This is a genomic window from Nostoc sp. 2RC, assembly GCF_014222165.1.
GTDB classification, from domain to species: domain Bacteria; phylum Cyanobacteriota; class Cyanobacteriia; order Cyanobacteriales; family Nostocaceae; genus Nostoc; species Nostoc linckia.
The window spans coordinates 1-57,671 of the sequence record NZ_JACKZU010000003.1 but is presented as its reverse complement, the minus strand read 5'-3'; the positions used below and the strand labels follow the sequence as shown (position 1 = coordinate 57,671).

Genomic DNA, 57,671 nt, shown 5'->3' with positions numbered 1-57,671 from the left:
GTTCTAGAAGCTAGATTTAATAACGTCCCTCTGAATTGATTGAGCAACTGAAGAAAATTTATGAGCTTGACAGACTTAAGCAGTTGTTGAAACAGGCTAGTATTACAGGTTCAATTTCTGAGTTTCAGCAACAATTAAGTCAATAAGATCCAAGTACAGAATTTTAAAGTTGTACATTGGCTAATTACTTGCAAACCTATTCAATCTTTTGGGATATCCAGAAATAGGCATCAACGTTATCTCGATTTATAATCGGATAACGTTGACTACTAGCAGCTATTTTTTATTTGGTTTTTTATCCTTAGCTATCTTTTCACGTTTCCTTGACTTTTCCTTCTCAGGCTTCTTCCCACACAATTGTTCTACTTTTTCAATCAGAACCATAACTCTCCAAGCTGTGTCTAGGAACTTGGCATCAGGCTTGACCGCTGTAAAATAACTGATGGTTATTACTAGAATCAGTAATATAAACTTGTTCATTAGATTACCTTGAGTTGAACAAGTTATTGGCTGCATGGAATCTCTGTGAGTGTGTCAACGTTTTGTTATTGAAAAAAATCCTAAAACTGTCCTTGCAAGAGCGATCGCTCTAAATCGCTGAAAGCGCTTTTTGTTATTCAGCCTTGACATATAAGCAGTGTCAAGTTTATGCTTGAGCATATAAACGGCCGTTGATTATCACATAATTCCAATTTGAAAGCCGTGCTATCAGCAAAATTTAGCACTGGAACTATTTTCATGAGATAAACTATAGCTACACCATTGAAGGGATACCTTTGGTATCCCTTCAATGGTGTAGATAAAAGTTATAGTGCGCCTTTTTAGTTATAATTTAGCGATCGCTTCTCAGGCTTCTTCCCACACAATTGTTCTACTTTTTCAATCAGAACCATAACTATCCAAGCTGTGTCTAGGAACTTGGCATCAGGCTTGACCGCTGTAAAATAACTGATGGTCATTACTAGAATTTTGTAAACTTGTTCATTAGATTACCTTGAGTTGAAAAAGTTATTTTTGCATGGAATATCTGTGAGTGTGTCAACGTTTTGTTATTGAAAAAAATCCTAAAACTGTCCTTGCAAGCTCTCTATATGGGGTAGATCTGGCTAAGTTGTCATGAAGTGCAAACTAGACAGTTTAGTTTGAAATTCCGATTGGTATTGAGCTGAGATGCGCGCTCGGCAATTTTTCCTCTACCATTTCATGCCCAAGTAAATAAAAATGATCATCACACAGAAGGGGGTAGTTGCGCGATGCACAACTCCCCTCCTGTCTCAAATTACCACTCAAAATAACCCCTAATTGGGGCATTTATTGCTGAATTTGGTGCGAAGCCTATTGCACCATAATAGGTCTATTCAAAATGCTCATTACCTCGCCTGGATTGGGGCTTGGTAGCAAGGGACTCCAATCTCCAACATTTGCATAACCAATAACCTGCAAATAGTGAATTGTGCTAGTCACAGCTTTAGAAGAACCAATCAACAGATGTTTGAGTGGTTCTTTAAGAGGGCTTGCTTGAGAGAATGTTTGATTGGTAGTGGGATTGTTAGCATCAGACAAAAAGCTTTGTGTCATCATTTATTAATCTCCCAATATTAGGGGGTAAACATTGGCGATCGCTCTACTTGGTGTCCAGCCGGGGGGCGATCGCTTCGCCGTTGGGCGTTGCAACACTCACAATCATACTACCTAATTAGGATATTAGGATAATAGGACAAACGGCTAAATCAAAATATCCTAAAAAGCTATGCAAAAATTAAGCCGTTGTACTCTGTGCAAGGTTAATGAGTGAGAAGAAGGAATTACGGGGTTATGTTTCTCCAGAGTTAAACCGATTGTTTCGGGCAGTAGTAGCCCTCAAAGATAAAAACCTCAGCGATACGATCGCTGAGGCTCTAGAAGACTGGCTCAATAAGCCAGAAAACCAGGAAATAATCAAAAGGCACAATTTGAAGTCTGAAGAATAGCTGTAGCGCTGCCCTGACAATTGAGCTACCTCGGTTGCGATCGCTTCTAGTTTTGTTCTCAGCTGCTCAACCTCTGGAAGTGCTACCCTAATTCATTTGTCGCTGTAGATTGTCATTTGTTGAAAAGTGCGATCGCAGGATAGATGTAAATACGGGATACTGAACTACTCCCTTAGCTATCTGACGCAGGTTGGTTCATCTTTTGTCTTGACATTTTTTGAGTTTGCCTTGGGCTTTGTATCAGGTTTATCGCCTGGCACGTAGGAGTTAATGTCAAATCTTCTCTGTCCAGATGGGGTTCGGATTACCCTTAAATAACCGTATTTTTACTGTTTTTTTTAGCAAATATATTGGCTTAATCTAACTTTTTATAGTGCAGATGTACCACTAAGAGATTGATCGTGTTTCTGCATCAATGACACTGAGCAGTTGGTTTCGGTCAAGATTTAGCTCTGTATTTGACCTTGGTCAGGGTCAGATGCCCTATAGAGGTCAGGAAAAGACGCTCATAAGATAATTAATGGCTATAACGGCTTTAAAGCCATTATAGCCATTAATTATCCAATAGTGGCTACACAACAATAAAATCCTATATAGCCACTACTGCTTTTTTTTGGTGGCTGTAGTGGCTATACTATGCATAGGATTTTATGAGCGATCAAGAGAAAAAAATGGTGCAGGTTCGCATAATCATGCCAGAAGATTACCGACGGCTGTTTAAAGCGTATTGCACAGAAATAGGTACAGATATGAGTAAAAGGATTACTGAGTATATACAACAAGAATTAATTAAGGCAGGCAAGCTAAAAAATGATTAGCACTACTGAAGTTAACCATTTATCTTTCATAGCAAGGCGCACAGAATCTTACCGTTATCCGCGCAGAGGCTAGAAATTCATGTTTTGATAAATACAGCCCTATAAGGGCGCAAAAAAAAGGGGTAGTCCCAACCAAACTTTGGGGCAGCCACTCTGTTACTACTAGAGCCAAGCATACCAAGACGATTGTCAGTCGTCACCAAAGCGGTCAGTCGTACCGCTTACTTTTGAAATAAAGATTTATAACTCTAGCGTAACAGTGGCGTGCCTATAAGTGAAAGGGATTACTCAATCTTTCTCAAAAAGAAATCAACAAATTGAGGAGCCACAAATGAATACGCTAGAAATGCACAATGCGCCGAGATCCTTACATCATGACGCACCCAAAAATAATTCAGATCTCATAAATATAGCACAATCTGTCCCAATTAAGCAAGAGTTAGCACCACGTAATGTCAGAGAAACGATCGCTTGGCTGCTGTTGTTGGGACGCCCACCACTGCCAGAAAACCCGATAGAAGCTGCAAAACAAGGCAAGGAACCGAAACAGCCATGTTTTTTTGACAATAGAGGGTATTTTAAACCACTGAATTGGAAACAATGGCAAAACACCCAACCTAACCAAGAAATTATCGATGCTTGGTTCTGCCACCCGAAGACAGGCATTGGAACATTAGGTGGATGGAATGGTAAGCACTGGCTGGGATGGACTGACTTTGACCAAAAGGATTTTACCAATGCCCAAGAGTGCGATCGCCAAATCAGGGAATGGATGGAACAGTACCCCATTGCCCAAATTGCGCCCATGTTTCGCACGCCCAGCGGCGGCTATCGCTTTCTGTTTGCCTTTGACAAGGAACCAGAAAACTTTAAGGCTAACTCTGGTTTCTCGTTAAAGTTGGACGGCTCCCACCACTGCGGAGAATTGCTGTGTAAAAACGGAGGGCATACACTACTACCGCCTACAGTTGGGGTAAATGGCGAGGCTTATCGCTGGGTACAGTGGTCAGAGTATCCCCCGATCTTCGGCAGTCCAGAAGAAATTGGACTTTACCCAGTGGTCAAGAAAACTTCAGTTAAGCCAATTGTGGCTCCCATGTCAGATCCCGGTAACGGCACTCTCAACAGCAATAGCGCTCCGCGCAGTACCGGAGGCGATCGCACTCTCTCTGACTTACTAGAAAATGAGATTTACCCTATTCTTGACCTGCAACAGGCATTTAACTGGGGTGGCCACGATTTTCAACAGCACGGCGACAAACTCAAAGGGAATTGCCCGTGGCACGATAGCCAGTCTGGTACAGCATTCTACTGTGAACGCAAAAGTAATGCTCCTCTGTGGAGATGTCCCGCTTGTTCAATTGGCGGAAGTGTTGTTGAATATCGCCATCGGTTAAAAGGTGGCAACGGTTCACCCAGGGGGCGGGAGTTCGTCGAACTGGTGAGTGAACTGGCATCGGAAGTAGGCGTACCGATGCCTGAGAGAAGCTTTAGAAACCAGCAACCAGAAGATAGGCGCTCTAAGTCAGAAAGCAAGGTGATTCTGCATCCCACAGTTACCGGGCAACCTCTTACTAGCGAACAACTGCTCAAAGAAGTTGACATCCTAATTAATCGGGAATTGCCGCGCTCCGAACTAGAGGCGATTATCCCAGAACTAGCCGCCAGAGCGCTCCGCTACCCAGCAGATGTATGGAAACTTTACACAGCCAGAGTCAAAGAGCAAGAGCAGGCTCTGGAACGCAAAGAAGTATCCCACCAATTACCAAATCTCCTAGAATGCCAGAATGCTCGGTTAAACCCGGAAGAATTATTCTGGGGCGACGGCGGGAGATTCGCTCAACTCATGGCACATACAGCAAGAGCAATGCCTACCAGTGTTGAGGCGCTAATCACTACCCTGATTCCGGCGGTTGGTAGTCGCATCGGCACTGCTGCCCGCGTCGTCATTAAGCCGTCAGCCGGATATACCCAGCCAGCGATTTTCTGGAGTTGCGTAGTTGCCCCCACTGGCAGACTCAAGTCTCCAGCCCAACAAGCAATCATTAGTCCATTAAACAAGCTTGAAGCACAAGAATACAAAAAGTGGAAAACTGAATTTGATGAATACCAAATCCAGCTAAAAGCGTATTCTTGCAAACGCAAAAAAGACGATGACATCGAACCACCCACCCCACCACCACCGCGCCAACGCTTTGTAGTGCAAAGTAGTACAACGGAAGCACGGATCAGGATTCATGGTGAAAACCCTCGTGGCTTGCTCAACTACCGTGATGAGTGGTCAGCTTTCGTCAATGGGCGAAACAAATACCGTGGTGGTAAGGGTGATGACTTAGAACAAGACTTAAGTGAGTTTAACGGCGATGCCCTAAGTAAAGATTTAGTCTCTGCCGAAAATTCAGTTTACTTGGAACGCTCTGCCATTAGCCGCACTGGGAACACTCAACCAGAGACACTCAAAAAACTTCAAGCTAAACAGGACTTTGAAGATCATGCAGGAGAATTCAGCCGTTGGCTTTTCTGTCTGGTGGCGGGGCCAGCGGCTTACATCGATTTGTTTGGGCAAGATGACTACGTAGGACAACAGTTCGCCAACGATTTGATGAGGCTGTTTGAACACCTGGGGAGTCTGCCAGAGCAAGATTATTTCCTTGACAATGAAGCTAAGGCAGCATTCCAAGCTTATCAGCACTTCCTCACTGACTCAGCCCTAGCGGAAAATCACCCTGGTTTAAAAGCTACTTACCCCAAGCTGCAAAGTTATCTCGCACGGCTTGCCCTCTGGTTGCACCTGGTTAATGCTGCACTGGCGGGAAATTACAGCCCTAGTCAGTTTATCGATGGTCACACGATGACAGTAGCTAGCCAAATGATTGACTTTTACTTGGCACAAGCCAAGCTGTTGTATGCCCTCAATAGCTCACAACAGGAGTTAGCTGGCAACCTACTCAAGATTAAAGAGTATGTGGACAGATATCCCTTGGGTGTAACAGTTCGCCAAATTAAGGCAGGTATTTACTCACTACGCTCACAACCGAGCAATGAGATTGACCAGGATTGCAAAACCTTGGTTCAATTGTTGGCGATCGCCAGCCATGACAAAAAATATTATCCCATCAATTCCGCACCTGCTGTTGATGTTGTTGATCGATCGTCAACAGCATCAACATCACCCCCAAAACGCTCAAAGGCTGATGATTACGTAACTCAGAAATTGGAAATTCACCAAAGTGTTGATCTTGTTGATGAATTGTTGATGTTTCATCAACACCCTCAACCCCTTACTACACAAGATATACAGCCAATTGTTGATGTTGTTGATGAATTTTTACACAATTCCACAATTACAACAGGTGACACCTCTGTGCCTGAAGCTCTCTGTCGTGAGACCTCTGGGGAGTTGCAAAAAAACGTTGTACAGGATTTTTCCATCAACAACTCATCAACAAATGTGGAAACAACGCAACACCAAGGTTTTGAGGGTGTTGAGGCTTCATCAACACCTCATCAACAAACCATCAACACCTCATCAACAATTGTGAAAACGACGCAACACCCAACTGTTGAGGGTGTTGAGTCCTCATCGACACCTCATCAACAAAACATCAACAACATCAACACTTTGGTGAAGCCTGCTCCTGTAATTAGAGGAGGGTCAAGAGTGCGGGTACATTGTATTAGTACTAAATGTCACCAACAGCTAGGTACGGTGAGCAGCATTTTCCCGGCTTACGGTAAAGTGATGGCAAAAGTAAAAATGGATGATGTATCTCTAAAAATCTTTGAGTGCTTTATCCCTGGTAGTGAATTGATGCGGTTAGAGCTGATTGACTAAAAGCAATCAAACTGCGACTGCTTGAGAACGAAACTGAACAGTTCATAACTCTAGCACCTGCTGAATGCTGCTCCCTTGTTGACTATATGAGGGCATCACACCAAGCAGGCGATGCTTTTCGACTTTACATCACAACCACAAGCGATCGCTGTATTCGGGTGACTACCGAGATACTTGCAAGTGGACAAACAATTTAGCACTCAACAGTGCTAGTCTGTTAACCTACCTTCTTAATTATTTGCAAAAATTCCTCAACAACATCATCTGGATGTTGCTCGCATTTCGAGTGAGTAAAACGTTGAATTATTGGTATTCCATTATGCTGAAAAAGGCGGTCTCGTTCCTGCTCAATCGCTCGGGTTTCTGGTTTGTGAGAAGGGCCATCCACTTCAAGAATACCCAACTTGCCTTCATATAAAACAACAAAATCTGCTTCCATATTCCTTCTGTTACCAGTTTTTCTTGGATCGGTAAGACGGACTACACAGTTGGCAAGGAACGAGACATTAACACGGTCAAGAGCTTTTGCTATTTGAACTTCGGCTTTTGAGCGAAACCGTATCCCCTGCCAAGTATAAATTGGTTTATTGGGATAGAATGGAACTCCTTGATTGTTAACAACCTCATCAGCACAAGAAATAACACCAACATCTTCACCAATTTGAGAAGATTTTGAACTGCCAATTTGAGTTTGTTTATTACTTGGTATTAATACCATTTCTTCTGTCTTAATTAACTGCTCTTCAAGTTGAAACCGGGCATTTTTAATATCTTTGTGGGTGATATTGTTTTTTCGAGCAGCATTAGACAAGGCAATTCTAAAGATTTTTTCTTTGATTTTGATATCTGTCTCCTTTCTTAACTCCAGTCGTGCATGTACCGAGATGTCAACACCAGTAATATCTATTTTTATTACGTCTTTGATAATTCTTTTTTCCTCGTAAGCCCATGCAATTTCATAGCATGTAGTAGGAGCTAAACTAATCTTCTTTTCTTTATATAATTGAGTGCAAATTTGAGCGAAAGAGCCATATTTAATTGACTTCTTTGTATCATTTTTGAAAACATTGTATTTTAAATGCCAGAGTAAATACTCTAGCTGATTATTGCATTTAATTATAGAAGTAATTGTTCTATTGCATTCCAACTCTTCTTTTTCTGACAAATACTTTTCTTTCATAATTCCTCCAGTTACAGGATCAATTTCCATGTAAGACACGAAGCACTGAGTAACTATTTATAGTAATTTGGCTTTTTGATTATCTTGTGCAGACATCACATATGGTTCTCCTTGTGTTCCTTCCTAAGAAACTTATTTAGTAAGGGAGATGCAAATAATAAAATGCCCAGCTGTTGCTTTAGCCGTTCGGGACGAAAGCGCCTAAATACCTCGGCTAAGCCAAAAATATTATTGATACGGCTGGGCATTTTATTACTTGTAAGTACCTAATAGGCTGGCTCGTTTATCGGAAATATTATCATATTAGACGTTTTGTCTGCAAATTGCGGCGACTTGTCCGTAGACGCTTTGTCAGCACTGACTGATGATAGTGTCGTGATCCAATTAAACGATAGCCAAAACATTAAAACTCGGTTTGCTAAAGCTGTGCGACGGCGACGGCGAGAACTAGATTTAACCCAAGAACAGTTAGCTGAAATCAGTAATCTCGATCGCACATATATATCGCTTATAGAACGAGCCGAACGTAGCCCAACACTCGAAAATGTCGAGAAGCTGGCTCACGGCTTGGGATTAAAGATTTGGGAGTTCTTTGCGCGCTATGTAGAGGAGTCATAGGTAGTTGGACGCCAAAGCCAGGAGGTTACCCTCCTGACTCCGGTACAAAACTGTGCAAGCAACGTAAGCCAGTATAGAGAAGCCAGGTCAATCATTGCTCCTGAATTTCTGTAGTCAGCTCAATAGTCTTAAGCGGCGGTGGAGGGGGCAAATTACCTGTAGGCAATGACTGCAAAGCTGATAAAGCAGGAGCCACTTTTTGCTCTGGAGTCCGGCGGTCATAAATTTGGTGTTGCATCTTTTGACTGTGAGCCATCAGTTCTGCCAAAGCTGCCAGCACCCGATCGGAAGTCCCAGATAGTTTAAGATACGTAACAATAGAATCGCGCACCATATGGGGCGTAAACGCCTGTCCCGTTAGACGATATATCCGTTTACGGAAATACTGATATAGAGAGCCGTCTGTTAATGGTTTGCCGTTCAATTGGGTAAACACATAGGGATGATTAGGATTGAAAACCGACCGCCACTTTGAAAGCCATTCCTCCAGAAGAAGATATAGAGACTCTGGAAGTTCTACAACTCGTTTTTGGCCATTTTTACAAAAAGAATTTCCCGTTTTAAAATCCTCCGCCGTATGCTCAACAAACCATTTCCCATCACGATTAATTAAACTTCTACCCACCTCTAGCTCTCGGATAGTTCTAGACCTGTCTGGAAAAGCACTCAAAAGCATACAAATTAAAGCAATTTGATGACTTTGGGCAAGAGTACGGATACTGCGCTTTTTACCCTTTTTGTCTCGCGGAGCGCATTCAGAAATCAAACGCTCAATACAGGCTTTAAAGGTGGGCCAGTCAACCCATTTTTTTGACTCATCAGAGCGGGGTGGTGCAGTATTGACTCGTGCCATAATTTCACACTCAAGTCGTCGTAATTCCTCAATGATGGGAATATCTCGGTATCCCACACGTTTGCTAGCCACTTGCTCGCGAGATTGGTATTTGGATTCCTTGTGATACAAAAATTTGGCTACAGCAACCAATGATTCGACACATTTTAATTCCGTATTAGGTGAAGCTTCACGAGTGTCTCTGAGCCACTGTAAATGTTCATCAATCAAATCAATAACTTCATCAATTGCATCTTCATCTCGGTGTCCATCTCTAGTTAAACCACTAGCAATCACAAGTAGTTTTAAAGTCAACTCCTCAAGAGGAACTCCCTTATATAGATGAACCCATCCTAAGAAGCGTTTACTATTATTAACATGAGCCATCGCACTGCGAGTCCGTAAAGGAGCATCTTGGCGTTTGCGACTACCAACAAGTGTTGTTTGAAAATTCAAAAAATTATTGAGTTCTTGTTGTAAGTCAGCCGAAATTTCGTGAGATTTCAACCCATAAATAAAATTGCTACATCTAGGTGTCATGTTTTTATTAGTGACGCGAACTTTATCACTAACCCTACCTCTTTGGAGGCGGATGGGAGGGCAATATTTGTCTGCATCTGTCTTGGCAGCATTTTTCCACCAAGATTGGGTATGACACCAAACAAGCATCTTGTTTAGATGAAAACGATAATTTCGGGAACTAGCAACATTACCAAGAGAATCAAAAACTTCTTGTTGATAAGAGAGGGCGTTTTTTAATTCAGATATAGGCACTCCCTTCATGAATTCTAATCCCGCTTTTATCTCCTCAGATGTTAGCTTCTTCCTTCTGGGTAAAGGAAAGCCCCACTTAGGTAGGGTATAGCGAATTAATGCAGTGCGAATACCTGCCGTCACATCATGTTGACTGTTATTATCCTGTGATTTCAGAACTTCACAATGACTTTGATAAACATCAAAAAGCGTTTGAGGATTGGAATCAATAATATTCATAAAGCTACCTCCAGTTGAATTAATTTTGATTAATATCAGAATTCATGACATAGAAAACAGACGTAATCTCCCATGTTTGAAATTAGTAAATCAGGGGGATGATTACATTCATGAGGTTGAAGCTAGCGGTAAATCCTTTAATAAAAGTTGGGAAAAACCTCCGCTATTTATGACATTTTACCCTAAATCTCATGGCACAGAATTTACCCTTTTGACTCGGATTTTTTGAACGATTAAAAACTAAAAAAACCAGGAAGAGACTGCCAATGAACCATGTAAAAAGGCTTGGAGCGTCATAAATATTTGTCACAAGTATTTATGACGCTAAAATCCTCAATCAATTTGACATGAATTCGGATAAAGGTTGACTGAAAAAAAAAGCCGGTTATGAACCCCGGCTTAGGTTGATATTTAATTTTTTGGCTTTTTTAGTTTGAATTTCTTATCTAATTATATCTATAGAATAAATTGAGATGTCAAGTCTGATTTCAAAAAAAAGTGTCAGGTATTTGCTAACAAAAAAGATACCAGTAGTTACGAATTTGCTGCCCAAAGTTGAGTCACGGACTCGCTTAGCATCCTCGCTCTTCATAAATTGAACTTTCCCTTCGATACCCCACGATTTATAGTGTTGCCAAGACAGATACCCCAACTCATGTTTGTTCAATTTATTTTTGCTTAACCCCTTAAAGAAAAATGGGCAGGCTTATTCCAAGTACGAGCAACCTGCGGAAGCCGACAGATCAATTCCCTTAGTTTGTCCCTGAGCCAAGTCTGGATTCGAGGGCTGAATATCCCACGAATAACTGACGGAGCCGAGCGTTCAATAATGAAGCCTGCCCATTTTTTCAGGACTAAGCTCTGTTATCACCCAGAGCATTGGTACTGGGCTTATTGCAACCTCCAGAGAACTACAGCGCGATCGCCAATGCCCTAGCAACCGTTACCCAATATATATATAGTTGTGCGCGGAGGCAGAAGCACAAATTTTAGTTCTGGGGAATACCGCCAAGAGCGATCGCCTCTGGCAGTTCTGGGGAAAAGTTGCCCCAATCACGGTAAAATCTACACGCTGATGTAGAAACGGGTGTAGAGATGGCGAAAGTTGAACGAGAATCAATCAACTTCAAACTGCCCAAACCTTTAGCCGAGGCGCTCAGAGCCGCAGCCAAAGAGCGCAACACCACTGCCACTGATTTAGTAATTCAGGGTCTACGTTACGTCCTGGGTGAAGTAGATGGTATGGAAAGTGGTACAGAAACCCGTCTATACCAACTAGAAGCAGAATTAGAGCAGCTGGCTAACGGTATAGAAAGCCGTGTAGATAATGAATTAGGGCAGCACTCAATACGGTTGAGCAGCTTGGAGCAAAAGCTAGAAGCGATGGCAACCAGGCTAGCCCAATTAGAGGGGCAGCGGTACAAAAGTCCAGCCAGAAGACAAGGTTATCCTTACAACAGCCAAGTTCCTCAATCGGTAGAACTTCAGCCATTCCTAGCAGAGAATTTAGCTAAAAGATTGGGAGTTGATACAGCAACCCTGGCGCGTGAGCAAAAAAGCAAGAGTCAATCTGAGTTTGAAAGCTGGAGCCGCAATCGAGATCCAAGTAGTACAGCGTGGCGCTATCAGAATGACGGGCTTTACCATCCCATCAAGTAAACATCACACGAACTAGTTCTGGGGGAAAGTCAGCACGACGGCGATCGCCTGAGTACCCTATTCCTGATAAGCAACCTTTATTAACGCTATCAGCCTTTTGGTGTCAAGTCTTGTTGACCAATTGTAACAATATTGTTATATTACTTTACATAAGTTAATAACTAAGGAAAAAAACTATGTACACCACAGTTAATGAAGACGGTATTCTCAATAACTACGCAACTGAACCCAAGGTTTACTACGCTGAGTACCCGGCAATTTGGGAACAACGTAACTACGTTATACAAGGTGCAATTGCAACTATGTTTGTTACCGCTCTAGTTTTGGTTGCTTTTGCGGTTAGCTAAGAATTTTCGACAATGGTATCTCCCATCGACTATTGGGCTTTTCCCCATCACCTCGGTACTTAACGCCGGGGTTTTTTGTGGGGCTATATTCCCCTGGTTATTTATAGAAGTTATTTATAATTCAGCACTCTGATAGTTACTACAACTAGGGCGCAGGCCATTTCTGAAAACTGTTGCTTGGTTATGACTCATCACTCATCACTCACAACGCCAGAACATCCTTGAATCTTTACCAACTTCCATGCCATAAACCTGTTAACAAGATTATGGCGTGAAAGGACAGCGAGCGCGGACTGAACATCCTGAACGTTTAGCTACAGGAGCATCCAGTTTGGCACTCAAAAGTTTTTTACTATTATCTTGAGTTGATTTCTAGAGCAACTGCACTAGCTTTGTTAGGTGGCTCCTCCATAGCTAAGTACATACCGAGCTATGCTGCAATCAATCGGATCTTCACTTCTCAAAACTTGGTTCATCCAAACTGTACGTTCACGTACACCTAACACGCTTGCAGCAAGTAATAGTGACCAACGATCTGAGGAGCCAAGTTGCTGCCAGTTAGAGCGGTGGTCTTTAACCCAACTTTCATGACCAAAAAGTTTTGCATAATCTGCTTGAAAACGGAGCGGTTTTCCCTCACCCATTATGAAGTCGCGTACCACTTGAGATTTTGAGTAGCCTGGCTTTCGAGTCACAAGCCAACGCAACCACATTGAGCAGAAAGAACTTCTAGTGACTATAGATTGATTACGAATTATTACTTCAAGACGATCGAGATTTCTATTAATAGCATTCTCATTCATTACATGATTGAGGTAGAGGCAGACATCACGAAAGACTGGTATAAAGAACTCGATATTATCGAGAAGGGGAACAATAATTGCTCTGAGCCTTGCGTGCTTTGCACGACGTAAGAGATGTCGGGCAAGCCCAAGATCTAAGTGATCCTTTTGGAGAATGCTTTGTAGCAAGCTATTCAAAAGCGTACTCCGCTCTTCAGCACTTAATTTATTCCATGAAGGTGGGTTTTCAATAAACGCTGTACGAAAAGCAAGGCTTGTCTCGCTAGCTATAGACTGAGCAATATTTGCGTGTATAATATCTCTTTCTTTAGATTCAGGTGAGTCAAGATACTGCTCAACTAGCGTTTCACTGGGTAAAATAAAGGTCTTATCTGATGCCAGAGTTAATCGATGGCTTGTGTAAAGATACCCAACGAGATCCTGTAATAGAGTCTCTAAATCTAATTTCGAGTTGGCAAAAATTCGGAAGTCGTCAACATATCGAACGTACTCAAAACCTCGTTGTTGAATCCATTGATCAACGTCAAGCAATGCTGTTTCTGCAAGAATAATGCTAGGTGCAGGGCCAACAGGGATACCTATTGACACACGCTCATTCAAGTTGAGCATAAACTCCTCTACCGCAGAAGAAATATCGTTGAGACTTGAGTGGCACAGCTCAATCGCAGATTGTAGACGATGAAGATAGATTTGGTTGTAAAATGCAGCGATATCTGTGACTAAAACGTAGTTAAAACTATTTGCTAACTCTAAAGAGCGCAAAGTATATTGTTGAAAACCGTTATGCGCCTCATCAAAGAAATTGCCTTGGCTATCGACATTAAGTTTATAGGAGTAGACGCGATCGCCTAAGTTCTCACGCCGTAACTCAATATCCGGTGCAAGAGTATAAGCTATTGCTGTATAAGCTAGGGAGTCAAACGGATTTGGATCATGTACGATGCGGTAGCCCCCTCGTGCTTTAGGAGCTTGCATCATTAGGGGAGGGTGTCCGAGTTCCTCAATTGGCTTGCTAGATAAGATTTTCTGTATTACATCCCAATCAGCCCAAAGTGCGTTTAAAACTTCTGAAGATGGGAAAAAGTCAGACGTATAAAAGCCTAGTTACATTTCAACCCTACTGTCAACACTTGATAGAAAGGGCGATCCTGCTACTTTAGAAATTCTGCCAGTTTCCTCGGTGATTGAGTTTTTGAAAGAGATATAGTATGCGAATCAAACCTGATTTCTGGCAAGGCGCAGACCGAATTTGTTGGCTGTGTGTCTTAATGGAAGAATTTATTGGTACTGATTCACTGGAGTACGCACCAGTGGTGATGTCAGGCATGATGAGTATCTTAAATGCACCTAGATTGGAGCAAGCTCGTCAAGCCATTTTTAATATGCGGCAAATGTCGTTGACTTATGTTACTAAACACTCAGTAGAACACGCAGTTGCAATTTATAACGACTATCACTATTGTCACAAAACAAAAGGAACCTATGAGATTGATGCCCAGGCGCTTCGCTTCAAAAGAACAGATCCTTTAGAAGACTCATTAATTACGAGGGCGCGACAAATTCTCAGTGCGCCAATGTCATACCAGTTACATTCTGCAACGTTTGCCGACTCTCATCAACCAATGGTGGTTTCTTTAGGTGTAGAGGCAACAGCAGTAAGAGTACCAATCAACCCTATTACTGCCCCTCTAGCTGGCCGTCGCACCCATTCATTTAACCGACAGCCAAAAGGAAAAATCCGCATTTCCCTGAAAGAACTGCGTGCTTTAGCAATAGAGATGGATGAGCGTGAGTCAAATCATCCCGAACGACGACCTGGTAACTGGGAAAAACGTTTTGAACACTTTGACGTGATGATACCGTTCACTGGTAAGGGACTGCGGAAAGAAAATGACACCTTGGAACTAGAAGGTATTAAGCACTTGATTGGCTTGCCAGGGGCTGGTAAAACAACCCTTCTTGTGCTGACAGCTATTTGGCTGGGACAACATGGTTATAAGGCAATGTTTCTGTTTCCCTCTATTGAAGTAGCCAGACAATACATGACTCAATTGGCATTTCATCAGGTCAAGGTAGGAATGCTGGTAGGTCAAAGCGATGAAACTCGCCGTCGCCATGCAGATAACCTTGCTGAAGCAATTGCAGCTTCTGGAGGTAATGGTGGCTTTGGCTACACCTTGGAAGGAGCAGATGTATTTGGCATGAATTGTGTTTTACCAGCTTTTTCAACTGCTGATACTTCAATGTGGGGTTTTGGTTATGCGCCTTGCGAAGAGATTTTGCAAGGAGGTGGCAAAAAAGGACAAATGAAGAAATGCCTTTGTCCTTTGTGGACAATGTGCGGTCGTAACAAAGCACCGCGAGATTTGATAGACGCAGATATCTGGGTTGGTCATGTGCGCTCACTCGATACTCAAGTACCACCTCATGCAATTCGTGAACAAGTGCGATATTTTGAATTGATTGCCCGCACGTTTGATGTAGTTGTGTTCGACGAAGCTGACATGGTGCAATCAGTTTTAGATGCTTACGGGGCAGCAACTTTAAGCATCTCAGGTTCAGATACATCAATTCACCGGGAAATTCTCGAACAAATTCATAACCGCTTTGCTCGCGGTGAGAATCATCGGCTATCAGACCGAGATGTGGAACTCTACAGTCGTGACTTAGCAGAATTTGGTAATCACAATACTTCCCTGATGACAGCTATTCAAAATATGCCTTCATCACGAGTGGGGGAACGTTACGAAAACCAACTACTAACTGTATTGAGGATTATTAGTGATTTATTAGATGGTTTTGAGAAATACTCCAAACGAGATCGCCTTGATGACTTTGAAGCCAAGCTTAGTTTCAGTAAAATTCGAGCGTTAACTGAACTTTGGGAATCAGCGGCTTACCGTGCGTTTTACAACCGCACAGGTCTTGAAGAACTGGAGTGGGCTAAAGCTGATTTGTGCGCTCAAACTTTAGCAACAAATAGTGCAGATTTAGAACAACAGTGGAAGAAGCTGATTCAGCACTTCCGCCGTTACCTAGCTGAGAATTCAATTAAGCAACGCGACAAAATTGTGGAAGAGATTGCCGAATTGTTTCTTCCCCTCTGCTTTTGTGACCGTCCGCCTCCAACCGAAGCAAACGACGTAATTATATTGTTGGTGTCTGTCACTTTCATGATTTTGGGCTACCAGCGCATTGTGCCGGGAACCAGGACAATGGTGGCGGAAGGGCTAATCCGAGAACCAATTGTGGAGTCTACAGCAACGCCAGAACTCCGAAAGATAATTCCAGAAAATATTCTTGGTTCATTTTCTGGTGTGAAATATAGTTTCTCGAAAGCACAGACAACTCGTACTACCGCTCGAAATGTAGAACTTTCTTATATCACTTTCGTTGGTGCCCCACGAATGTTGATGCACCGCTTTCATAAGTTGTTAGAGGCAGATGGAGAACAATCAGGCCCAGCTATCTTAATGACCTCAGCAACATCGTTTCTTGAAGCGAGTCCGGCTTATCACATAAACACTGGCCCGCATTATCTACTCAAACCGCGCCAGTCCGAACATGACCCAGAACGCAGTGTTTACCGCTTCAAATGGATTCCCGACCGTGAACGTGGCGATGAACCCCTGCGATATAGTGGCGCTGGTGAACTTCAGGAACGCAATCTCAAGCGAATGGTGGAGGCACTGGTACGGGGTGGCACTACAAAATCTGAAATTTACAAATCCATCCGTAATTTTGATGTAAAAGACGGTATACACCGTAAAGCAGCCTTAATCGTAAATAGCTACCAGCAAGCTCGTACTATCAAAAAATTTCTTAACGATTATCATCCAGAGGTTGGCAGGCGCACAAAAGCAGTTGTTCGCTCCTTAAAAGAAGGAGAGCTACCGACAGATTTTGTTACAACTGCTCAGTGCGAGGCACTGGGAGATGATGAAACCTGTGATATTTTAATCTTCCCTATACTTGCTATTGGTCGAGGCGTAAACATTGTTTTTACCAAAGGACTGAGAAAACTTGATGCTGCCATTGGCTCCATTTACTTCTTGACTCGTCCTCATCCTTCTACGGATGATATGCAACTTTTATACAGCCTAGCAGGGCGAGCAACGCAAAAATTTAATAGTCAAATTTTTACCCAAGCAGAAGACCTAAGCGCGATCGCTTCTTCCTGGCACCAGTCTCGAAAAAACCTCTGGCGATATGCCAATAGATTGTTACGCGAACCTTTGATGGCTAGTCGTCTTGGTTCCGAGCTGTTTAGACCATTTACAGCTAATCAAATGGTTGCCATTTTGCAAACAATTGGGCGAGGTATGCGGAATGGTTGTCCAGTAGCAGTTTATTTTGTAGATGCAGCTTGGGCTATTCAATCCACAAAGGATAAACCCGACTCTGGGCGAGACAGTATGTTAGTGCAGATGCGAATCATCTTAGAAGAATGCGTAAATCATCCTGACCCCGTAATTCGAGAAATTTATCAGGAACTTTACGGTGCATTTCTGTCACCTCTGCAACGAATTGAAGGTGTGATTTATCCTGAAAATTTGCGTTCAAAAGAAGAGTTAACAGACGAAGATGATTTTGATGAATTTTCCCCATTATTGGAGATGTAATAATGAGTAATAATTTTTATGATTACTTTGATTTAAATGAGGATTTATCCGAACTGGATAAAGAATCCCTGACGTTAGACGAAGATGAAATAGCAGAAATTACTTCACTTTCAGAGACCTTTTATATTCCGCTATCAAGACAACCCAAGCTCCTCGAACGAGTTCCTTTAGCCTTTACTGTACCGGACAATCTCTCTCCAATAATAGTAGAGGGTTTTACCCTTGCTTGGACAAAGAAATCTTTGGTAATTCTTGCACAAATTCAAAAAGGAAATCTTCATGAAGGGCGTTCTAACATTAAGAATCTCCCCTATGCTTCACTGCGAGGACTCCTAGAAGTAGGACTAAAAAATGTAGAACGAATTCAATTAAATTTAGGTCTGAGTAAATACGTATTAAATGCAAAGAATCCCAGTGACCCAGAAGCTTTTGCATACTTAAGTGGTGGTACTGAAGAAGAACTCACAAAGGCTATTAACTCAATTCTCAATGATTGGATAACTAACTTCCTCAAACCTTTTGCTAATAAACAAGATATATTACCAGAAATTATTGGGCGATTGGAAGATCTTTTTGAAGAAGGGGAGTTGCTGACAATTTCTCCGTTTAAATCTCATACTTTACCTTGGGATTGGTCAAAAGAGACAGGTACAACTCAGCCTAAAGATAAACATGCTTATCGGATGTTAGCAGACTTTGTATCTCGTCAAATTGCTGGGCATGAAATTTTTCAAGGGCTAGGTTCAATAAAACGCATTATTTCTAGTAGTGGAATGTTTACCTCTGGTGTGGCAGAACTGATTACCAATCCCATCAGGGAAAAATTCAGCTTAGTGCTACGGCTGGAAGTTGTGACTTATCCCTCTTTACATCAACCTTTGCTGAAAATTGATGTTTCCAAACGTCGGTGGCTCACTCAGTTAAAACCTCCTAGCTTAGATCGCAATGCAATTAGTGGTTTTATCTTTTCTCAAAAATATCCTGACCGTGCATTTAGTTTCAAAGTTATCTGTCAACAGGATGAAAATCAAAACTGGTGTTGGGTCACAGATAAAGATTTTGAAGCCTTACGCCGCGAATTGAATTTATTAATGCAGCCGTTTGATGGACAACAAATTGCGTTGGGCAGAGCCTCGACCGACCAATGCCAAGTATTGCTGACTTACCGCGATGGACTTCAAGATAATCCTGAAAAAGACGAAGACAGTTTAGAAGAAGAGGAGATTGAAAAGGGTGTACCAGAGATTGATAAGTTAGAAGCTTTTGAGGCACTAGCGAAAATTCTTAAACCATCAAAACTCAAACCGTTTAATAGTTACTCGCCTGTCAAGTCTAGACACAATCTAGATAAGAAAGCATCACGCATGATTAATTTACCTACATTGCTTGGTGCTGCTCTGGAAGCTCTTGAAACAAATCAAGACTCAAATTCTAACTTTCAATTTACTCCGAAATATCTTGATAAACTAGACGATAATCAACTCAATAGCTCCCTAAGGAAATACTTTGGCATTAGTTTAGAAGCAATTGATAATGGAAGAAAATCTCTTAAATTTATCAAAACAAAATTACCAGATCAGACGCAAGACCTTCAAGCTATTATTCAGGCAAACCAGGCTGCTATGCGACGGCTGTATCCCAACGAGCGTCTATCACTAATCATTTTTTATGAAGATGGGTTAGACACGGAAGTAAACCTATTAAAGGCAATTATTCCCATTCTGTGGGGAGAAACCCTCGAAGTTCTGTTTAACCGCTTACCAGCCAATACTCATGGCCCGCGAGAATTACTGCCAGGTAACAAATTGAAAGCTAAAGAACGGTCGCGCCATCGGGTTGAGGCATGGGATTCAATAACGCAACAAATTAAAAACCGAAGACAGCGAACTTTCTGCTTGATACTAGCACCAAAATTTTACCCAGATCCTAGTGGTCAGAAAGTTGCTAAACCGGACGATAAAGTTAACAAACCTTCAACCCGCCAAGCATTGGCTGCAAGGGCTGGAGCCTGCGTGCAGTTTCTTGAGCCAATGGCAAAGACATTCTCCACTAGGCGTTTCAAACTCGGAAATTTTTTTCATAGATTACAAGCTGCTTTGAAAGATTTGCTTTCTGCTCATTCTGGTCGTATTGATGATTTGCAACATAAGGTTGACAAGTATCTGGAGGATATTCCACCAGAAGCCAGACCAAAAGAAATCTTGGCGATTACAATTGTCCGGAAACAAAGGGGTCGCGCTCGTGGACTGATTGAGAATACATTTTTAGCTGTAGCAATGCGCCTTAAGGTAGATACAGGCAAATGCGACCTTTGCTGTGCTTACGAGAAAGCAAATCGTTTAGAAATTAGTCCTTGGAAAGACTTTCCTGATGCAATCTCATTTATTGCCCAACTTTCTCCAATCAAACTGGCATCGGAAGTTAGGGAGCGAAGGACTCGATTTATGGAATTTGTTAAACAGATTATTTCCAATTCTGTGGAAGAAGAGGCGCAGCCATTGGTAATAATTGACTCTTCTAACTGTGTCCAACTCTGGCCTTGGCTTGCTGATATCAGGATGGATGCAAATGAAATTGATCTTGGGCAGCAATATCAGTGGATGCAGCAGGAGTGGCAGGGCGCACGCATAGTTCGGATTCGACAAGACCTTGCGCCTGGAATTATCGATAAAAAAGTCAGACAGTTAGTTGAAACCTCGCTGGAAGATACACGCTCTATCAAAGAATTAAAGAAATTGTCCCCTAGCCTAGAAATTCCTTCAGCGTCTAGTTCTAAAGGATTGTTCCGACTGACCGCAACAAAAACAAACCAAACTGGGTGTGTTGCTTATCTGTCTGTGGGAAATAAAATGCTTCATCAGTACTCACGCGGGCAAAGTTGCTATGCCAAGACGCTAATAAACACACCTGCTGAAAAAGCTGATGGTTCCAAAGAAAAAGTTTATAACAATGCTGGGTTGATAATTCAGCAAGTTGCCACAAGAAGTCCGTTTTTTGGGCAGTGGCCCACTCCAAACCCCCTTGAGATTGTTGTCACCTTGCGGCAAGCGGAGGATAATCCAGATAGTCTAGCTTTGCTTGTAGAATCACTACGTTATAGTTTCGGTCACTATAGGGATTGGACTATTTTACCCGCTCCCCTGTTTTTTGAGCGTGTAGTGCGCGACTATATTAGCGAGTTTGCACTTGAAGATGAAGAGACTCAAGGGGAGTCAGACTCGTAGAAAAAACTGAGCAAAGTTCTTATAGGTATGAGAACAAGCGACCAGTAGGTACAGATCTTAAAGAACTGTTATGTTACCAATGCTACTTGTAATTAGTACCTTTGTATTAAACTGGATGGTAAATTAATTAAGGTCTAATTGCGTATCCGCCGAGATACCTGCAAATTGGGACACCTTGTAAAGTTTTATAAAGTTAATTGTCAAAAAGCTTGATTTCCCGTCGTTTCAGCCTCAAGCTCAACTTGACTATTCAAATGAAAACATTCCCTAAAAAGGTCATAAATGGGCAAGTGTAAACTGTGATTTTACCCCCCGCATGACCAAATTTTGAACCATAGCGTGACCAAAATCTGACAAGAACCACATTATGATTCAAAGGACAGTCTCCTACAACAATTAGAAACATTGTTAACAGATTGACGAGATATTTCCTTTCATTAACAGTTAGGACTATTCTTAATCCTCTAACTCCGTCTGAATATCTTCCCAGTGAGCATTAAAGATATAACTGTCAGCAATCCTGCGTAACATTGCCGCTGTTCTAGGATGAGTGTCCCTTACTGTAATTGCATAATTGCGATAGGTTTCAGCCAATTCTCGTTCTTGAACTCCACCTTTGCCCATTGATTTCCACCACATTCCCCGCTTGTTAAAAACACCAGTTGTTATCCCCTGTTCCATGTGTTTACTTGCAACTTCTTCAATAATTTCTCGCACTGCGATATCTGGCCATATACCGTCTGATGATTTCGGTGCATATGCTAAAACATGACCAATCTTTACATCTGCGATTTTACCTCTTCCACTTTCTTGACTAGCTGTTCGTGCCCGCAATACCCAATTTCTTAATTGTTCTATATCAACAGTCCCATCTTCCTTCAGTCCAGGTACTTGATGCCATGATTTAAGTAACTTAGACCCCAAGTTAGCACGGTTTAAAGTAGCTTGATCAATTTCCACTGATTCATCTCTATCATCTTCTGACTGATACACAAACTTTAGAATTTGTACAAAAAATAGAGGATCTTTGCAAAGTTCTTGGTAAAGAAGTTTAGGTTGCCGTTGGGAATGAACTAGTAGCGGTAAGTATATCCACTCCAAAAAGGCAAGTTTGTTATATTCGATGTTGTCTAGTATTTCTAGAATATCAAAAACTTTTCCGATGCGATAGCTAATATAACTCGTATTGAATTGTGGTTGTTCCTTATAGGGATCAACTGACGCGGCTTTTTCAAGGATGTCTACTAATAGGGTTGATGGGAGGAATTTATTTTTATCATTTTGGTATAAATTAACTAGGTTGAGTGCTGCATAGGGGCGATTAAATTCTAACAACTTAATGATTGCAGCCCCTTGTTCATTTTCTTTAACCCAACCCGCAGGAATAGTCTGCCAATATATATTTGTTAATTTCTCACCAAAACTTATTAACAAATCCCAACTACGTTTCTCAAACGGCAACGCATAGAAAACATTAATCACTTTATGTTCAGTCCAATGGTTATTTTTGGCACAAGAAAGGATATTTGCTACCCAATCCCATCCACAATTTTCCAGACGACTACGTATAAATCCTATTGCTAGAACATTAAGTTTCTCTTTCTCATTTCCAATAGTTTCGCTAATAAAGCTTATTTCAGCTTCTCCACTAATTGTTTCTATGCTTGCAATTGCTGCACCAAGTAAAACTGGCTCTTTTACAACCTCTGCCATTTCTAAAACAGCACTTATATCAGCTTGAAAGTAAATTTTTCTCGCTGCTGACGTTTGAGCCTCTTTAATTTTTTTACTTCTTGTCTCCCAATCGTTATAAATATGTTCTTTATGAAGACGATATAGGAAGTTAGGGTTAAAGGAGAATAACCAAGCATAACGATATATTATATCCTTTGGTTCAAACCTTCGGTGTAACAAGTAAAATTTATCAATGGCATCCGCAGATAATGCCGATTCCGCATCAGAAAATTCTTTGTGTGCTTGAATTATTTCTCTAATAATTTCACAGATTTTTACTAAATCTTCTTTTTTAATATTGATAATGTCAACTGCAAGTAGATGATTAACGCTTTTATCTTGTAATTGAGGTGGAAGAAACTCTATTTTTTTGATAACAGCACATATTTTTTCACTGTCACTCCCCATATTAGAAAGGACTCGCTCCACGAGAGCATCTATATTATTCCAGTATTCAGTACATGTAACTTTTGGAGTAGAGTCGGCATTCCAATCTCGCCAACGAGGTTGGTAAATTGGATCAGAAGTCTCCCCACAAATTTGTGGAAGCAGGTTACACAAAAGCTGCCAACCAATATCTGGTTCACGGGCGATCAGTGTATCAATAACTCGTAAGCGTTGAGTCGAATTAGCTGATGTTTGCGGGTTCCAGCATAGAAAAATCTCACACAAGCTAGAAAATGGACGGTTTATAATTTTTCCACCAGGATCAAGCCTGGAAAGTTTCCCAAGAATCAGCGTAACTTGTGAGAGATATTGGGCTTCCCAAACAAGCACTTCCAAAGCCCAAAGCAACCCTGTGTGAGGGCTACCACCAAAAGATTCCTCTTGTAAAAATAATTGCACTAAAGTAGGATTATCTTCTACCAGCCGATTGTCAACAGCTTCCAAAAATGCTTCTGGTGCAGCTTCTGCTAGAGTGGGTAAAAAATATGCAAGTGATGCCCAAATTCGCCAGTCAACATTGGAATTTAACAAAGAATGTATAATTCCAGTGACTCTTTCCTGAGCAGATATTATATCTTGGGTTTCCGACGGTAGCCCCCGTGTTGCTAAAATTGCTAAAGTTTCTGCTAGTCCTTCTCTGAGAAAGTCTGAGTTTGCCAACTCCTTACCATATATGCTGGCTGCATACCGTTGACCTAAGGGTAACTCAAATCGTGGGTCAAGGCTTCCTAAAATCGAGAGTGTAACGCTTGTAAATGCTTCCAGATCGTCACGGATAATAAAGCGTGATAAAAGATGCCATGAATCTTCGCGAGAAATTAACTGCCAAACACTTCCTATTTGTCGAACAGGAGGGTCAGAACTATTTAGCCAACGTGATATCTCTGCTACAACTTCTTCATAGGGTTTGCGAGCTAGTTTAGCTATAACTTCTCTGTCCCCCTGTTTTGTGTCATCCCATGCTCCAGCCAGTAAAATTGGAATAAGAGAACGGGCATTTTCTGGTTTTGCCCAATCGGGAGTATGTATTTCGGGTGCAACTGCAATTAGTCGCCGTAAAACGTTGAGATTTCGCTTGGAATTTTTAATTAAGTTATAGGCTCGTTCTTCTGATAGCCCCATATCTACCAAAGCCTGTCTAAAGGCTGTTTTATCGGGGCGCAACAGCTTTAATCCATCTTCAGGGAGTTTAATTTCTCTACCAATGGGGATAAGAATATGATGCTCTCTTGGCAAAAATTTTGGTTGCTCAAATGTTGGTATTAAGATTAGTGATTCTTGGGTGCTAGCAAAATACCGCCATGAAGGTTCACTTTGAACAATAATGCACCGAGATAAATACTCTACATTTTGTGCTTCTGGCATTTGATGAATAACCGCACCCAAAATTGCAATTACTTCTTCACGAGTATCTGCTTGGATAGTAAGCTTTGATGGTTCTGCTTGCAACCAATTATGAACTCTTTCAACTTCTTTCTCTCTGCCCGCAAGATGTAATTGTGTATTCATTGGTGGTGAAGTAGAGTTTTTCCACTCATACCAGAAGCTACCAATATCCTGAGCTTCTTGTAGCCACTTTCTCATTAACCAAGCTAACCTAGCATGAACAGCAGGGGCTTGTTCTAACCACTGTTCTAAGTCATCAGCATCATAAGCTTTTACATCAGCCCATATCCCCTCACTTTTCTTGTCTCTCTCCCACTCATTCTTATTAACCCATCGTCGGGGAGTAACAAAAACAAAGGTGGTTTCAGCAGTAACCACTCCTAGAGGATTCTTAACACGTTTAGTATAATCACCATCTGCTTTTCCCTTAAAATCTTTGTTAACTCCAAGTTCCCAAACTGAATAGCCATCAGGAACAAAACTGTTGCCTTTAGGTGCGTCTACAATACCGTCCCATCCCGGCATTTGAATACTCTCACCCGATGGAAAATCAACACGTCTGGGGCGAGGGTGCTGGACTGTAGCATGAATTAGTAAGCGTAATACTTGAGGAAGTCGTGCGCGAGCATCTAATCTATCTGCCCATCTAACTAGATCTGTTGCATCAACCCACTTTAATGGAACCATACTTAATTTTTTACTGATAAAAACAAAATAAATTACTTATTAATTCCCGTTGTGTACAGCCCAATGCAAATAATGATTTGGATTTTGAAACTGAAAAAGAACATAATAGAGGAAACTGAAGGAGTGGGCTAAGAGTGTAACACCACCCCTCCAATAGACCAAAACTAATACCATTACCGAGTTGCGTTCAGTTTCCACACTGGACGCAATTTAGTATTAGTCTTCTTTACGAACACCTTTAAAAGGTTCTCCGTTTTCCTTCACGTTCATAAACCGTCCGGTTTCAGCATTACGCTTTACCCATTGTTCGGTCACAGGGTTGTAAGTTTGGCTGCGGTTGTCCACAGCACCACGGCGATAACCGTTACCTGTATTCTTTGCCATATCTTTATCACCTCCTTAAGAAGGATGTAAAAGTGTTTTGACATTTTCTATTATAATTAGAGAAAATCTGATCAACAACTTTGACACTCCTAGCGATCGCAGGAAAAAATCAGCCATGAAAGAGATCATTGCTGCGAACCTGATCCGCTACCGTAAAAGTCTAGGCTTGTCTCAAGAGCAACTTGCAGAACAAGCTGGAGTAACTCGCCAGAGCATCAATAACTACGAGAACGCCAAAACTTTACCAGACAGCAAAATCCTTTCTGCTCTGGCGAGTGCTTTGGCCATTACACTCGATGACTTGCTACGCTCACAAGGTGAAGGACTACCCAACTTTCGGTTCCGCGCTCATGTTTCCTTTGACAAAAATGCCCAGTTTGCAGCCCAAGTGCTACGAATGCTGCAAACTTATAACGCCCTAGAACAAGCTGTTGGCTTACCAAGCTACACCCCAGAAAGTACACCTTGTCATCAAGTAGAAAGCAACGAAAAGCACATTCAAACAATAGCTGCTTTGTTTCGCCATCGCCTGGGCTTGGGAGATGCTCCTATTGCCAACCTGTTTCAGTCTGTAGAAGAAATCGGGTTAAAAGTTTTACGCCAGCCCATTCCCATCAAAGGTTTCTTTGGTCTGAGTGCTTGTAGTGATATAGAAGGTGCTTTTGTTTTGGTAAATACCTATAACATCACTATTGAACGCCAATTATTTACTCTTGCACATGAAATTGGACACTTAATCTTTCACCGTGTAGAGTACCAAGACACTCTAATTGAAGAAGGAACCAAAGAGGAAGAAAAAGCACGAGAAAAGGTGGCTGATTACTTTGCCAGTCACCTACTTGTTCCCCAAGCAGAATTTGAGCGGATGTACACACTTACCCAAGATATTGTCAAACTCAAACGGCATTTTCGGGTGAGTTACTTAGTTATCTTGAATCGTTTAGCAGAAATGGGAACCATTGATTTTGCTAAAGAGAAAGCCAAAATATGTGCAATTTATAAAAAGCAACATGATGGGGCATCTTTGCAAAACTCGATGGAATTACCACCAGCACTGGTTGCGGAGGATTATCCAGAAAATGAACGTTATGAATTTCTAATTTGGCAGTCCTTAAAATTGGGCAAGATTTCAGAAATGAAAGCAGCAGAACTTCTCAACTTAACTGTTGAAAAACTGCGGGTGCGTCGTCAAGAAAATGAGGTTTATGCAGTCGCTTAACGGAACAATTCTTGACGCAACAGCACTCATTGATTTTCGCTGGCTGAACGAGTGGGGGTGGCTACAACAGCACTATAGCCCGTTGTACATTGCCCAGGAAGTCTTAGACTCAGATCAACTAGAACCCCCAACTCGCCAAGCTGCTAACCAATACTTAACACCTCTGGCTCTTTCGACAGAAGAGATGTTTGCCAGTTTTCTAGAATTTAGCGTTAGAGAACCACTTTTGAGTGTTGCAGATCGATCTACAATTGCCATTGCCCGTCATCAATTGCTGATTTGTGCTAGTGATGATGGGCTAGTTGTTGAAACCTGCAAGGCATACAGTGTTGCTTACATCAGAACACTGCGATTATTAGCTGAGATGGTAGAGACAGGACACAAAACAGTGATAGAGGTGACGACAATGGCTGATACCTTAATCAACGAGCGGGGTAAACACATTTCGTCCAAAGTTTTGACAGATTGGACAACAAGTTTACAGAAGTATGGCACGAGCTAAAAAATAAAATGTGATTAAATTAAGTACTTTAGATGTTATCGTCTTCTTTTGGTCAAGATGCTAGGAGGAGCGCCGTATAGCAATTCGCCATTCTCGACTACATATTTTAAGGGAATTTTTGGGTTGTTAATGTCCTTCTGTCCATCGGTGTGCCACTTAGTTTCCCAAAGAGTATAAAACGGTTCTAAGTTTGCTGGTTTGAGACGATAAATTGTTTGTATTTCAATATTTTTATAAATGGCAAAAATCCAATCAACCTGGCGATATTTGTTAATGATAATAGGGTTCATGTGGTGGTGGGTTGAAAACCCTTTTGTGAGTTCAATATTGATTGATTTTAATTCGTATTCATTTCCATCCAGATCGATGGCATCGTTTCCCTCTCGCCCCGGAAGGACGGTCAAACCAAGTATCAGCAGAACTTGCAGTAGTTTGCCACCATTATCCTGAAAAATGTCGTTAATACCGTGCTTCGATGCTAATTGTTGGTACTGCTGTATAGCAGGAAACAGTATCTCCAGTGTTTCTAGATCGGGATGTGGTTTTAGCACTCCTTGTCCCTCCCTAGCAAATTCACTGCTTTTAAACCTAACGCTGTAGCGATCCGTTCAATGTTATCTATTGATATGTTCCTTTCACCTCGAACCACTAAGCCAATACAAGTGCGGCGCAGCCCAGCCAGTTCTGCCAGCCTCTCCTGTGAGATGCAACCAGCCTGCCGTGCTTTATGTGCATTATCCGCAAATAACTTCCTCATTTTAGTAATTGTTTTTTCTTCGGTTATATACCGGAATTGTTCTATTGACTACTTAACCTCTACAGATTATAAGTATCATTTGTGATGAACCCAAACGTGTACTTACAAGACATAAAACCTGCTTATTTCACTCGCAAAGGAGCTGCTTACTGTGGCGATTCCCGTGAACTCTTGCAAAAATTACCAGATAGTAGTGTTAACCTAGTTGTCACTAGCCCACCCTTTGCCCTTCAGCGTAAAAAAGAATACGGCAACAAAGAACAACACGAATATGTGGACTGGCTCAGCGAGTTTGCCGCACTCGTTTACAAAAAACTACGTGACGATGGTAGTTTTGTAGTGGATTTGGGTGGAGCTTATGAAAAAGGGGTTCCTGTCCGCAGCCTGTATAACTATCGAGTGCCTATACGCTTTTGCGATGACATTGGTTTTTTCTTAGCTGAAGACTTTTATTGGTACAACCCGTCTAAACTACCCAGCCCTATTGAGTGGGTTAACAAACGCAAACTGCGGGCTAAAGATTCGGTGAATACCGTGTGGTGGTTCAGTAAGACGGAGTTTCCCAAAGCTGATGTGACCAAAGTCCTTGCACCCTACAGCGATCGCATGAAGAAATTGCTGGAAGCTCCAGACAAGTTTTACAAACCAAAAGTACGTCCTTCCGGTCATGACATTGGTACAGCCTTTGCCAAGGATAACGGCGGAGCCATTCCGTCTAATCTGTTGCAAATTTCTAACACCGAATCTAACGGTCAATATTTAGACGGTTGTAAAGCGGTTTCGGTTAAGCAGCACCCCGCCAGGTTTCCTGCTAAACTTCCTGAATTTTTTATCCGTTTCCTAACAGATCCAGGTGATTTAGTAGTGGATATTTTCGCTGGTTCTAACACCACCGGTCAGGTTGCAGAAGCTGAAAATCGTCTGTGGTTGGCTTTTGAAGAACAACCAGAATATCTTGCAGCTTCTGCATTCCGATTCCTAACCAAAGAAAATACTATTGATGAGATGCAGGAAATTTATAATCTCATCTGTGCAGGAGAATCAATTGATTTGAACAATTATCAAAAGCAAACTATTCTCAGTTTTGATTAACTCTTAATTTTTGTGATATTTAAACTTGCATACTAAGCATAAATTAACGTAGTTAGCCATTATTCAGAATAATAGATTTTAGCTCATCAATAGTATAAGCTGGCTTTTTTCTATGAAGCATTGCGTGACAATTGGGACATACTGGACGCAAATCTTTTATTGGATCAAGCTCATACTCTTTACCAATTTCTGATAATGGCTTTAAATGATGAACGTGGATATAACCTTCACCAATGACTCCGTATACCCTCTCAAAACTAAATTCACAAACCTGACATATTACACCATAGTGTTTTATACAAAATTGTCGGGCATCGGGATTACGTTCATAAATGTTGACTGTAATCTGCTTAGTCGAGCCTTCAATGTATGTTTGAATTTCTGTTACTTCCTCTGGTAACCTAATTGGATTAACTTCATCTTCATCAATAAACTTCCAGATAATTTTAACGGGTGAAGTTTCTTCAAAAGATTTCGCTTGTCCTAAACCTACATATGTGAAAGCTTCTGTATTCCTTGACCTGATAAATATATATTTTTTGACTTTTGGGTTAATTAAATTTTGAATTTCAGGCTGGTATATTTTCGTATCATTTTTGGCAAACCAGATTAAATTATCTCCTATGAAGTGATTATTATAGTCGTGGCCTGTTCTACCAGGAATACCCATATTACAAAAAATAAAGTAATCTCCTTTATGTCCTGTATAGCCTGTGTACCAATTACCACCTTTTGGTTCTTCTATAAGCCCAATAATACGAAATATATCTTTTCTTGTATAGCTTTTACCACAGGTAAACTCATAGCTCATATTTTGTTACTGGAAATGGAGAAATTACTTTAAAATGCTTTACTTAGTCTTCCCTGCTAGCTATTTCCTTTAACTTCAAGAATTGTCTTTCTAGATGCGGTCAAACTCCACCTATTTTTTAAATCAATTCTGATATCGAGTCACTCATCTGCTTTTGCAAACGTTGGCGGTTATCATCATATTTCAACACCGTCTGCACTTGGGCGTGTCTGCTGAAACGTTGAGTAGCCCGGTAGTTACCATTATTGAGATCCAAAACTGTAGTAATCGCACTGTGGCGGATGCGATGGGGTGACATCTTCTTAGTAATTCCGGCTTGCTTGCATAGCCCATCGACCAATCGCCTGATTGCCTCCCCGGTTAATCTCGCGCCATTCTTGTGATATGCCAGCACCGTAAAAAGCGGGTCATCGCCACGTTTTTTCTTAGAAGCTTTAATCCAACCGGCGATCGCCAATGCAGTTTTGTCCGATAGGTCAAGCACTTCCTTTTGGCTACCCTTGCCTTTCCCCAGAATAGAGAGCGTTTTCTCCTTCGGGTTAAAGTCATGCACATTTAAATTGACTATCTCATTACGGCGCAAGCCATTATCCCAAAGTAACCGCAGAATCGCATAGTCACGCTTGCCCTTTTTGGTGTTCTGGTCAACCAGTGCTATAACTTGGGCATAGTCAGTAGCGGCAATACCTGTAGTGTCCCGGTAGGTTTCGACCCTTTCACCTTTGACATCATCTAAAGAAAAATTGCAGACCCCCAGCCGTCGCCCCATCTCTACCATTGACTTGATAGCACTGAGACGACGGTTCACCGTAGCTTCAGCCAGTTTTTTCTTGATGAGGTGTGCTTTGTACTTGAGAACCACAGCAACGGCGTGACGCTGTTCCAGGTGAAGGAACTCTAACACTAAATCCCGGCTGGGTTCTTTCTTGGCAACGAACAGAAAAAAATCTTTCAGGTCTTTTTGGTATTCGCGTTTAGTATTTAGAGATCGCTTATCCCCAATCAACTGCCCAATTACATCAGGGTCATTTTCTAGCGAGAAATCCTCACCGATCGCTAAGGCGAGTGAGTTTTCGAGAACGCTGAGATTTTCCGGATGGATCGATGTCATAGCGCAGCAGAGATTGGGAAGTGGAATACTCAAGCTATATCTTAGTTGTTAAAGGCGTGATTTTTACTCTAAGTGGTGCGAAAAGATATATTGTCGCACTATGTCCTGACACAGGTGAGGGAGGAGTTTGAAAAGTATTTGTCAGATAATTGACAATTGAAGAGGGTGATAGGGAGAAATTTTCTTCGATAAAAGTGTAAGGATTGACGAGGAAGTACGTGATCTGACGGTCAAAGAGCAGAGAGGTGACAGTAACGAACACCATCATCCATCTTTTGGGGTTAGGGTGTTCCAGGGTGTGTTGAGCAGAGGTAGGGATGACAATAGTTGATAGCAATACTGCTATCAAAATCGTCTGTACTTGCTTCTATACCCCTGGTTGATAAATCATTGCTATCAGTGAGTGATATCAATTTTGAGCAGCTGGCTCTGGCGACAGCTACCCTTGTTTTGGGCTTACTCAAGCCCATGTTTTTGCTTTGATCAAGCTATGAGATGACATTTATTCGTCTTCTGAAGAATCTTCATCCACCATCAAAACATAATCTCCCATCTGCGCTGCTAGGTGAAGAACAATTGGACGAGCTAAGGTGTCTTTGTATTGCAATGCCATCCGACGCAATTCATGCGTCAATACTGCCCAATGCCAAGGTTCATCTTTTGGTTGTATGCAAGCCACTACTAACTCAAGTATTGCAGGGTTTGACCAGTGGAGTTGAGGTTTATCCAATTTACTGAAATCTCGTTTTTCCTTTGGCATTGTATTAGACTTTTGCCCAATACTAAGAAATATACGTTCATTGCTGTTCGTATTAAATAGTCCCTCTGTCGCTACACTTATTTGTTCAAGTTCCAGCAAATTATCAAACAACTTCACCTTCTGTTTCTCTTGATCATGCAGAGCATACCATTCTGGAGTTTCTCCATCTTGGCGTACCCGAACTACGCGAAGTTTTGGCATCAGTTGAGGAGATTCAGTGCCAAAAACTATCCCTTCCTGAGATATTTGTGTATCTTGTAGCCATGTCCAATACCGTCGGATATTTTGAGCATCACAGAGGAGTAATGTATCTTTACCTCTTAACTCTTTGCTTTGCAGCATTCGTTTGATAAATCCTTTGATCTCCTTTTTTAACTCGTTGTTGTCTCCTGTAATAGATGTTCCTTTTGAGTTTATCTTTCTTAAAGCTTCATCGTAGGGTATCCAATCAGATAGACCATTAAAAGTAGCTTCTATTGTTTGAGAGTCAGAACGCATTTTCACCATAACTGGGATGAGTTGTTGTTTCCCATGCGCGCTGGTTTTAGAAGTGCGATTAACCAAAAATAAACCAACATAAGTAAGAGGTTCAGGAAGAATTGCTGATGGGATAACTATGCGAGGCGGAGCTATTTGTACTCCCAACGACCGCAGTAGGTCTAAAAAAGAAGTTATCGCTTTCTGCGGCAGTTCTTCTTGTAATTCGTTAATTTCATTCTGCTCTCGCCTGTTTAACTCTCTTCCTTTATCTTTTGCTGCCTTTTCATATTCCTTTCTTAATTCCTCATGTTCAGGGACAAGAAACTTAGATACCCTGTCAATTTTCTCTTGAGCAAAGCCTAAACGAATAGCTGCTTGGGGGTCTGTCCATTCAGGTTTCCAATGGTTTTCGCCATAAAGTTCAACTAATACCCCTACTTTCCCTGTGACAGGTTGCATTTGATTAACAGTTTTTGCTACTTCAGCTTTTCTACTCTTAATAGCTTCTTCTCGTTGTTTGGAATTTGGTTTTTTTGTTTTATCTGTAGATAAAGCTAAACGTTCTGCTAATTTACCTATTTCTTGCGTGCGTATAGTTATAGTCAAATCTATATCTGGGAAATTATGAATACCCGTTGTCGCTGTCTTCAACCCCAGGCAATACCATATTGCTTTTATAAGTGCATCCCGTGTTGACTCATTAATATACCAAATTTCGATGGTTAGCTCTTTGCCAATACAGTTACGTATAGCTTCACAAAGTCTTTTACTCTCTGAGCGGAGTTTTTCTGTAAATTCTTCTAATAAATTATCGTATCTAATTTTAAATTCTTCATCTGTTTCATCTTCTTTTTTATGAAAAGTATTTCTCTCTGATTCCTGTTTTATTAAAAGCTTTTCGTACCTATTATATTTACTTTTAAGTTTATCTCTCTCTAATTCTTGTTTTTTTAAAAATTTATCGTACCTATCTTTAAATTGCTCCTCTGATTCCGCTTTTTTTCTTTTTGGGATACCCATAGTCCAAGATGTACCATCAGGCTTGGGTAAATCAAATATTTGAGCAGATTGCTTAGTATTTATTTGATAATTAAACCGCTCATCTTCTATTAGTTCCCAATCATCTTTTAACAACAATGCTATTTGTTCAGCTAATTGACGACGGTTGGTTGGTGGCAATCCTTTACCTACTTTATGACCTGGAATTATCCCATCTTTGTAAGTAACACAAATGTTAGGAATATTTGAGAAATTAAGTGCTTGTGTGGGATTAGCTAAAATTTGCTCTGGGGTATATGGAAGCGGGTTGAATTGAGCTAATAACCCAGCTAAGTTATTATTCCACTTAGGCTCTCCTTTCCATACCAGTGGAGCGACTTGAAAGTATTCGGTATAACCGTAAGGATTTAATCCCTCACCCCATTGAAGCTTGGTACGAATATACACAGAACTAGCTTGCCCTGGTAGCAAACCAGTATCATTTCTACTGCACCACCGCCGGATACTCATATCACATTGCAGTTGAGGATATGGCTGGAATGGAACCGTTTGTACTTTCAAAGTCAGAACTATTGAGTAATAGTAAGTATGTTTGTTTTCTGTGTACGATAGCGGAGGCCAAGATATCAACTCTGCTCCTGCTCCTTCTATTGGCGCACAGCGATAGAACTGAATTGTTTCATCACTTAATTTGAACTTTAAGTTTGGGTCACTCAGTTGCGTTGCTAGAATATCAGGCAATAGGATAAATCCATCTGCATTTTCAGTAATATTGGCGGTTCCATTAGCATATTTTTTCCATAATTCCGTTTCTAGAGTCACCATTTCCCACTTGAAATTGTTAGGGTTCGACAGTTGCTGCATTACAGCTTGTCGTTGGTCAAAGGTTATCCCTTTCTTGCGCTTGTTTGGGTGTTCATCTGGAAACTCAGTATCTAGCCAATGAGAGAAAATTACTGATAATTTATCTATTGGAATTTCAACTGGACTATATAACCAATTTTTATCCCAAATTTTACCAATGTAAATTAAACCAGGGATACTTGCCCGTAGAGCTTCATTGAGTGATGTGATGGGAATACCAACTTTATCTTTAGGGCGGCTATCTCTCTCGGCTACAAGATTTTTTAATGAGTCTTTAACTGTTTCTGGAAACTTCAGTGCATAAAAATTTTTAGCGGGTAAGTTGTGTTTGAGGCGGAAAGCACACAGGCGGATTTTGTTGTATTTAGGTGATGACATAAATCAAATTATTTGTAAATTTGTGAAATGTTTACGGAAGAACATCAGAAAAGATTTTTAGTTTTGGCGATCGCTTCATAAAATGGGCGATAAAGAGCTTGAACTATCTGCCTATCCCGTTGGGTAATCTGAAAATCATCCTCCTCAAAATAAGGTTGTAGCAAATCTCGGATGCCAATAAGGATACTTGTTGAAGGGGTATCCTCTTGTTCATTCATCTGTGCAACATTAAGCCCAAACTTGGCATCGCACCAAAAGAGTTCTGCATTACTACTGCCGCGAATAAGCCGACCTACTACCTGCCAAAGTGAAACAGCAATATCCCAATGCATAGCAGGTAAGTTTTTTTCATCAAGAGTTCTTAGCCTTACTGGTAGGTGTAGCAACCGCAACCATTGACGATAAGCTGTGTCTCGAAAATTATTACCTAAGTCTTCCAGATTTTCTTCCTCAAATGTTTTGTAATTTTCAATTGCCCAACGGTTTATGGAGTGAATCGCATAACTGAGGTCATCAGGGCTTGGGTGGGGTAAAACCAGGAAGTAAGCTGCCCCAATTACTGCCATTCCTTTCTCATCAACAATATTGTGACCACGCTCTATCGCTTTTAGCGGGGCTATTAGAATTACCTTGTCAGGTTTATTGGCAAACTCAGATACTCGTCCTCTTTGCAATGTGTTATGACTTTCATTCTCTGAATCATCATCTAGCCATTCAGATTTATTATCATCTCTTGTTAAAGCTATAACTCGATTTCCCCACCCTAGACGAACTAAATGTTCGTGGACTATTTTTACTTGTTCATAGCTATTAACTACCAACAATATTTTTCGTCCTTTAAGGTCTATTAGTTTCTGTTCTAAATATTCTTCCTCTACTAACTTCGTGACAATTTTCTCCAAGTTCTTCTGTTTTTTATCCCCTGTTCCTGATACAAAGATTGGTCGATTTTGCTCATCGTATAACGGTAAAAACTCAGAGGAGATTGAAAATCCCTTATTAGTATTTGGTGACAGGACTCCGGTTACTGGTACATCAACGTGGTATGCCGGAGATTTACCCGCCCAACTTGTTCCTGACATCAGCAATATATGCGGACTTGCTATGTTGTCACTGGCGAACAAATCATTGAAATGTAGAAGTGACCAACGACCAACACCCGTACAACGAAAAAACCGCAGACTTCCTAACTGTTCTTTATAAGATTTGTGATACTGGAATGCCAACTGATTTCCCATTGGCATCGCGGGAATTATTGCGTTGTAGTCTGCGGGTGGTGCTTGAAACCACATTGAATCTTCTGCTTCTAGTTTGAGGGTATCTTGTACTTGCCTCCAGTGACGCATCATAAAGTAAAGTTTGTTTTGTAGAACGCAGACTAATAATGCAAACTCTAACTTAACGGCAATTTCTTGAATCTTCTGTGGTTCTAAAGGAATAGTGGCTTGTTTCTTGACCCATTCAATAAGAGAATTTTTCTTACCACTGGCTTTATGAGTGAGGGTAAAAAGTAAATCCTTGTCATTGTCTAGATTATTTATATAAGGTTCAAATATATCCTTCATTAAATTATCGGCATTTTCTGTTCCGGCTAAATCAATAGCAACTTCTCGCAATAGCAACCAATCTGTAAAATATTTTTTACTATTTTGCCATTGAGATAATTCAGGATAGTCCCCTCCTAACATCCAATAAATTTGGTCTGTGACTCGTTTAGCTTGTTGAGAAGCATCCCACCAATCGCTGACGATTTTTTTGCTAAGTGGTTGAGAATTTTGACGTACCAATTCAGCTTCAACCTTTTGCAAAACTTCATCTAACCAAGCATCTCTTGTTGGTCGGCGTAATGTTTGCTCTGGGCTAAATGCCTTATCTAGATAAGCTTGATATTGGTCTACTTCATCCACAATTACTAAGTCACTACGCCTCCAAACCAACTCAGCATAAAGTAAGCTTTCTTGGTTGATCTGCTGTGGCACCCTACTATAAATTAGACTTCCCGGTGTAGCAATCCAGATGGAACCTTTTACTAAATCTCGTTCTTTTTGATGGAAAGAGCATACGCTGTAAGCAGGACAAGCCATTTTCGCTTTTGGTGACTCTGACTGTTTCTCATCTGCCTCATTATTTTCTATATCCGTTGATTCTGATTTTTTAATAAGTTGTAGAGAGAGACAAGGTTGTTTGCCTATTTCAAACGGTTTTGACATTTCTGGGTTAACCAAACCGCTCAGTAAGCAAGTATTACTTATCCATTGAAAACCAGGATGTTCTTGATTGAATGGTTCTTCAGGATGGTTATTATAAACAGCTTGATGTAATCGATTAATATGACTCTTTCTGTTTGAATTTCCTAAAATTGGGGCAACATCGGTTACTCCTACATCAGCAAAAGTCTTAGCCAATTCAAAAATTTGAAGGATATCTCCTACGATTAACGTGATGTGTAATCCTTTTCTTGCTGCCCAAACTGCCAGAACTTTCATTAAGTTGGATTTGCCTGATGATACCATCCCTACTAGATGCATCATCTTGTTGATGGTTAGAGATTCAACTTGGACTAAACAATCATTATCATTAAAAACCTGTAATTTGACATTCTTTATCCATGTTTTCCAGTGGGATTTTAGCCCCCGCTTACTACATTGTCTATCCATCCATGCTGCGGTATCTTCTAGCTCTCTCCAAGTTATACAAAGTGGCTCTCGTAGGGATTTACCACTTAAATTGTGTCCGTTTGGCGGAGACTTTACAAGAGCAGAAGGGATTGTAATTGTTTCTATGATTCCATTTACTTCACACTTATATGTCTGGTCAGCTTCTGCCCATTTTATTTCGCGTCTTTTATATAATGGGATAGGATTTTTTAATGTTTTGGCATATATGTCAAATCTAAAATTGGCAATTGTTATATTGCTATTGATTTTAAACTCTTTTAAAGATTCAGATACTTCATAGCCCCTCTGGTCTGCGGCCAAATTACGATAATTATTCAGTGCTTCTGACCATACATAAGGTCTTCTATACTCTGTTAATAGATAACGCCCAGAGGCATACATTTTATGTTGCAACTGACTCCAGCTTTTGGATTCTGGAATAGAGAAAGGATAACCAGTCAGCAATACCCATAGACTACTTGCGGGAGCATTAGGAACTAAAGAACTTAATAAGTACAGTCCTAACTCTACATCACATAAATTCTCGTCTAATCCTTCTTTAATTAGTCGAGTCCGCCATTCTTTTGTATTTCTCATAATTGACAAATTTTTAATTTTTTCTCAACTGCTTTTATAAAAGTCCCTTCAAACATTGCCTGAGACTTTTTTAATTTAACTGGACAGTGATTTATAAACTCTTGAATATATTCGTCTCCATACTCTCTAATTTCATCAGCAAATACAAAAAATGCTTCGTGGTATGGCTGATGGGGAAGTCTAGGTATAGGCTCGTTAACCTTTTTAGCTAAGTTATATGCAGATTCCCAAAACTTTACGTCAACTGCCCAAACTGTTTGATCAGGAAAGACAATATGCAGGTCGTATTTATCAAAATCTGGATAGAGAGTTACTTCTAATCCTAACTCCCTCATACGTTTTTCTATTCTTAGTTCTGCACACCCTGGTCGATGAATAAAATATCGCAGCCCTTTTTTCAGCCATAAAACTTGGTCATCTTTATCACATTCAAAAGGAACTGGAGCTTTCTTTTGTTTAGCACAGTGTTTGTTTTCACACTTTAATTGATTGTCCACAGTCCGATGCATTAACCCGCTACAGTGACCACAGCAATAAAACTTCCCCTGTTTTTTGTAAGAAGCTGGAGCTTCTTCATAACTATCTTCTAAGACCTTTTGTAATGGCTTGAGTTGCAGAACTGCTTTTACATCTCGCTCTCCTTTTGTGATCACAGGGTTGCTAACAAGTAAACGGCGAAACTCTATATATAAGTTTGGGTCTTGTGCAGATTTTCTAAAAACTTCTTCCATCACCTCTTTTTGAATCCGCTCGGCTTCGTTAATATATGACCCGTCTAACTCAATACAAAAACCACTAGGCTTTTGGTCTTCTACAAATTGAACATCCTTCCACTCTTCTGGGCAGTCAATTTCAATAGTCCAATCTCTAATAGGATGTTCCGCCCAGTTAGTGAGGAAATCTGGAACCCCTTGAGGTTGAGTTTTAGTTTGCATCACACAATTAGCTTGTAATTTCTCTACTCCCAGTTGCAGAACTGCTGGGTAAGGGAAAAGTTTTAGCTTTTGCATTTGTTGTGCATACTGAACTATTCCCTTAGCTATCTGACGCAGGGTTGGTTCATCTGTTGTCTTGACATTTTTTGAGCTTGCCTTTGGCTTTGTATCAGGTTTATCGCCTGGCACGTAGGAGTTAATGTCAAATCTTCTCTGCCCAGATGGGGTTCGGATTGCCTTAATTTTGCCCGCAGCTTCCCATCGTCTCAAGGAGTCTACGCTTACTCCCAGTCGTCGTGCTGCCTCTTTTGGGCTTACATACTCTGAAATTGCTTTTTCCTCAATTCTTGTTTTTTACTATAGCATTGTCTAGCTTTACCTATGCAAACCTATGCAAAAATTTATGAAAATATCCATGAGGGGGGCTGGATAACTTATATATAAAGGCTTCTGGCTCTTCAAAAAAAACCTTGATGCACTCCTTATGCTTCTGAAGCGTGCTGCGTAAGTCCTATCTCTTAAATATTCGCGATCGCACCCTCAGCTTGCCGCATTGAATACAGTCTGTTATCTTGGACTGGTACAAATTTACTAAATAATCTATATGCCCCAAAATCGCCGTACTAGCGCAGAAATGGCTTCTTTAGCTTCTGTTATCCTTAACGATCCACGTTCTAGTGCTACATCAAAGCAGCTTGCTGCATCTGTTTTGTCTCAGGCAGCACCTTCAGACCCTAGAGGTTATGGTCAACGTAGAACTAGCGCAGAAATGGCAAGTCTTGCTAGTAAGGTTCTTGCCAGTCACTTCTCTACTGACATTGACAAAGAGTTGGCAGGTTCTGTCCTTTCTCAAAGGGCATATTAATTCAATTCCGCCTTCACTTGCGATCGCTCCATAGCGATTTAAAGGCTACTTGGATGCTCAAGCCAGGAAGTAATCTGATTTCAGACAAAAAGTAGCCTTTTGTCCGTTTGTAAGAAAACTGAATATTCAGAAAAATTACTTTATCTTATTGACAAAATATTCTATATCTTCCAAAGCTTTTTCATAGTTTCCACTGGGAAGATTTACTTCTGTTCCATCTGGCATTTTATATACCACTAACTTAAATCACCGCTAGTTCTAAACTTTTTATACAACTTCCATAATTGTAGGCAAAATGTATGATTCAACAGGATAGTTAGTGATGAACAGCTCCTTGCCTTTGTCTGCCTTCCCCTGTTTGTAGTTGTTCATCCCGTATTGCAACTCCCATTCATAAATGTAGGCAAAGGCAAAGTTACGCCGCACTTGTTCACAATTATCGTAAGTGATCAACCATTTATGTGAACATTCCGCCATCAGCTTGGCAAAGCGAGAATGGTCAAAACAGGTATGCAGATCACCTTTCTTACCATAAAGCTTAGATTGAGTCTTGCTGAGATAAGGTGGATCTAGAAAGATAAATACATCATCCCCTGGTTCAGTAAGTAGGGTGCTGTAATCTAAGTTAGTCACACGGGTATTAATAAAACAACCATCCAAGGCTGCTAGCCGCTCAATCGAAGAGTCTGTAAACCGACCTTTGAAGGAAGCACCAGAGTAACCGCCACTTTCAATCGTTCCCGAAAAGGTAATCCGGTTAAGAACAAAAAACCGCACAGCCCGCTCAAGCGGACTCATGGTAATCGTATCTGCGGCAGCGAGAGATTTAAACAAGGCACGTCCATCTGTTGTCTGTTTTTTTACTTTCCAGACTGACTCAACTAACTCTGATAAATTAGTTTTGACCTGATGCCAGAAGTAATACAGTTCTGGGTTGAGATCATTAACCCAGCAAGGCATATAGTGATACTTCTGTGAAACATGAAAAAATACAGAACCTCCGCCAACAAAAGGTTCGCGGAACTCCTTAAATTTAGAAGGTAGGTAGTAAGCAATTTGAGGAATTGCCTTTTGTTTACCGCCGGGATAACGTAATGGACTTTTAAGCATAAGGAATTATCGTAGCAGGAAGCGGATTTTTTAGTGCTTTAGTATCAAATTTCAAACTGGGAGAGTTTTTAATTTGGCTGGATGCGGTATGTAAGCGCATAGAAATTTCCCATCCATTATCAAAAATCAAATTTACATACTGTCTGTTAACCGTTGCTATCACATTAGTAGGCATTTGGATTTGTGCAAACTGCTGAATAGTCAGGGTTTGGGCGTTGGTATCAACAATAATTTTGTAGTAATTGACATCACCAACAAGGTATTGAAATAAATTAGTGGCGCAAGTGGAAGCATGGCTATTGATAAATTGACTCACCAAATTACAGACAGGGGTATATAAATGCTGTTCAATCAAAGCAGGCGGTAATTCTGCAAAAAGCCTTGCCTGCCCAATATATTGCATGAACTCTTGTGTGGTTGCTCGGTATTGTTGTCTAAACTGCTGCATCTGTGGGTCATTTTTAGCGTAACCGCAGTGAACTGGAGTTGTGCCAGGACGTTGGTGCCTGAGTGCGGTATGGTTATGTTTGAGTGACAGATTTACTGTCCATGCTTTTGAAGTGAGGCGAATGTCAGTAACGTCATTTTGATTTTGATCTGGCAATCGATCTACTGTGATTGATGGTTGCTGGGACAACTGAAACTGAGGATTAAGCCAGAGTAGCAGCAGTGCATCAGCCGCACTTGTCAGTTCATTTAAGAGTAATGAATTTAAGTCTGTTAACTTGCTGGCATCTCTAAGTTGAGCATTGTTAGCTCTAACTGTTAGGTTTACTCCTGGATGCGTTCTAATTATTACTTCTGTTATCAGGTACTCTAATACACGACCATGCAGGTTTGAACGGGGTGTCATATTTGTGGAACATTATGTTTTTCCACAGAGTAACCGATGACCTACCGAAGTAATGTGATTTGAAAGCTTCGTAAAATCATGTAAAAGCAAGTTCAATAATTATGTAATTTTTTACCTAAAAATGCAATGCTGCTACTTAACAGTGTTAAATGTGGCAAACTGCGTCTCTGTTTAAAAGTCGAAACAGCCTCTTAATCCGGGAGCGAAAGCAAGAAACCCCTAGCTTTAGTAGGGGTATTAGTTATTAACTGTTCGATATGACTCATGGAAACAGTTCTTTGTATTCGGTGTAAGCTTGCTTCCAGCCCTTACCGTTTTTCTCTACTCCCCAGAGGGATTGAATAATTTGAGTCTGCGACATCTTCTTATCAGCCATTTGCTTGACGATGCCAGTCAGTTGAGATGGAGTTAGTTTTGCGGGAGTGTAGCGAGTTTCGGTATCGTTTGGGGTATCGTCAGCAAGGGTCTTAGAATCGCTGGTTTCTGGGTTGGTATCACCGATTCCGGTATCGTTTCCGGTATCGATAAGTGACGATTCAAAAAGCTCAAAAGCCTTATCAGTCGGCTGGTATCGGTCGGTATCGCTCTTTGTTGGGGGGACAGTGGGCGGTGGCGCATCTGGTATCACCCAATTGTCATTAATCCACGCCCTGGCCTGATTCAAAAACTCATCCTGTGGCTTCTCTTGGGGCGGCATGGAATCGGTGATATCAGCGCAATCACTTCTCAACTCTGGGAAATATTTAAGCAGTGTCCGCGCCGGGTCTGGTTGCCCAGAATGGGGATTAACCTCAGTTTTTAACCAATCTGGAATGACACCAATTTCACCCTGTGCGATCGCCTTATCAAAACTGTCAGGGTCAGCCAGGAAGTACCGCCCAGTTGCCAGTGAGATTGACTTGAGGGGAGACAGCTTTTTACTCGTGGCCTCACAGCCAATAAAAGTAGCCCCACTTTTGAAAGTATCGCCAAAACCTGCGGTGTTTTTCGTCCCTACCCAGGATGTGAGATTTTTACCGTGCAACACCACGAAAATTTGAGCGCCCTTCTTGCTGGCACGAGTGAACAGGAAGCGAATGATCCACTGCTTCTGCTCATCGCTGAGGTAATCAGACAACGCCACAGCTTCATCAATCACCAAAATAATATCTGTGTAACTATTTTGGGTGGCGTTGTCCATCTCCCTTAAATATTGGTACAAATCGCTGGCAACAATAGCATCAGCCTTTGCACCCTCCAAATGTGGGTAATTAAGTCTGCACACTAGGCGATGGCAGGCAAACGGGTACACGTCATCCCCAGCAGTGAAGTAGTGAATCTTAGTGTTTGGCTCAAGTGCTTTACTAAGGATGGCTAAAATCGCCATGAGAGTACCCTTACCACCTCGCTGATTACCTGCAATTACGGTGATTTGGTCACGAATGCACTTGGCGATATCAAAACCACTGTTGGTTAATGCGTCGATAATTGCGATCGCCCTGTGGTGTAGTGGTAGGGTCAACAATGTGTGAATGTCTGGTGCTATTGTCTGGGCTTTGGGATGTGCAGCAGATTCAGAGTGTGGGGAACTGGGTAACTCTATAAACTTTGGTTGTGGCAGTTCAGTAAATTTTGGTGAAGGTAGCTGTGGTTGTGGCTGTTGGGATTGTTGCTGAATTAGAGTCACTTGTGCATGGTTAATTCTAGGGTCAGGGGCTACCTGAGCCAGATGTTTGCACAACTGCTCAACAGTCGGAAACGCACCTCTGTAAGTGGTGAAGTTGTCCAGCAACCACCTGTAAGCATAGAACCGCTTGCCTGCTTCTACGCCCGTTAAAAAATCGGTTAAGGTGCTGGTGTACTGCCGCAGCATCACAAACTCACTACGCTCTGTGGGTGCAAGGTGGTTCATCAAATCCACAATTTCATTCGAGCCAGCGAACCATTCGGCTCTCGCTTCGCTGTCGCCCATTGCTGAAAGGAATTCGAGGAAGTTACCCCGCACAAACGGAATAGGCGCAAAGCAGTGGGAATCGGTCATATCTTGCACTACTGACCAAGCGTAACCCAGTCCTGCAACTAGCGCACCGATGGGGGCCAGTGGAGAGGTGGCATAGCAAACCACCCCGATTGATGCGGTTGCTAAAGTAACGCATTTGGCTAGGTTCATTCCTGCCCTTTCAGTCTTGGCACGAACCAACAATTGATCCAGCCTTTCTACTAGCCAAGGGGCGATGTTACCCGCTTCCAGGTGTTCAATGCAAGGATAGTCAGCCCTCAGTGGGGCAGTTTCCTTTGTAGCGAGTTGCGGTACTGGTTGATGAATATCGGGTGAAAATTCCATAATTTATCCTCCTACTAAAAGCCCTCTACCCTTGCAGGCAGAGGGCTATGAATTGCTTACTTATTTAGTTAGTCGCCAAATTGTGTACCCAATCTCCCCTGCCATCATGGTGGTGAAGTTGTAAGCCAAACACCCCAAAATTTGTCCAGGGTCGGTGTAGGCAAATGGGTTACGACCTACAAAGGTTGTGGTTAAATCGAATATCCAAAAGAACAGTGCGATTGCACCTCCAGCATGACGTTCTTTCATGCCAGCCACTTTGTAATCACGCCACAGGGCGGTAGTCAGGTCAATATTCCCGGTGGGTTTACTGCCAAGGGTGTACTGTTTCGATTCCTCAAACTCACTTCTGGCTTGGTCTGGGCGTTTACCCCGTAAACTCCGGGCTTCCATCACTTGAACTAAAGCCGAAATTCCCAATGCCAGCCAGAAAAATAGATTAAACGGGAGCGTTAACCATCCAAACCAGCCAATCCAAGTTTTTTCAAACCACGCGAACATCGGGATTCCTTGAAAGAGTGTCTGCCAAATTCCATCAGCACTCAGAAGTGTGCCAAGAAAGAAACCCATTGCACCGAGTATTTTTGTACCGGATGAACCAGGGGTGACGAACTGGACAAAGATATGGGTAATGAAGGTGACGGGCAGGGCAATGATATCAACAATCCATTGCGCTAGGATTTCTGCGTAATTAGTAACTCTTTTATTGCTGGTTTTTGGGGAAGTTGCAGTTGTCGAGTGTGAATCAGAGGGTGGCTTATATTCTGCACTTTTCATGATTTACTTGACTCCATTTGAGGGGATAATTTGCAGACATTTTTGTAGTGATACTTCCAAAGCCAACGGCGTTCTGCTATCTGCCCTATGCAACGACCAGAAGAGTCATAAACATAAACTTGCTCATCCTCCTGGTAATAGCTGGTATCAGGTCTGGGGTTGCGTTTTGGGTTGTCTAAATAGCCTCTGATTCTGAGTTTTAAACTGGTCGGTAAAATACCAGTTTCATTCAATTTGTCGCTAGTTAATTTACGTTGTTGGATGCGTGAACGTTCAAGAGATTCTCTTGCTTCTAAGTTCGACACAGCCGAAAAAGTGTAGAACTGCTGCGGCAATTTGATGAACAGAGGTGAAGCAATCAAACCCAATCCCAATAGCCCTAGCATGGCTTGTTTTTGGTACTTCATTTCTGATGTTTCAATTGATTGATGATTGCTTCTGCTAATCCCAAGTGGTCGCCTATGGGAGTGTACTGGTACAAATCCTCTTGAAGTTTTTGAATTGTTTGGGCTGATTCTGACAGTAAATATTGTCCCTGTGTAGCAATTTCAGCAGCGATTAAGTTTTCAGTTATTGCTTTCAAAAAATGCAGTTTTTCAATGCGATTAATCCCTTCAAGACAGGAACCATAAGTATCTTGAAGCCAATCTAAATAACTGCCATCTCCAGGTGTTAGAGCGCAGTAATAGCCTAATGGTTTCGTCATCTTGCTACAATCCTTATGTCGTTTATCGTTATGCGGCGGTAGACACATTGGTAGGGCGATTGCTTGCTTTGGTCGGCTGGGCAATCGCTCTCCCATCACTGAAAAAAGCCTTCTCTTGAAACATCCACAGTTGAATCTGCGGCTGACCATTGCAGAGTATTGAAAAATTGGCTTACGTCCCCAAGGGTTACATCACAATCAAATTGCAAGCGTTGATATTGTGGATGCTGCCGAATTTGGGTTACTAATTGTTGGGCTTGTGCAATCAATTCTGGTAGTGGTTGATTACTCATCATGAACCTCATCAAAATATTGATAATTGCAATGATTCTTGGCTGATGACACTCGCATTGGTACTCATCCCTGCCACTTCATAACAACGAGTAGTTAAAGCTTTGTGATTGAGCAATAAATCAGCTTTCTTCCGTTGTCCAGCCAGAGGGCGAAAGTGATACTTTGGATGCTGGATTGTACCTGTTTTGTACAGGTATTGATATAGTGTTCGGTCAATCTGATAAACCTTGGAATTTGTTAGTAGGGTTGAATCGTAGACCCTATTTAGGTTATTCATGAAGCCACTCCCTTAAACTGAGAAGCCATGTTTGCTAGTCCGGTCTTATTCGGTTGAATTGCTGTTGGTGTTGATGGAGAATTCTGAGTTTTTGGAGGGGTCTGTACACCAATACCACCGGAGAAAATCAGCTTTTCTACTGCTGCACTAAGGGCTTGGGTTGGCGCATCTTGGGGGATATTGAACATTTGACACAATTCAATAACCGCTAAGTATGAGATGGTTATACGCCGAGATTCGTAGTTCATTAATTAAGCTCCTGTGGATATTTCTGTTAATAGCTTTAAGCCAAAAGCATTGATGAATTGGGGATTTTCTAAAACCACAAATCCCAATTCAGCAAGATTTTGATCCACTACTGGCAGAGAGACACCACCGCCCCAAGCAACCAAGTATTTTGCACGGTCTAAATAGTTGCCAGAAGTAACAAAGTTAGCGAATTTTTCAATGCGATTCGACCACCATTCATCCAAACATTGGGCATATTCAATTTCAAAATTCTTGCCTGTTAGGTGATTACCTCCGTATGTAAAAGTGCCTTCTAAAATCCCTTGATTAACTAATGTGGGTGAGTGTTTTACGTCCTTAGTAATCAAGCTTATTGGGTCGTTTCGTTTGTCGAGAGCTTCTGCAATCATCGAATGCAGTTGCCCACATCCACCCTCAATCAAATGTTGGTCTATAACTGCACCGTTGCCATTAAAAACTGTGCCTAGCCAAGTCGATGAACCGATATCAAGGGCGATAGCAATCTCTGATTCTTCTAGCGCTAATGAGGCTTCCCCAAATAAGCAGTAGGCGATGCTCCCATAGCCTTCTGGATAAATGCCTGTGACTACAATTTCAACCGTCTTGGTGACAATCTCACGGGTTACGGGGTGTTTGTGCTGGAAGGTATGAGTACCTTGCACTCTGCGTTTAATTTCAGAAGACCAGCGTTCTGGGTTGTGGTTACTCAAGCTGATTGAAAGTTTCATACCGTCGGGGATATTGAGAACTGCTAAGTCTGCAAGGATGCTTTCTAATGCCAGTTCTGCTTTTTTGGCTTTGTCGTCATGTAGTAGGGTATGGTCAAGTTTTGCGATCGCCGCAGTTCCCCAAAAAAATTGAACATCTTTTAAGTCCAGGCGTGACCCTTGTATATAACGAACCCAGCAGCCATCTTTTGAAATTGTTTCGTGAAGGTGGATGTTACGGTTGCGAACTACTGAGTAGGCGGCAGGCATCATGATGCAAAAATCACCTATGATTGCCTTCCCATACCCTGCACCAGGGTCTTTACCCGCGTTGAGGTCAGTTAGCCCGGAATTGGCAAGCAAGTCTGCTTGAACAAGCCAATTTTTGGCATTCAAGATAACGGAAGTCATTGTTCTGTTGTTTGGTAAAAGTCTTGTTTTTTCTGGCTTGGCATTGATTTTTAGGCAAATCTAGACAAATCCAGATATCCAGTTAGAGGTTCGCCTTAACTTCACTTTCTGGCTTCTGTTGCCTTTGTAGGGTGACTGTTTTTGGCTAACAACCACATCATATCACATCATGATGTGGTTGAAAATGATAAGATCGTATGCGATCGGACAAGAGAGCATATCATGATGTCAGGTGAGCAAACGAGTTCTGACTTAATGAGCAAAAAGTTAAATGCAATTATTCCAGATGAAACTTGGGAGGCGCTAGAGCAGATTGCTAATGAAGAGATGAGGACTAAAAGCCAAATGGCAGCTATTCTGCTTGGTGAAGCGATCGCGGCCAGACGCACAAAAAAATCAAAATCTCAGAAGCCAGAAAAAGCAGAGGAATGAGCGATGACACCAAACCAGAAAAACCTACTGCCAGCACTGAATAAAGAATCTAATAGATGGCTATTAGTTCAAAAATGCAGTGTCAAGCATTAGAATTGCTACAGTTCGTGCTATTTCACGTTATTAATCTTTAAGGTCTCCAATGACTACTGTGAAAGACCCACCAACCGATTTTCAACTCCCACCGCACAACGAAGCGGCGCTAGAAAGAATTAGGGAGGGGAAAGACTATGAGTCCACTGTTGCTCTAGTTGCTAGTGGTGCTGCACTGGCATCGGGCGGCATGGTTCATCCGTTAGGCTGGGTTCTTTTTGCGTTGGCTTACAAGCCGTTGATCCGAGTTGAAAAACTTGCACGACTGGAAAAATTAATAACTCTACTTTTACAAGAGTTTAAAAGCGAAGGTATACAAGTCTTTCCGGTGCTGAAGGTAGAAGAACAAAATCCTATTGACTTGTTTATCAGGTTTCCCAAAAAGGCACACCTGATCATCTCTATTCGTTCGCGGGGAGATAGTGAGGTTGTCTACAACGAAAAAAGGGAAATTCTACAGGTAAAAAAGAAAGGTAAGAATGGTTTAACTACCTGGAAACCCTGCCCATTAGTTGAGCTATCGGATTATGAGAGATGGGTCACTAAAAATAGAGCTTTGTTCGGAATGACCTCAAAAGAGGTAACAAAAACACCGACAGCAAAAGTTTTGGTCTTGTGGAGTCCTACCAAGGCAGCAGAAGACCACAACCCACATCTTTATTCTGAGATGGGAAGTATAAGACTTCTAGCTCTCAGGAGAAAAGGTACAGCATTTGTTATTCAACAGGAGGAAGTAACCGAGTTGGTTAGGGCTTGGTTAGCCAAGTACGAAGAGAATAAATAGTGAAAACCCCACGTCTCGAAGAGACAACGGGGCTTTCTGATTTCTATTCAATTGGAATTGGGGATTGGGTGGAAAGCCTAATTAATATCCCTACCAGTAATTTTATCTTACTTTTTTGGACTATTAAGCCATTGTAACATCGGCAACCAAAATAGAAAGACCAACTCAGGAATTTGATGAAATTAGATTGCTGAATGCTTGTATAAAAGATTACTGCCACAGGATAGCTCCAATTCCTCCAAAACCACATTTAATGGAGGATTAGGAAAATGTCGCTACAAGTATTTAATGACTCAGCCACAAACAATAAACCAGTAGAAGTTACCAAAACTAACCCTTGCCCCCACTGCTCTAAACCGGACTGGTGCTACTCCATTGGGGAACTAACAGTCTGTAACCGAGATGCCGAACCCGCTACTGGGTGGGAGAGGACATCTAAAACTGACCGCAACGGCAAACCATACTACGCACCAGCCACAGCCAAAAAATCGCCCCGTCCCCAAGGCAAGAAAGAATATATTTACACCGACACAGCAGGTAATCCCTTAATCAAAGTAACTGTTATTCGTCCAGGGAAGACCAAAGATAAGGATGTCTTTCAGGAATATTGGCAAGGTACACATTGGCATAGAGCCAAAGACTTGACAGCAGAATTAAAACGTTCCTACCAGCAACAAATCACCATTTATCGTTATGCCGAAGTAAGGCAAGCGATCGCTGCTGGTAGACCTATATTTATGGTCGAAGGTGAGGAAATAGCCGATATTCTCTGGGCAATGGACATACCTGCCACCACCACAATCGGCGGTGCTGGTAAGTATCGCGCTTATGGTAACTACCAAGATTCTTTAGTTGGTGCTAACCTAGTTCTTTGTCCCGACCGTGACGAACCAGGGCTAAAGCACATGGAGGATATTAACAAAGACTTCCCAGATGCTAAGTGGTTGTATGCCCCACCCAATGATTTTTACTGGACACACTTACCCAAACATGGCGGATTAGATATTAAAGACTGGGTACAAGATGGGGCAACAGCTGATGATATCCTACAAGCCATCGAGGATAGACGAGTCGTCGTTGATGCGCTCAATAAAACCCTGGAACTTGAAGCCCAACGGGATAGGCCCACCGAAAGTAAACTGGAGCAAAAATTGAATGCTATCCGTGCCGTCTGGGGAGGTCGCCTACGCTGGAATATCCTCAAAAAGCAAGTTGAGTTAGACGGGCAAAGACTACCACTTGACCGGATTGATTTAAAAGTGGCAATTCATGTTCATATCGATATCAGCAAGGAACAAGCTAAAGGCATTGTCTTAGAACTAGCTCTAGCCAACCCATACAATCCAGTAGTTGAGTATTTAGAATCAGTAGCCCAGCGTTACCCCAACGTAGATGTCAGTTTGTTAGATAAATTAGCCGAACGTTACTTCGGCACTACTGACCCATTACACGCCGCACTGATGAAACGGACTTTAATCGCCGCCGTCGCCAGGGCATTTGAGCCAGGATGTAAACACGATGAAATTACCATCCTCCAAGGTAAACAGAAATCCCTCAAATCCACATTCTGGGAAGTCTTAGCCGGGGAAGAATTTTTCACCGATGACCTCAACGGCACAGAGAAAGACGAGATTTTAAAAATTAGCCAGTATTGGATTTTAGAATATGCTGAGTTTGAGAACGCCTACAAGAAAAAGGATGTCTCCCAACTCAAAGCGTTTCTGTCGAGAAAGAAAGACTCAATGCGTCGCCCTTATGGTACTGATATTGAGGATTTCCCCCGTCCATCAATCTTAGTGGGAACTACCAATTTAGATGAATTTCTCTATGACCCCACAGGTGAGCGTCGCTTTTGGGTAATTAAGGTTTTATTCAAGAAAATACCCATTGACCTACTCAAGCAAGAACGGGATTTAATTTGGGCAACGGCTGTGTCAGCCTACCGCAATGGTGAACAATGGCGACTGACCGACACCGAAGATGAATGGTTAGACGCAGCCAATAAACAATACCAAAGCACTGACACATGGGAATCGGCGGTAATGGCTTGGGCTGAGTTACACAAGGAAGTATCTGTGGGAGAAATACTGAGTGATGTTCTCAAAATTGAGTTAGCCAAGCAAACTAAAGCCGAACAAAACCGAGTCGCTGCTATTTTACGTTCTCACGGCTGGACAAGGGGCGATCGCAAACGGGTAAACGGTCGGTTAATTCGTCCCTGGCTTCGACCCCAACAAGAGGTGGAACAAGAGGTGGAACGGGGGGTGGAACAGGAGGTGGAACACCCTCAAACCCTGATTACACCAGACTTACAGCCAGAGTGTTCCACCTGTTCCACCAATTCCCCCCAAACTTTTCCAAATTTTGATAGCACTAATGAAACTGCTCAAGGGATACTGCACCAAACAACAGCGCCAGAAGTAACCGCACAAGAAACAACAGCGTTAGAAAAAAATCAAAAAAGTTTAGAGGGACAGGGGGTGGAACAACCTGTAGGCGAGCTTCAAACCCAGTCACCACAAGCAATAGAAACCTGTTCCACCTCCCGTTCCACCCCCTGTTCCACCCCCTGTTCCACCTTGAGATTAACCAGTGAGGAGGAACTACTCGGCAATGTGGAATTGATTAGAGGGTGTATTGCGGATCAGTCTTGGGAGATGATTGCCACGCTGACAGAAGAATGGACTGTTGAGTTGAAATCGGCTGTTTGGAATTTATTAACACTAGAAGAACGTTCAAGAATCAACGCGCTCAAAGCCCATAACCAAACTTAAGGCTCTTGAAACAGCACAAAGATAGGTGAAAATTAGGCTTGACTAGTTGAACTATGGACAATAAAGAACAACAAATCCTCTGTTCATGGGCGATAAATGCCGACCCTTGGACGCGCGTAGTTGAGCAAAAGCTTCTAGAGAGCCGTGTTCTAGTTACAGACAACGCTATATTAGAAGCCTTTGTTGAACTAAAACCACGAACATTCTTAGATATAGGGTGTGGTGAAGGTTGGTTGTGCCGGGAACTATGGAAGCGTGGGTTTGAAGGATGGGGAGTAGATGCTATTGCCCAAATGGTGGAAACAGCACTCGGCCAAGGAGATGAGCGCTTTGTTGTCAGTTCCTATCGTGATTTGCCCTTACAGAGCTTTGGCAGCATAAAACAGTTTGACTGCTTCATCTGTAACTTTTCCATTCTGGGAGAAAGTACCGTATCAGAGATAGCCCATGCGGGTGAGAGCTTGTTACAGCCCAACGGCAAAATAATTATTCAAACACTGCACCCTCACATTGCTTGTGGTGAATTGCCATACGAGAATGGATGGCGCTCTACTAGCTGGCTGGGAATAGGAAACGAAGAATTTCACCCGGCTCCTTGGTACTTTAGAACAGTCGAATCATGGATTGAGGAATTTCATCGGCGCAATTACCGATTACTCAAGTTAATCGAACCTATCCACCCAAAGACCAACTCCCCAGCCTCAATATTATTCATCTTTGAACGGCAGTGATAGAGACTGTTAGCTAGAGAGTCATATTCTCGCTCTTTGTCAGGAACTACCTCGCTCTACTGCTGATATGGGCTGACTCATAGAACAATTTCTCAAGAGTCTTTAAGTATGTGTTTTTTAGCGTAATAAAACACCTCAGTGTGCTATGTCAGTTTCATGTGAAATCTATGGTAAATCCTTGGTGGATTTATGTTAAATACTAGTCAGATCCATGTTCAATTCATGGGAATGCCAACGCCTGACCGCAGTTTCCTTATGTCAAATCCTTGGTAAATCTATGGTAGTTCCATGTTGGAGTGACGTTAATTTCATGTCAGTTGAAAAAAATTGAAGTCTCGCACAGTACGCAAAAAAGTTTTGACAGATTTTTTGAGTCAAAATCGAGAAAGAAAAAAACAGACAGCAAAAATTACTACTAAAAGACTACATTAGCACTACAAGAACGCTATCAAAGGCTTAAGCCTTCTTCTTGGTTTGGCTGTTGAAATAACTGCTTTTGATAATCAAGAAGCTGCTGATTCCAATCTCTGGCTTTGGGCTTTAGCCTTTTGGACTGTGGCAGTAGTTCCAATACAGCCCGTGCAGCTGCATCGCCAGCATTGTCTGGGTCAAAAGCCACTTGTACAAGAGGAATATTCCGCCATTGCTCCACTGGTAAGCTGTTGGGGTTATCTACCGCCAGAAAGAGCGTTCTAGTCGTTGGCGCACCATTAACCTGATACTCCAGCATAGCGAAGGATATGGCATCAATGGGCGACTTCAAAAGCACCAATTTCTCTGGTGGATCAGTAGGCTGTCCACCCAAGTAGAAGTGAAACCAGCTATTACCACGTTGAGTCCCTTTCTCATAACCCTTGAAACTGTTGTTCTCACCCCTTGTTCCACGCAGGAATGCACCGCTTGGTTGTCCGTCTAGATTCCGCATCACAAACACAGCGTTTTGTTGGTCATCAGCATAAACCAGTCCAGTGCTGTGTAGAAGTTGCACAAAATCTTGGGGTAAGCCACGTTTCTGGGTAAGGTAGTTAGAAACTGCTGGCCATTGGGTTTTGTCCTCAACTCTTAGCTGGAACTGGGGACGAGGTTCTGACTGGATAATCTCAGTAGTCACTTGACGAGCGTGAGCTAGAGCTGCTCGTTCTGCTCCAGCTTCACCGAAACGCTCATGCAACCAGACAAGAGCCTGCCGGAAATTGCAAGAGTTAACGTGCATCACCAAATCAATCGCACCGCCACCGCCTTTGGAGTGTTCTGGCGCAAAGTCGTAAAACTTGGAGCCATCTATATTAATGATGTGACCGTGACCTTTCCACCGATCTAGATCATGATGTAGCCCCAACTCCCAGGCAACATCCTCCAGGGGTAAGTCGCGCAGAAGTTGAGTCTTTAACTCAAGCTCGCGTACCCGTTTTTCTAGTTGCTGCCGCTCCTTTTCGCTGGCTCTAGCCCGTTGCTCTGCCCGTTCTAATCGCTGTTGCATGAACTTACGGTCAGCCAGTTGGTGGTTAATTGCTTGGAACTGTTCATCTGACTGAATCCTGGCTACATAACTACTAGCTGATTCAAATGGCGTTGGCGCTAATTGGTTATTCGACAAGACGGCGGTGAGTGGTTCACTATTAACCGCTTGGTAATACTCCTTTACCTTGGTGTGGGTTGCCTTACTGCCCTTAACCCCCCGTTCTATGCCCAGTGGTGCTAATGCTAGAGCATAGCTGTCTTGGAGTTTGGATAACTTGATTCTTCCCTGTCCACCTCTGCCGCCAAACATCGCATCATGACTAAGCCGACCAGTTTTATCGTTCAATGGCACGATGTAGGCGTGGATATGTGGGGTACTTTCATCTAGGTGGAGTTCAGCTCTCACACATTTTGACCCATAGTTTTGAGCTAGCCAGTCACGAGATGCGATCGCCCATTGCTGCATCAGTGAATCAGACCACTGCCCAGAAGCTGATGGATTATCGGGACGAAAATACTCAGGACTGGCACTTAAAAACATTTCAGTACATAACACCGCATCCTTTCGTGGGCGATGCTTGAGGGTGGAGATTTTCTCTTTGACTATCTCCTCTAAAGAGCGTGAGTCTTCTTCCCCAATTAATCGCACATTCTCTTTAGTTGGATCTGCATTGGGTGTTTCTCTGTTCCTTAACACATGGTCATCACTGCCGGCGACATTACCAAATGTTTTGAGTTTCTCAATCCTGAGAATCGTCAGGGGCGACATAGAGGATTTATACTACAAACGCAGCACTTTGTACTACTCAAAACCCCGCAGGGCGAACGGCGGTTTCGTGTCACGAGCGCAGCGAAGGATGGCGCAGCCACCCGCAGGGCATGAAACCATAGTGAGTATGGTATACATTATACCCCAGCCCTAAATCCACTTTTGGGGTAGAAATCCTTCACAATCCCTGGTGCGAAAATCCCCTCAACTCACCCTTTAGAGGGGAAAATGACAGTCGTTTGACAGTCGTAGGGTTGGGGAGATTTGACTGTCTTTTGACTGTGGTTTGACAGTCGTTTGGTATATTAAAGGGGTGATTACGGGGTGTTTACGGGGGATTTTGACATCGGAAAATTTCTAGTATTAATTAAAACAATGGCTTACTAATAATCTACTTTAATTTGGTAGGAATACAGAATATGGAGCAACCTAATCTGGAAGTGCTTTCGATTAAGCGTAGTCATGACAGTAGCGATGGTCAGCTACTGCAATTTTTACGAGAGCGTGAGCGTACTATGTCGGGCAGAGGTCTGACTAAAATTGTTCTCAACACTTTAAGGATGTGCTGGTGGCCTTTTGTTCTCAAGAGTCAGGGTGCTGACAAAAACACTTTAAGGACTGCTGTGATTTCCTGTGTCTCACAGTTGGAATTACAGATTTACTTGCTCAAGCAGTTACTCGATTGAGCAATTCTTTGAAGTACGCTTGCAACATCGCCGTCAAAACTTTTTTGCGTACTGTGCGAGAGTTTGGGTCAGGAAAAATGGGCGGATAAATCAGGGTCGCTTATGAGGCTTTTGGGGTACACATCCTTAGATTTACCTTTGATTTACCTTATAAATGCCATTAAAATGCCATTGCGAAACCTTATTTTTGGCAAAATGACCAAATTTTTCAAAAATTTAATTTGAGGCAGCAGTAAATCCTTACATCTGCCATTGCTATGCCATTTCCATGCCATTGGTTTACCTTATATTTGCCTTTTTTAAGAAATCCTTCTAAATACCTTATAAATGCCTTTGGGGTTAAATAATAGTTAGGGTGCGAAGTTTATATGAAGCCAAGAAAAGTTAGTATCAATCCGCCTAAGATGTCTGTTGATAAAAAGGAACTGGTACGCCGCGTTTCCCAACGTTTGAGTAAACCTACTGGAGCAGTTGAAGAAATTATTGATGCCACCCTTGAAGAAATTTATGAATCTCTAAAACTTGGGGACAGTGTTGCTCTACGGAACTTCGGCACTTTCTATGTCAGAACAGGGCGAGATTGCTGGGTGTTTAAGTTCAATCCCTCACAACGGTTACGTCAAGCGTTTGGGTGGTCGTCTACTCATAAGCCCAAGCCCTAACATGACAGAAAATGGGTTTGAAGTAGTTGATGCGGGGCTGCAAATTTTCGAGAAAAAGCCCAAGGAGCCTAAACCAGATGTAGAAGCAGAGGCTGCTTCTGAAGTAACTGGGGTACCTTCATAAAGGTATAAAAAGCATTCAACAGTAAATTTCCACCTCTCCAATGAGATATTGGCAGAGGTGGAAGCAATCTTAATTGGCGATTCTACGAGATTCTAAATAGGTTTACTGCTAACTATATATCGTAGCTATGCCCTAATGATTGTAATTAAAATTGAGTTTGGTCTAGTTATTTATTAATCCAAAGTAATGGAATAGGATCTTTTTCATAAAAACATATACCCAAAAAATCATGAGAATATTTGCTGCTCATTTCGGCTAAACCAACTTTAGTGAGCGCTCGTAACTTAATTCCAGCAAGCTCTTTAGTATCCGTACTCAATTTTAAATTTTTATAGTAATGAGTAGGAGTGATATGAATAAGAACTCCATTACAAGCGACTTGCCAATAATTATTGTATGAAAGATTTTTTCGAGCATTTACTTTTTGCGCTCTACTACCTGGACGAACAACTTCCCCAAATATTCTTCCGTATCTATTCCACTGAAATTTTAGACTGGTATTTTTATCCTTATTCTCTTGTATAAAATTTTTAATCCTTGCTGCTGTTCCTTTTGGTGAACAGTCTGTCCAGTCATATTTTAAATAAACATTTGTTAGTTCATCGTTGCTTTTATATTGGATACCAGTAATAATTAAACGTCTAGATAAACTCTTTAAAAATTCTCTAAAAATTTGCTCTGAAGGAATAATCCGAGAAGATTCAACTTCTGTTCCGTTTAGTAAAGGATGAAACTTTTTAATTAAATATTTTTCTGCCTCTGCTAATCCTGAATCATTCCAAGCTATCCAAGCTATCTTTACAGGATATTTTTTATCAATCTCTTCTAATTGATATTGACGATGATGATTTTTCCATCTGGCTGCTAAATTAGTAGCTTGTCCTATGTAGAGAAGCCGATTATCTGAATCTATTGCAAAGTAAATAGCAGTACAACTAGGAAGATTTTTCAATTCACATAACTGAACGGAAGGCAACTCAAAAGGATTAATCAATGTCATTGGCAGCTTTTTTTTTAAATTGCTTTCAGTTATTTGTTACTTGTGCTAATTAGTATAAGTAAACCAAACTTTATACAAAATTTAAGAAGAGTAAGGAAGTTTTCATTGATTCCTACGAAGTAGAAAAAATTTACTTAGTTTAAGCTGAGACGGTGCAGACTACTTTCCAAATGCACAACCAGTATAAGGAAATACAGTGCTATGGGACAACTGTTTGGTCGAATTAAGCGACTCGTCAAGGCAGAACTTAACTATTCTAAGAGCGAAATCAGCACAGATAACTATGAAGACGCTGTAGCATTAGCGGTACTAGGAGGCGTAGCAGGTGCATCCCTTGGCAAAATAGGGATACTTGCAAAGGGTACTGGCTTGAGCGTTGGTGCTGTTCCTTTGACTGCTACAGGTGCTTTAACTGGTCTTGCCTTGTATGAAGCTATAAGACTAATCACACTGGGGGATACTTCATCTGTTGGTGCAGCAGCAATTGGAGCGTCTGTTGGGGGTGGTATTTCTGCTGCCATTGGTGGTGTGGGAGTTGCCACAGGGGGAACTGCCTTTGCTGTTGGTATGGCTCCTATGGTCGCTGCTGGCTCTGTAGTTGGGCTTGGGATAGCTGGCTTAAATCGACTGCTTCAACAAGGAGTTGACCCAGAAAAACTACTAGACCTAGCTATTGAGGATATGCAGCAAGAGTTGTTAAAGTTACGTCGAGCTGTAATCCCAATTATGGTTACTCAAAAACAAACGCTGCAACAGTATGAACAAGCTCAATCTGAAGTGAGTAAGTGGCAAAGACGTACACAACTGTGATTTTACCCCCCGCATGACCAAATTTTGAACCATAGCGTGACCAAAAATTAACGTAATTTCAAGGTTTTGAGC

General features: G+C 41.8%; 47 protein-coding genes. 20 read left to right on the top strand and 27 right to left on the bottom strand.

Translation table 11 applies throughout. The features are described from left to right. Positions 1-276 precede the first annotated feature (276 nt). The 3 genes from GNE10_RS35325 to GNE10_RS01065 all read right to left on the bottom strand — a co-directional run bounded on the left by GNE10_RS35325 (position 277) and on the right by GNE10_RS01065 (position 1,581). A complete protein-coding gene (locus GNE10_RS35325) occupies positions 277-480 on the bottom strand; it encodes a hypothetical protein (RefSeq protein ID WP_221642689.1) in 204 nt (67 codons plus the stop codon). A gap of 341 nt (positions 481-821) precedes the next feature. Further along, a complete protein-coding gene (locus GNE10_RS01070) occupies positions 822-959 on the bottom strand; it encodes a hypothetical protein (RefSeq protein WP_185563266.1) in 138 nt (45 codons plus the stop codon). Between the two features lie 376 nt (positions 960-1,335). Further along, a complete protein-coding gene (locus tag GNE10_RS01065) occupies positions 1,336-1,581 on the bottom strand; it encodes a hypothetical protein (RefSeq protein WP_185563265.1) in 246 nt (81 codons plus the stop codon). Between the two features lie 206 nt (positions 1,582-1,787). Here GNE10_RS01065 and GNE10_RS01060 point away from each other — a divergent pair, with 206 nt between their 5' ends. From GNE10_RS01060 to GNE10_RS01050, 3 genes are all read left to right on the top strand, one after another. Next, entirely contained in the window at positions 1,788-1,970 is a 183-nt protein-coding gene (locus GNE10_RS01060) for a hypothetical protein (RefSeq protein WP_185563264.1), read from the top strand. Between the two features lie 671 nt (positions 1,971-2,641). Continuing rightward, the gene (locus GNE10_RS01055) at positions 2,642-2,788 is read left to right on the top strand and encodes a copy number control protein (RefSeq protein ID WP_185563263.1); all 147 of its coding nucleotides are present in this window, start codon (positions 2,642-2,644) and stop codon (positions 2,786-2,788) included. A gap of 331 nt (positions 2,789-3,119) precedes the next feature. Then, complete coding sequence (locus GNE10_RS01050) at positions 3,120-6,623, top strand: DUF3987 domain-containing protein (protein WP_185563262.1); 3,504 nt, start codon at positions 3,120-3,122, stop codon at positions 6,621-6,623. A gap of 217 nt (positions 6,624-6,840) precedes the next feature. Here the strand turns inward: GNE10_RS01050 and GNE10_RS35675 are convergent, their stop codons facing one another. Beyond that, positions 6,841-7,833, bottom strand: a complete 993-nt coding sequence (locus GNE10_RS35675; RefSeq protein ID WP_185563261.1) for a hypothetical protein — start codon at positions 7,831-7,833, stop codon at positions 6,841-6,843. Positions 7,834-8,115: 282 nt separating this feature from the next. Between GNE10_RS35675 and GNE10_RS01040 the strand changes: the two genes are divergently transcribed. Then, the gene (locus tag GNE10_RS01040) at positions 8,116-8,421 is read left to right on the top strand and encodes a helix-turn-helix domain-containing protein (protein ID WP_260446706.1); all 306 of its coding nucleotides are present in this window, start codon (positions 8,116-8,118) and stop codon (positions 8,419-8,421) included. 91 nt (positions 8,422-8,512) lie between these two features. Here GNE10_RS01040 and GNE10_RS01035 read toward each other — a convergent pair whose 3' ends face one another. Next, entirely contained in the window at positions 8,513-10,246 is a 1,734-nt protein-coding gene (locus tag GNE10_RS01035; RefSeq protein ID WP_185563260.1) for a site-specific integrase, read from the bottom strand. A gap of 1,095 nt (positions 10,247-11,341) precedes the next feature. Here GNE10_RS01035 and GNE10_RS01030 point away from each other — a divergent pair. Further along, positions 11,342-11,905, top strand: a complete 564-nt coding sequence (locus GNE10_RS01030) for a hypothetical protein (RefSeq protein ID WP_185563259.1) — start codon at positions 11,342-11,344, stop codon at positions 11,903-11,905. A 176-nt stretch (positions 11,906-12,081) separates the two neighbouring features. Next, positions 12,082-12,252, top strand: a complete 171-nt coding sequence (psb34, locus tag GNE10_RS01025; RefSeq protein ID WP_185563258.1) for a photosystem II assembly protein Psb34 — start codon at positions 12,082-12,084, stop codon at positions 12,250-12,252. Between the two features lie 395 nt (positions 12,253-12,647). On the opposite strand, the gene GNE10_RS01020 is transcribed toward psb34, so the two are convergent. After that, a complete protein-coding gene (locus GNE10_RS01020; RefSeq protein ID WP_185563257.1) occupies positions 12,648-14,033 on the bottom strand; it encodes an RNA-directed DNA polymerase in 1,386 nt (461 codons plus the stop codon). Between the two features lie 230 nt (positions 14,034-14,263). Here GNE10_RS01020 and GNE10_RS01015 point away from each other — a divergent pair, with 230 nt between their 5' ends. Together GNE10_RS01015 and GNE10_RS01010 are read left to right on the top strand one after the other, a co-directional pair. After that, entirely contained in the window at positions 14,264-17,677 is a 3,414-nt protein-coding gene (locus tag GNE10_RS01015; RefSeq protein ID WP_185563256.1) for a hypothetical protein, read from the top strand. 2 nt (positions 17,678-17,679) lie between these two features. Next, on the top strand, positions 17,680-20,901 hold the full coding sequence (locus GNE10_RS01010; protein WP_185563255.1) for an RNaseH domain-containing protein: 3,222 nt from the start codon (positions 17,680-17,682) through the stop codon (positions 20,899-20,901). Between the two features lie 456 nt (positions 20,902-21,357). Here GNE10_RS01010 and GNE10_RS01005 read toward each other — a convergent pair whose 3' ends face one another. Continuing rightward, the gene (locus GNE10_RS01005) at positions 21,358-25,155 is read right to left on the bottom strand and encodes a hypothetical protein (RefSeq protein WP_185563254.1); all 3,798 of its coding nucleotides are present in this window, start codon (positions 25,153-25,155) and stop codon (positions 21,358-21,360) included. A 216-nt stretch (positions 25,156-25,371) separates the two neighbouring features. After that, positions 25,372-25,539, bottom strand: a complete 168-nt coding sequence (locus GNE10_RS01000; protein ID WP_185563253.1) for a hypothetical protein — start codon at positions 25,537-25,539, stop codon at positions 25,372-25,374. Between the two features lie 115 nt (positions 25,540-25,654). On the opposite strand from GNE10_RS01000, the gene GNE10_RS00995 reads away from it, so the two are divergent. Together GNE10_RS00995 and GNE10_RS00990 are read left to right on the top strand one after the other, a co-directional pair. After that, positions 25,655-26,758 (top strand): XRE family transcriptional regulator, encoded by a 1,104-nt coding sequence (locus tag GNE10_RS00995; RefSeq protein ID WP_185563252.1) that lies wholly within the window; start codon positions 25,655-25,657, stop codon positions 26,756-26,758. Further along, positions 26,745-27,260, top strand: a complete 516-nt coding sequence (locus GNE10_RS00990; RefSeq protein ID WP_185563251.1) for a hypothetical protein — start codon at positions 26,745-26,747, stop codon at positions 27,258-27,260. Before GNE10_RS00995 ends, GNE10_RS00990 begins: the two co-directional genes overlap by 14 nt. 35 nt (positions 27,261-27,295) lie before the next feature. Here the strand turns inward: GNE10_RS00990 and GNE10_RS00985 are convergent, their stop codons facing one another. Both GNE10_RS00985 and GNE10_RS00980 read right to left on the bottom strand, forming a co-directional pair. Further along, the gene (locus GNE10_RS00985; RefSeq protein WP_185563250.1) at positions 27,296-27,811 is read right to left on the bottom strand and encodes a restriction endonuclease; all 516 of its coding nucleotides are present in this window, start codon (positions 27,809-27,811) and stop codon (positions 27,296-27,298) included. Next, entirely contained in the window at positions 27,805-28,017 is a 213-nt protein-coding gene (locus GNE10_RS00980) for a helix-turn-helix domain-containing protein (RefSeq protein WP_185563249.1), read from the bottom strand. The genes GNE10_RS00985 and GNE10_RS00980 overlap by 7 nt, the downstream gene beginning before the upstream one ends. A gap of 84 nt (positions 28,018-28,101) precedes the next feature. Between GNE10_RS00980 and GNE10_RS00975 the strand changes: the two genes are divergently transcribed. After that, positions 28,102-29,109 (top strand): site-specific DNA-methyltransferase, encoded by a 1,008-nt coding sequence (locus GNE10_RS00975; protein ID WP_185563276.1) that lies wholly within the window; start codon positions 28,102-28,104, stop codon positions 29,107-29,109. A gap of 52 nt (positions 29,110-29,161) precedes the next feature. On the opposite strand, the gene GNE10_RS00970 is transcribed toward GNE10_RS00975, so the two are convergent. From GNE10_RS00970 to GNE10_RS36325, 5 genes are all read right to left on the bottom strand, one after another. Beyond that, positions 29,162-29,920, bottom strand: a complete 759-nt coding sequence (locus GNE10_RS00970; RefSeq protein ID WP_185563248.1) for a DUF3427 domain-containing protein — start codon at positions 29,918-29,920, stop codon at positions 29,162-29,164. Positions 29,921-30,038: 118 nt separating this feature from the next. Next, entirely contained in the window at positions 30,039-31,031 is a 993-nt protein-coding gene (locus GNE10_RS00965) for a tyrosine-type recombinase/integrase (protein ID WP_185563247.1), read from the bottom strand. 502 nt (positions 31,032-31,533) lie between these two features. Then, positions 31,534-34,512 carry a pPIWI_RE module domain-containing protein gene (locus tag GNE10_RS00960; RefSeq protein ID WP_185563246.1) on the bottom strand — a complete coding sequence of 993 codons (2,979 nt, stop codon included), beginning with the start codon at positions 34,510-34,512 and terminating at the stop codon, positions 31,534-31,536. A 44-nt stretch (positions 34,513-34,556) separates the two neighbouring features. Beyond that, the gene (locus GNE10_RS00955; RefSeq protein WP_185563245.1) at positions 34,557-37,766 is read right to left on the bottom strand and encodes a hypothetical protein; all 3,210 of its coding nucleotides are present in this window, start codon (positions 37,764-37,766) and stop codon (positions 34,557-34,559) included. Continuing rightward, on the bottom strand, positions 37,763-39,031 hold the full coding sequence (locus GNE10_RS36325) for a MerR family DNA-binding transcriptional regulator (RefSeq protein ID WP_185563275.1): 1,269 nt from the start codon (positions 39,029-39,031) through the stop codon (positions 37,763-37,765). Before GNE10_RS36325 ends, GNE10_RS00955 begins: the two co-directional genes overlap by 4 nt. Positions 39,032-39,305: 274 nt before the next feature. Here GNE10_RS36325 and GNE10_RS00945 point away from each other — a divergent pair, with 274 nt between their 5' ends. After that, positions 39,306-39,566 carry a hypothetical protein gene (locus GNE10_RS00945; protein ID WP_179052095.1) on the top strand — a complete coding sequence of 87 codons (261 nt, stop codon included), beginning with the start codon at positions 39,306-39,308 and terminating at the stop codon, positions 39,564-39,566. A gap of 267 nt (positions 39,567-39,833) precedes the next feature. On the opposite strand, the gene GNE10_RS00940 is transcribed toward GNE10_RS00945, so the two are convergent. The 10 genes from GNE10_RS00940 to GNE10_RS00895 all read right to left on the bottom strand — a co-directional run bounded on the left by GNE10_RS00940 (position 39,834) and on the right by GNE10_RS00895 (position 47,273). Next, positions 39,834-40,676: a DNA adenine methylase gene (locus GNE10_RS00940; protein WP_185563244.1), complete on the bottom strand. Its 843-nt coding sequence runs from the start codon at positions 40,674-40,676 to the stop codon at positions 39,834-39,836. Then, the gene (locus GNE10_RS00935; protein ID WP_185563243.1) at positions 40,669-41,529 is read right to left on the bottom strand and encodes a HaeIII family restriction endonuclease; all 861 of its coding nucleotides are present in this window, start codon (positions 41,527-41,529) and stop codon (positions 40,669-40,671) included. Before GNE10_RS00935 ends, GNE10_RS00940 begins: the two co-directional genes overlap by 8 nt. A 262-nt stretch (positions 41,530-41,791) precedes the next feature. Further along, a complete protein-coding gene (locus GNE10_RS00930; protein ID WP_185563242.1) occupies positions 41,792-43,852 on the bottom strand; it encodes a hypothetical protein in 2,061 nt (686 codons plus the stop codon). Between the two features lie 60 nt (positions 43,853-43,912). Next, a complete protein-coding gene (locus tag GNE10_RS00925; protein WP_185563241.1) occupies positions 43,913-44,629 on the bottom strand; it encodes a hypothetical protein in 717 nt (238 codons plus the stop codon). Further along, a complete protein-coding gene (locus GNE10_RS00920; protein ID WP_185563240.1) occupies positions 44,626-45,036 on the bottom strand; it encodes a hypothetical protein in 411 nt (136 codons plus the stop codon). Before GNE10_RS00920 ends, GNE10_RS00925 begins: the two co-directional genes overlap by 4 nt. Further along, entirely contained in the window at positions 45,033-45,335 is a 303-nt protein-coding gene (locus GNE10_RS00915; protein ID WP_185563239.1) for a hypothetical protein, read from the bottom strand. The genes GNE10_RS00920 and GNE10_RS00915 overlap by 4 nt, the downstream gene beginning before the upstream one ends. A 95-nt stretch (positions 45,336-45,430) precedes the next feature. Beyond that, a complete protein-coding gene (locus GNE10_RS00910) occupies positions 45,431-45,631 on the bottom strand; it encodes a hypothetical protein (protein ID WP_260446705.1) in 201 nt (66 codons plus the stop codon). Between the two features lie 8 nt (positions 45,632-45,639). Continuing rightward, on the bottom strand, positions 45,640-45,906 hold the full coding sequence (locus tag GNE10_RS00905) for a hypothetical protein (RefSeq protein WP_185563238.1): 267 nt from the start codon (positions 45,904-45,906) through the stop codon (positions 45,640-45,642). Continuing rightward, positions 45,903-46,154: a hypothetical protein gene (locus GNE10_RS00900; protein ID WP_017655400.1), complete on the bottom strand. Its 252-nt coding sequence runs from the start codon at positions 46,152-46,154 to the stop codon at positions 45,903-45,905. Before GNE10_RS00900 ends, GNE10_RS00905 begins: the two co-directional genes overlap by 4 nt. Before the next feature lie 3 nt (positions 46,155-46,157). Then, entirely contained in the window at positions 46,158-47,273 is a 1,116-nt protein-coding gene (locus GNE10_RS00895; protein WP_185563237.1) for a ParM/StbA family protein, read from the bottom strand. A gap of 255 nt (positions 47,274-47,528) precedes the next feature. Between GNE10_RS00895 and GNE10_RS00890 the strand changes: the two genes are divergently transcribed. The 4 genes from GNE10_RS00890 to GNE10_RS00875 all read left to right on the top strand — a co-directional run bounded on the left by GNE10_RS00890 (position 47,529) and on the right by GNE10_RS00875 (position 52,087). Next, a complete protein-coding gene (locus GNE10_RS00890; protein ID WP_260446704.1) occupies positions 47,529-47,705 on the top strand; it encodes a ribbon-helix-helix domain-containing protein in 177 nt (58 codons plus the stop codon). 142 nt (positions 47,706-47,847) lie between these two features. Continuing rightward, on the top strand, positions 47,848-48,582 hold the full coding sequence (locus GNE10_RS00885) for a hypothetical protein (protein ID WP_185563236.1): 735 nt from the start codon (positions 47,848-47,850) through the stop codon (positions 48,580-48,582). 269 nt (positions 48,583-48,851) lie between these two features. Continuing rightward, positions 48,852-51,356, top strand: a complete 2,505-nt coding sequence (locus tag GNE10_RS00880) for a VapE domain-containing protein (RefSeq protein WP_185563235.1) — start codon at positions 48,852-48,854, stop codon at positions 51,354-51,356. Between the two features lie 53 nt (positions 51,357-51,409). Then, positions 51,410-52,087 (top strand): bifunctional 2-polyprenyl-6-hydroxyphenol methylase/3-demethylubiquinol 3-O-methyltransferase UbiG, encoded by a 678-nt coding sequence (locus GNE10_RS00875; protein ID WP_185563234.1) that lies wholly within the window; start codon positions 51,410-51,412, stop codon positions 52,085-52,087. 448 nt (positions 52,088-52,535) lie between these two features. Here GNE10_RS00875 and mobV read toward each other — a convergent pair whose 3' ends face one another. Then, positions 52,536-54,317 carry a MobV family relaxase gene (gene mobV, locus GNE10_RS00870; RefSeq protein ID WP_185563233.1) on the bottom strand — a complete coding sequence of 594 codons (1,782 nt, stop codon included), beginning with the start codon at positions 54,315-54,317 and terminating at the stop codon, positions 52,536-52,538. 419 nt (positions 54,318-54,736) lie between these two features. Here mobV and GNE10_RS00865 point away from each other — a divergent pair, with 419 nt between their 5' ends. From GNE10_RS00865 to GNE10_RS35660, 3 genes are all read left to right on the top strand, one after another. Continuing rightward, positions 54,737-55,003, top strand: a complete 267-nt coding sequence (locus tag GNE10_RS00865) for a hypothetical protein (RefSeq protein ID WP_017655439.1) — start codon at positions 54,737-54,739, stop codon at positions 55,001-55,003. Positions 55,004-55,371: 368 nt separating this feature from the next. After that, positions 55,372-55,665, top strand: a complete 294-nt coding sequence (locus GNE10_RS00860; RefSeq protein ID WP_242056521.1) for an HU family DNA-binding protein — start codon at positions 55,372-55,374, stop codon at positions 55,663-55,665. A 1-nt stretch (position 55,666) separates the two neighbouring features. Beyond that, positions 55,667-55,789 carry a hypothetical protein gene (locus GNE10_RS35660; protein ID WP_017655437.1) on the top strand — a complete coding sequence of 41 codons (123 nt, stop codon included), beginning with the start codon at positions 55,667-55,669 and terminating at the stop codon, positions 55,787-55,789. A 166-nt stretch (positions 55,790-55,955) separates the two neighbouring features. On the opposite strand, the gene GNE10_RS00855 is transcribed toward GNE10_RS35660, so the two are convergent. Beyond that, a complete protein-coding gene (locus GNE10_RS00855) occupies positions 55,956-56,789 on the bottom strand; it encodes a GIY-YIG nuclease family protein (protein ID WP_185563232.1) in 834 nt (277 codons plus the stop codon). Positions 56,790-56,990: 201 nt separating this feature from the next. Here GNE10_RS00855 and GNE10_RS00850 point away from each other — a divergent pair, with 201 nt between their 5' ends. After that, a complete protein-coding gene (locus GNE10_RS00850; protein WP_260446703.1) occupies positions 56,991-57,599 on the top strand; it encodes a PspA/IM30 family protein in 609 nt (202 codons plus the stop codon). Positions 57,600-57,671 lie beyond the last annotated feature (72 nt).

What these genes read in the sequence shown, in the direction of transcription:
- GNE10_RS35325 (WP_221642689.1), bottom strand. Translation starts at nt 480, where the DNA reads ATGAACAAGTTTATATTACTGATTCTAGTAATAACCATCAGTTATTTT.
- GNE10_RS01070 (WP_185563266.1), bottom strand. Translation starts at nt 959, where the DNA reads ATGACCATCAGTTATTTTACAGCGGTCAAGCCTGATGCCAAGTTCCTA.
- GNE10_RS01065 (WP_185563265.1), bottom strand. Translation starts at nt 1,581, where the DNA reads ATGATGACACAAAGCTTTTTGTCTGATGCTAACAATCCCACTACCAAT.
- GNE10_RS01060 (WP_185563264.1), top strand. Translation starts at nt 1,788, where the DNA reads ATGAGTGAGAAGAAGGAATTACGGGGTTATGTTTCTCCAGAGTTAAAC.
- GNE10_RS01055 (WP_185563263.1), top strand. Translation starts at nt 2,642, where the DNA reads ATGGTGCAGGTTCGCATAATCATGCCAGAAGATTACCGACGGCTGTTT.
- GNE10_RS01050 (WP_185563262.1), top strand. Translation starts at nt 3,120, where the DNA reads ATGAATACGCTAGAAATGCACAATGCGCCGAGATCCTTACATCATGAC.
- GNE10_RS35675 (WP_185563261.1), bottom strand. Translation starts at nt 7,833, where the DNA reads ATGGAAATTGATCCTGTAACTGGAGGAATTATGAAAGAAAAGTATTTG.
- GNE10_RS01035 (WP_185563260.1), bottom strand. Translation starts at nt 10,246, where the DNA reads ATGAATATTATTGATTCCAATCCTCAAACGCTTTTTGATGTTTATCAA.
- GNE10_RS01030 (WP_185563259.1), top strand. Translation starts at nt 11,342, where the DNA reads ATGGCGAAAGTTGAACGAGAATCAATCAACTTCAAACTGCCCAAACCT.
- psb34 (WP_185563258.1), top strand. Translation starts at nt 12,082, where the DNA reads ATGTACACCACAGTTAATGAAGACGGTATTCTCAATAACTACGCAACT.
- GNE10_RS01020 (WP_185563257.1), bottom strand. Translation starts at nt 14,033, where the DNA reads ATGATGCAAGCTCCTAAAGCACGAGGGGGCTACCGCATCGTACATGAT.
- GNE10_RS01015 (WP_185563256.1), top strand. Translation starts at nt 14,264, where the DNA reads ATGCGAATCAAACCTGATTTCTGGCAAGGCGCAGACCGAATTTGTTGG.
- GNE10_RS01010 (WP_185563255.1), top strand. Translation starts at nt 17,680, where the DNA reads ATGAGTAATAATTTTTATGATTACTTTGATTTAAATGAGGATTTATCC.
- GNE10_RS01005 (WP_185563254.1), bottom strand. Translation starts at nt 25,155, where the DNA reads ATGGTTCCATTAAAGTGGGTTGATGCAACAGATCTAGTTAGATGGGCA.
- GNE10_RS01000 (WP_185563253.1), bottom strand. Translation starts at nt 25,539, where the DNA reads ATGGCAAAGAATACAGGTAACGGTTATCGCCGTGGTGCTGTGGACAAC.
- GNE10_RS00995 (WP_185563252.1), top strand. Translation starts at nt 25,655, where the DNA reads ATGAAAGAGATCATTGCTGCGAACCTGATCCGCTACCGTAAAAGTCTA.
- GNE10_RS00990 (WP_185563251.1), top strand. Translation starts at nt 26,745, where the DNA reads ATGCAGTCGCTTAACGGAACAATTCTTGACGCAACAGCACTCATTGAT.
- GNE10_RS00980 (WP_185563249.1), bottom strand. Translation starts at nt 28,017, where the DNA reads ATGAGGAAGTTATTTGCGGATAATGCACATAAAGCACGGCAGGCTGGT.
- GNE10_RS00975 (WP_185563276.1), top strand. Translation starts at nt 28,102, where the DNA reads ATGAACCCAAACGTGTACTTACAAGACATAAAACCTGCTTATTTCACT.
- GNE10_RS00970 (WP_185563248.1), bottom strand. Translation starts at nt 29,920, where the DNA reads ATGAGCTATGAGTTTACCTGTGGTAAAAGCTATACAAGAAAAGATATA.
- GNE10_RS00965 (WP_185563247.1), bottom strand. Translation starts at nt 31,031, where the DNA reads ATGACATCGATCCATCCGGAAAATCTCAGCGTTCTCGAAAACTCACTC.
- GNE10_RS00960 (WP_185563246.1), bottom strand. Translation starts at nt 34,512, where the DNA reads ATGTCATCACCTAAATACAACAAAATCCGCCTGTGTGCTTTCCGCCTC.
- GNE10_RS00955 (WP_185563245.1), bottom strand. Translation starts at nt 37,766, where the DNA reads ATGAGAAATACAAAAGAATGGCGGACTCGACTAATTAAAGAAGGATTA.
- GNE10_RS00945 (WP_179052095.1), top strand. Translation starts at nt 39,306, where the DNA reads ATGCCCCAAAATCGCCGTACTAGCGCAGAAATGGCTTCTTTAGCTTCT.
- GNE10_RS00940 (WP_185563244.1), bottom strand. Translation starts at nt 40,676, where the DNA reads ATGCTTAAAAGTCCATTACGTTATCCCGGCGGTAAACAAAAGGCAATT.
- GNE10_RS00935 (WP_185563243.1), bottom strand. Translation starts at nt 41,529, where the DNA reads ATGACACCCCGTTCAAACCTGCATGGTCGTGTATTAGAGTACCTGATA.
- GNE10_RS00930 (WP_185563242.1), bottom strand. Translation starts at nt 43,852, where the DNA reads ATGGAATTTTCACCCGATATTCATCAACCAGTACCGCAACTCGCTACA.
- GNE10_RS00925 (WP_185563241.1), bottom strand. Translation starts at nt 44,629, where the DNA reads ATGAAAAGTGCAGAATATAAGCCACCCTCTGATTCACACTCGACAACT.
- GNE10_RS00920 (WP_185563240.1), bottom strand. Translation starts at nt 45,036, where the DNA reads ATGAAGTACCAAAAACAAGCCATGCTAGGGCTATTGGGATTGGGTTTG.
- GNE10_RS00915 (WP_185563239.1), bottom strand. Translation starts at nt 45,335, where the DNA reads ATGACGAAACCATTAGGCTATTACTGCGCTCTAACACCTGGAGATGGC.
- GNE10_RS00910 (WP_260446705.1), bottom strand. Translation starts at nt 45,631, where the DNA reads ATGATGAGTAATCAACCACTACCAGAATTGATTGCACAAGCCCAACAA.
- GNE10_RS00905 (WP_185563238.1), bottom strand. Translation starts at nt 45,906, where the DNA reads ATGAATAACCTAAATAGGGTCTACGATTCAACCCTACTAACAAATTCC.
- GNE10_RS00900 (WP_017655400.1), bottom strand. Translation starts at nt 46,154, where the DNA reads ATGAACTACGAATCTCGGCGTATAACCATCTCATACTTAGCGGTTATT.
- GNE10_RS00895 (WP_185563237.1), bottom strand. Translation starts at nt 47,273, where the DNA reads ATGACTTCCGTTATCTTGAATGCCAAAAATTGGCTTGTTCAAGCAGAC.
- GNE10_RS00890 (WP_260446704.1), top strand. Translation starts at nt 47,529, where the DNA reads ATGAGCAAAAAGTTAAATGCAATTATTCCAGATGAAACTTGGGAGGCG.
- GNE10_RS00885 (WP_185563236.1), top strand. Translation starts at nt 47,848, where the DNA reads ATGACTACTGTGAAAGACCCACCAACCGATTTTCAACTCCCACCGCAC.
- GNE10_RS00880 (WP_185563235.1), top strand. Translation starts at nt 48,852, where the DNA reads ATGTCGCTACAAGTATTTAATGACTCAGCCACAAACAATAAACCAGTA.
- GNE10_RS00875 (WP_185563234.1), top strand. Translation starts at nt 51,410, where the DNA reads ATGGACAATAAAGAACAACAAATCCTCTGTTCATGGGCGATAAATGCC.
- mobV (WP_185563233.1), bottom strand. Translation starts at nt 54,317, where the DNA reads ATGTCGCCCCTGACGATTCTCAGGATTGAGAAACTCAAAACATTTGGT.
- GNE10_RS00865 (WP_017655439.1), top strand. Translation starts at nt 54,737, where the DNA reads ATGGAGCAACCTAATCTGGAAGTGCTTTCGATTAAGCGTAGTCATGAC.
- GNE10_RS00860 (WP_242056521.1), top strand. Translation starts at nt 55,372, where the DNA reads ATGAAGCCAAGAAAAGTTAGTATCAATCCGCCTAAGATGTCTGTTGAT.
- GNE10_RS35660 (WP_017655437.1), top strand. Translation starts at nt 55,667, where the DNA reads ATGACAGAAAATGGGTTTGAAGTAGTTGATGCGGGGCTGCAAATTTTC.
- GNE10_RS00855 (WP_185563232.1), bottom strand. Translation starts at nt 56,789, where the DNA reads ATGACATTGATTAATCCTTTTGAGTTGCCTTCCGTTCAGTTATGTGAA.
- GNE10_RS00850 (WP_260446703.1), top strand. Translation starts at nt 56,991, where the DNA reads ATGGGACAACTGTTTGGTCGAATTAAGCGACTCGTCAAGGCAGAACTT.